Annotated in this window: 51 protein-coding genes (1 of these 51 running past the window's edge); 21 read left to right on the top strand and 30 right to left on the bottom strand. The window is 64.7% G+C overall.

Going from position 1 to position 55,628, the window contains the following annotated elements:
* Positions 1-243, top strand: the 3' portion of a protein-coding gene (fliE, locus tag ACFO3A_RS05730) for a flagellar hook-basal body complex protein FliE (RefSeq protein WP_377724760.1). It extends 87 nt beyond the left edge of the window; 243 of the gene's 330 nt are visible here — the last part of the coding sequence; its start codon lies beyond the left edge, outside the window; its stop codon occupies positions 241-243.
* A 256-nt stretch (positions 244-499) separates the two neighbouring features.
* Here fliE and htpG read toward each other — a convergent pair whose 3' ends face one another.
* Together htpG and ACFO3A_RS05720 are read right to left on the bottom strand one after the other, a co-directional pair.
* Entirely contained in the window at positions 500-2,461 is a 1,962-nt protein-coding gene (gene htpG / locus ACFO3A_RS05725; RefSeq protein ID WP_377724758.1) for a molecular chaperone HtpG, read from the bottom strand.
* Positions 2,458-2,694 carry a hypothetical protein gene (locus tag ACFO3A_RS05720; protein ID WP_377724757.1) on the bottom strand — a complete coding sequence of 79 codons (237 nt, stop codon included), beginning with the start codon at positions 2,692-2,694 and terminating at the stop codon, positions 2,458-2,460. Before ACFO3A_RS05720 ends, htpG begins: the two co-directional genes overlap by 4 nt.
* Before the next feature lie 24 nt (positions 2,695-2,718).
* Here ACFO3A_RS05720 and ACFO3A_RS05715 point away from each other — a divergent pair, with 24 nt between their 5' ends.
* The 3 genes from ACFO3A_RS05715 (at position 2,719) to ACFO3A_RS05705 (ending at position 6,919) form a co-directional block, all read left to right on the top strand.
* On the top strand, positions 2,719-5,001 hold the full coding sequence (locus ACFO3A_RS05715; RefSeq protein ID WP_377724756.1) for a TonB-dependent receptor: 2,283 nt from the start codon (positions 2,719-2,721) through the stop codon (positions 4,999-5,001).
* 107 nt (positions 5,002-5,108) lie between these two features.
* Entirely contained in the window at positions 5,109-5,789 is a 681-nt protein-coding gene (locus ACFO3A_RS05710) for a Fe2+-dependent dioxygenase (RefSeq protein ID WP_377724754.1), read from the top strand.
* The gene (locus ACFO3A_RS05705; RefSeq protein ID WP_377724753.1) at positions 5,786-6,919 is read left to right on the top strand and encodes an alpha-hydroxy acid oxidase; all 1,134 of its coding nucleotides are present in this window, start codon (positions 5,786-5,788) and stop codon (positions 6,917-6,919) included. The genes ACFO3A_RS05710 and ACFO3A_RS05705 overlap by 4 nt, the downstream gene beginning before the upstream one ends.
* 84 nt (positions 6,920-7,003) lie before the next feature.
* On the opposite strand, the gene ACFO3A_RS05700 is transcribed toward ACFO3A_RS05705, so the two are convergent.
* Entirely contained in the window at positions 7,004-8,152 is a 1,149-nt protein-coding gene (locus tag ACFO3A_RS05700; RefSeq protein ID WP_377724751.1) for a hypothetical protein, read from the bottom strand.
* Positions 8,153-8,221: 69 nt separating this feature from the next.
* Positions 8,222-8,980, bottom strand: coding sequence for a Crp/Fnr family transcriptional regulator (locus ACFO3A_RS05695; RefSeq protein WP_377724750.1), 759 nt, complete (start codon positions 8,978-8,980; stop codon positions 8,222-8,224).
* A gap of 290 nt (positions 8,981-9,270) precedes the next feature.
* On the opposite strand from ACFO3A_RS05695, the gene ACFO3A_RS05690 reads away from it, so the two are divergent.
* The 7 genes from ACFO3A_RS05690 to ACFO3A_RS05660 all read left to right on the top strand — a co-directional run bounded on the left by ACFO3A_RS05690 (position 9,271) and on the right by ACFO3A_RS05660 (position 17,839).
* Entirely contained in the window at positions 9,271-11,205 is a 1,935-nt protein-coding gene (locus ACFO3A_RS05690; RefSeq protein ID WP_377724748.1) for an AMP-dependent synthetase/ligase, read from the top strand.
* 109 nt (positions 11,206-11,314) lie between these two features.
* Entirely contained in the window at positions 11,315-12,100 is a 786-nt protein-coding gene (locus ACFO3A_RS05685; RefSeq protein ID WP_377724997.1) for an ABC transporter ATP-binding protein, read from the top strand.
* Positions 12,101-12,120: 20 nt separating this feature from the next.
* Positions 12,121-13,050 carry a branched-chain amino acid ABC transporter permease gene (locus ACFO3A_RS05680; RefSeq protein ID WP_377724747.1) on the top strand — a complete coding sequence of 310 codons (930 nt, stop codon included), beginning with the start codon at positions 12,121-12,123 and terminating at the stop codon, positions 13,048-13,050.
* An 18-nt stretch (positions 13,051-13,068) separates the two neighbouring features.
* The gene (locus ACFO3A_RS05675) at positions 13,069-14,133 is read left to right on the top strand and encodes a branched-chain amino acid ABC transporter permease (RefSeq protein ID WP_377724745.1); all 1,065 of its coding nucleotides are present in this window, start codon (positions 13,069-13,071) and stop codon (positions 14,131-14,133) included.
* A gap of 139 nt (positions 14,134-14,272) precedes the next feature.
* Positions 14,273-15,589 carry an ABC transporter substrate-binding protein gene (locus tag ACFO3A_RS05670; RefSeq protein WP_377724744.1) on the top strand — a complete coding sequence of 439 codons (1,317 nt, stop codon included), beginning with the start codon at positions 14,273-14,275 and terminating at the stop codon, positions 15,587-15,589.
* Between the two features lie 102 nt (positions 15,590-15,691).
* Positions 15,692-16,513 carry an ABC transporter ATP-binding protein gene (locus ACFO3A_RS05665; RefSeq protein WP_377724742.1) on the top strand — a complete coding sequence of 274 codons (822 nt, stop codon included), beginning with the start codon at positions 15,692-15,694 and terminating at the stop codon, positions 16,511-16,513.
* A gap of 75 nt (positions 16,514-16,588) precedes the next feature.
* The gene (locus tag ACFO3A_RS05660) at positions 16,589-17,839 is read left to right on the top strand and encodes a phenylacetate--CoA ligase family protein (protein WP_377724740.1); all 1,251 of its coding nucleotides are present in this window, start codon (positions 16,589-16,591) and stop codon (positions 17,837-17,839) included.
* Between the two features lie 237 nt (positions 17,840-18,076).
* Here the strand turns inward: ACFO3A_RS05660 and ACFO3A_RS05655 are convergent, their stop codons facing one another.
* From ACFO3A_RS05655 to ACFO3A_RS05640, 4 genes are all read right to left on the bottom strand, one after another.
* Entirely contained in the window at positions 18,077-18,427 is a 351-nt protein-coding gene (locus ACFO3A_RS05655; RefSeq protein WP_377724739.1) for a DUF1840 domain-containing protein, read from the bottom strand.
* Positions 18,428-18,481: 54 nt separating this feature from the next.
* Complete coding sequence (locus tag ACFO3A_RS05650; protein WP_377724737.1) at positions 18,482-19,099, bottom strand: hypothetical protein; 618 nt, start codon at positions 19,097-19,099, stop codon at positions 18,482-18,484.
* An 89-nt stretch (positions 19,100-19,188) separates the two neighbouring features.
* Complete coding sequence (locus tag ACFO3A_RS05645; protein WP_377724736.1) at positions 19,189-19,443, bottom strand: acyl-CoA-binding protein; 255 nt, start codon at positions 19,441-19,443, stop codon at positions 19,189-19,191.
* A 123-nt stretch (positions 19,444-19,566) separates the two neighbouring features.
* Complete coding sequence (locus ACFO3A_RS05640) at positions 19,567-20,220, bottom strand: RNA pyrophosphohydrolase (protein ID WP_377724734.1); 654 nt, start codon at positions 20,218-20,220, stop codon at positions 19,567-19,569.
* A 113-nt stretch (positions 20,221-20,333) separates the two neighbouring features.
* On the opposite strand from ACFO3A_RS05640, the gene ACFO3A_RS05635 reads away from it, so the two are divergent.
* From ACFO3A_RS05635 to ACFO3A_RS05625, 3 genes are all read left to right on the top strand, one after another.
* Positions 20,334-22,076: a proline--tRNA ligase gene (locus ACFO3A_RS05635; protein WP_377724732.1), complete on the top strand. Its 1,743-nt coding sequence runs from the start codon at positions 20,334-20,336 to the stop codon at positions 22,074-22,076.
* 5 nt (positions 22,077-22,081) lie between these two features.
* The gene (locus ACFO3A_RS05630) at positions 22,082-22,726 is read left to right on the top strand and encodes a lytic transglycosylase domain-containing protein (RefSeq protein ID WP_377724731.1); all 645 of its coding nucleotides are present in this window, start codon (positions 22,082-22,084) and stop codon (positions 22,724-22,726) included.
* Between the two features lie 68 nt (positions 22,727-22,794).
* On the top strand, positions 22,795-23,760 hold the full coding sequence (locus ACFO3A_RS05625; RefSeq protein ID WP_377724729.1) for a Dyp-type peroxidase: 966 nt from the start codon (positions 22,795-22,797) through the stop codon (positions 23,758-23,760).
* Between the two features lie 27 nt (positions 23,761-23,787).
* Here ACFO3A_RS05625 and ACFO3A_RS05620 read toward each other — a convergent pair whose 3' ends face one another.
* Positions 23,788-25,470 (bottom strand): flagellin N-terminal helical domain-containing protein, encoded by a 1,683-nt coding sequence (locus ACFO3A_RS05620; protein WP_377724727.1) that lies wholly within the window; start codon positions 25,468-25,470, stop codon positions 23,788-23,790.
* 226 nt (positions 25,471-25,696) lie between these two features.
* Here ACFO3A_RS05620 and ACFO3A_RS05615 point away from each other — a divergent pair, with 226 nt between their 5' ends.
* Positions 25,697-26,023: a helix-turn-helix domain-containing protein gene (locus ACFO3A_RS05615; RefSeq protein ID WP_377724725.1), complete on the top strand. Its 327-nt coding sequence runs from the start codon at positions 25,697-25,699 to the stop codon at positions 26,021-26,023.
* Between the two features lie 51 nt (positions 26,024-26,074).
* Here ACFO3A_RS05615 and fghA read toward each other — a convergent pair whose 3' ends face one another.
* The 11 genes from fghA to ACFO3A_RS05560 all read right to left on the bottom strand — a co-directional run bounded on the left by fghA (position 26,075) and on the right by ACFO3A_RS05560 (position 37,645).
* Entirely contained in the window at positions 26,075-26,905 is an 831-nt protein-coding gene (gene fghA, locus ACFO3A_RS05610) for an S-formylglutathione hydrolase (protein WP_377724723.1), read from the bottom strand.
* A 386-nt stretch (positions 26,906-27,291) separates the two neighbouring features.
* Positions 27,292-28,404: an S-(hydroxymethyl)glutathione dehydrogenase/class III alcohol dehydrogenase gene (locus ACFO3A_RS05605; RefSeq protein ID WP_377724721.1), complete on the bottom strand. Its 1,113-nt coding sequence runs from the start codon at positions 28,402-28,404 to the stop codon at positions 27,292-27,294.
* 24 nt (positions 28,405-28,428) lie between these two features.
* Positions 28,429-29,232 carry a pyridoxine 5'-phosphate synthase gene (locus tag ACFO3A_RS05600; protein ID WP_377724720.1) on the bottom strand — a complete coding sequence of 268 codons (804 nt, stop codon included), beginning with the start codon at positions 29,230-29,232 and terminating at the stop codon, positions 28,429-28,431.
* Complete coding sequence (recO, locus tag ACFO3A_RS05595) at positions 29,229-29,996, bottom strand: DNA repair protein RecO (RefSeq protein WP_377724719.1); 768 nt, start codon at positions 29,994-29,996, stop codon at positions 29,229-29,231. The genes ACFO3A_RS05600 and recO overlap by 4 nt, the downstream gene beginning before the upstream one ends.
* Positions 29,997-31,013 (bottom strand): GTPase Era, encoded by a 1,017-nt coding sequence (gene era / locus ACFO3A_RS05590; RefSeq protein ID WP_377724995.1) that lies wholly within the window; start codon positions 31,011-31,013, stop codon positions 29,997-29,999.
* 152 nt (positions 31,014-31,165) lie between these two features.
* Complete coding sequence (rnc, locus tag ACFO3A_RS05585; RefSeq protein ID WP_377724718.1) at positions 31,166-31,852, bottom strand: ribonuclease III; 687 nt, start codon at positions 31,850-31,852, stop codon at positions 31,166-31,168.
* 11 nt (positions 31,853-31,863) lie between these two features.
* Positions 31,864-32,217, bottom strand: a complete 354-nt coding sequence (locus tag ACFO3A_RS05580) for a DUF4845 domain-containing protein (RefSeq protein WP_377724717.1) — start codon at positions 32,215-32,217, stop codon at positions 31,864-31,866.
* A gap of 32 nt (positions 32,218-32,249) precedes the next feature.
* Positions 32,250-33,224: a signal peptidase I gene (lepB, locus tag ACFO3A_RS05575; RefSeq protein ID WP_377724716.1), complete on the bottom strand. Its 975-nt coding sequence runs from the start codon at positions 33,222-33,224 to the stop codon at positions 32,250-32,252.
* Between the two features lie 5 nt (positions 33,225-33,229).
* The gene (gene lepA / locus ACFO3A_RS05570) at positions 33,230-35,038 is read right to left on the bottom strand and encodes a translation elongation factor 4 (RefSeq protein ID WP_377724715.1); all 1,809 of its coding nucleotides are present in this window, start codon (positions 35,036-35,038) and stop codon (positions 33,230-33,232) included.
* A 179-nt stretch (positions 35,039-35,217) separates the two neighbouring features.
* Complete coding sequence (locus ACFO3A_RS05565; RefSeq protein ID WP_377724714.1) at positions 35,218-36,714, bottom strand: DegQ family serine endoprotease; 1,497 nt, start codon at positions 36,712-36,714, stop codon at positions 35,218-35,220.
* A gap of 88 nt (positions 36,715-36,802) precedes the next feature.
* The gene (locus tag ACFO3A_RS05560; RefSeq protein WP_377724713.1) at positions 36,803-37,645 is read right to left on the bottom strand and encodes a TatD family hydrolase; all 843 of its coding nucleotides are present in this window, start codon (positions 37,643-37,645) and stop codon (positions 36,803-36,805) included.
* 235 nt (positions 37,646-37,880) lie between these two features.
* On the opposite strand from ACFO3A_RS05560, the gene ACFO3A_RS05555 reads away from it, so the two are divergent.
* The gene (locus ACFO3A_RS05555) at positions 37,881-38,822 is read left to right on the top strand and encodes a DMT family transporter (RefSeq protein WP_377724712.1); all 942 of its coding nucleotides are present in this window, start codon (positions 37,881-37,883) and stop codon (positions 38,820-38,822) included.
* Between the two features lie 71 nt (positions 38,823-38,893).
* On the opposite strand, the gene ACFO3A_RS05550 is transcribed toward ACFO3A_RS05555, so the two are convergent.
* Genes ACFO3A_RS05550 through ACFO3A_RS05540 form a run of 3 tightly spaced genes read right to left on the bottom strand, consistent with a single transcriptional unit; the run spans position 38,894 to position 41,173 of the window.
* A complete protein-coding gene (locus ACFO3A_RS05550) occupies positions 38,894-39,256 on the bottom strand; it encodes a thioredoxin family protein (protein WP_377724710.1) in 363 nt (120 codons plus the stop codon).
* Complete coding sequence (gene lolD / locus ACFO3A_RS05545) at positions 39,253-39,927, bottom strand: lipoprotein-releasing ABC transporter ATP-binding protein LolD (protein ID WP_377724708.1); 675 nt, start codon at positions 39,925-39,927, stop codon at positions 39,253-39,255. Before lolD ends, ACFO3A_RS05550 begins: the two co-directional genes overlap by 4 nt.
* On the bottom strand, positions 39,920-41,173 hold the full coding sequence (locus ACFO3A_RS05540; RefSeq protein ID WP_377724707.1) for a lipoprotein-releasing ABC transporter permease subunit: 1,254 nt from the start codon (positions 41,171-41,173) through the stop codon (positions 39,920-39,922). Before ACFO3A_RS05540 ends, lolD begins: the two co-directional genes overlap by 8 nt.
* 108 nt (positions 41,174-41,281) lie before the next feature.
* Between ACFO3A_RS05540 and ACFO3A_RS05535 the strand changes: the two genes are divergently transcribed.
* Together ACFO3A_RS05535 and recJ are read left to right on the top strand one after the other, a co-directional pair.
* Positions 41,282-42,292 (top strand): phosphoglycerate mutase, encoded by a 1,011-nt coding sequence (locus ACFO3A_RS05535; RefSeq protein ID WP_377724705.1) that lies wholly within the window; start codon positions 41,282-41,284, stop codon positions 42,290-42,292.
* Between the two features lie 5 nt (positions 42,293-42,297).
* The gene (gene recJ / locus ACFO3A_RS05530; protein ID WP_377724704.1) at positions 42,298-44,010 is read left to right on the top strand and encodes a single-stranded-DNA-specific exonuclease RecJ; all 1,713 of its coding nucleotides are present in this window, start codon (positions 42,298-42,300) and stop codon (positions 44,008-44,010) included.
* A gap of 160 nt (positions 44,011-44,170) precedes the next feature.
* On the opposite strand, the gene ACFO3A_RS05525 is transcribed toward recJ, so the two are convergent.
* Positions 44,171-46,075: a methyl-accepting chemotaxis protein gene (locus ACFO3A_RS05525; RefSeq protein WP_377724703.1), complete on the bottom strand. Its 1,905-nt coding sequence runs from the start codon at positions 46,073-46,075 to the stop codon at positions 44,171-44,173.
* Positions 46,076-46,222: 147 nt separating this feature from the next.
* Here ACFO3A_RS05525 and pyrC point away from each other — a divergent pair, with 147 nt between their 5' ends.
* The gene (pyrC, locus tag ACFO3A_RS05520) at positions 46,223-47,281 is read left to right on the top strand and encodes a dihydroorotase (RefSeq protein ID WP_377724702.1); all 1,059 of its coding nucleotides are present in this window, start codon (positions 46,223-46,225) and stop codon (positions 47,279-47,281) included.
* A gap of 64 nt (positions 47,282-47,345) precedes the next feature.
* On the top strand, positions 47,346-48,053 hold the full coding sequence (locus ACFO3A_RS05515) for a riboflavin synthase subunit alpha (RefSeq protein ID WP_377724700.1): 708 nt from the start codon (positions 47,346-47,348) through the stop codon (positions 48,051-48,053).
* Positions 48,054-48,067: 14 nt separating this feature from the next.
* On the opposite strand, the gene ACFO3A_RS05510 is transcribed toward ACFO3A_RS05515, so the two are convergent.
* From ACFO3A_RS05510 to secA, 5 genes are all read right to left on the bottom strand, one after another.
* Positions 48,068-49,267, bottom strand: coding sequence for a sugar transporter (locus ACFO3A_RS05510; RefSeq protein ID WP_377724699.1), 1,200 nt, complete (start codon positions 49,265-49,267; stop codon positions 48,068-48,070).
* A 2-nt stretch (positions 49,268-49,269) separates the two neighbouring features.
* A complete protein-coding gene (mutT, locus tag ACFO3A_RS05505; RefSeq protein ID WP_377724698.1) occupies positions 49,270-49,764 on the bottom strand; it encodes an 8-oxo-dGTP diphosphatase MutT in 495 nt (164 codons plus the stop codon).
* Entirely contained in the window at positions 49,748-50,713 is a 966-nt protein-coding gene (locus tag ACFO3A_RS05500) for an ATP-binding protein (RefSeq protein ID WP_377724696.1), read from the bottom strand. The genes mutT and ACFO3A_RS05500 overlap by 17 nt, the downstream gene beginning before the upstream one ends.
* Positions 50,714-50,811: 98 nt before the next feature.
* Positions 50,812-52,041 carry a bifunctional glutamate N-acetyltransferase/amino-acid acetyltransferase ArgJ gene (gene argJ, locus ACFO3A_RS05495; RefSeq protein WP_377724695.1) on the bottom strand — a complete coding sequence of 410 codons (1,230 nt, stop codon included), beginning with the start codon at positions 52,039-52,041 and terminating at the stop codon, positions 50,812-50,814.
* A gap of 126 nt (positions 52,042-52,167) precedes the next feature.
* On the bottom strand, positions 52,168-54,900 hold the full coding sequence (gene secA / locus ACFO3A_RS05490) for a preprotein translocase subunit SecA (protein ID WP_377724693.1): 2,733 nt from the start codon (positions 54,898-54,900) through the stop codon (positions 52,168-52,170).
* Between the two features lie 172 nt (positions 54,901-55,072).
* Between secA and ACFO3A_RS05485 the strand changes: the two genes are divergently transcribed.
* Positions 55,073-55,375, top strand: coding sequence for a DciA family protein (locus ACFO3A_RS05485; RefSeq protein WP_377724691.1), 303 nt, complete (start codon positions 55,073-55,075; stop codon positions 55,373-55,375).
* Positions 55,376-55,392: 17 nt separating this feature from the next.
* Here the strand turns inward: ACFO3A_RS05485 and ACFO3A_RS05480 are convergent.
* On the bottom strand, positions 55,393-55,628 hold a 236-nt coding region (locus tag ACFO3A_RS05480; RefSeq protein WP_377724690.1), incomplete at its 5' end, for a transposase.

Here is a 55,628-nt window from a genome sequence, read left to right as displayed (position 1 = left end):
CAATCCGCCGAGGCCGAAGGGCACGGCTTCGGCTCCGCACTGGAAAACGCCCTGCGCTCGGTCAGCGCCGCACAAAATCACTCCAGCCACCTGCAACGCGAAGTGCAGCTGGAAAACCCCGCCGTCAGCCTCGAAGAAACCATGGTTGCCATGCAGAAGGCGCAAATCGGCTTCCAGGCCACGCTGCACGTGCGCAACCGTCTGGTGCAGGCTTACACCGACGTGATGAACATGCAGGTCTGACCTGCCGCTGCCTTTTTCCCCTTTCCCTTCTTGATGCCGCTGTGCCAGCTCCTGGGCAGCGGTTTTTTTTGACTTGTTATTCTTTAAGGAGCTTCTACCGCTGACAAATAAAGGATTTCAAATATGTTTTATATGGAAATCGTTTATTTATCATCGGAAGAAGCTTCTTATTAAATAGCACATGACCGTAAAAAAACCTGCCGTGGCACGCCAGGGCAGGTTTTTCGATTCCGGTTTCAGTTCCGGTTCAGGCCCATCAGACCAGCAGCGCATTCACCCGCTTGACGTAGGCCGCCGGGTCTTCCAGGTGCCCGCCTTCGGCCAGCAGCGCCTGGTCGAACAGGATGTGCGCCAGGTCGTGGAAATGCACGCTGCCGTCCAGCTTCTTCACCAGCGCGTGTTCCGGGTTCACCTCCAGCACCGGCTTGCTGCCGGGCACGTCCTGCCCGGCCTGCTTCAACATGCGGGCCAGCTGGCTGCTCATGTCGCCGTCCTGCACCACCAGGCAGGCGGGCGAATCGACCAGGCGGGCGGTCACGCGCACGTCCTCGGCCTTGTCCTTCAGCGCCTCTTTCAGCTTGGCCAGCAGGGGCTTGAAGGCTTCGGCGGCTTCCTCGGTGGCTTTCTTTTCGTCCTCGTCCTGGAGCTTGCCCAGGTCTACCGCACCCTTGGCCACGCTTTGCAGCGGCGTGCCGTCGAAGTCTTGCAGGTAGTTCAGCGCCCACTCGTCCACGCGGTCGGTCATCAGCAGTACCTCGATGCCCTTTTTCTTGAACACTTCCAGCTGCGGGCTGTTCTTGGCGGCCGCCAGGGTGTCGGCGGTGATGTAGTAGATGGCTTCCTGCCCCTCCTTCATCCGTGCCTTGTAATCGGCAAAGCCCACTGTCGGTGCATCGCTGGTGGTGGAGGCAAAGCGCAGCAGCTTGGCGATGCGCTCGCGGTTGGCGAAGTCCTCGCCCAGCCCCTCTTTCAGCACCGGGCCGAACTCGGCATAGAAGCGGGTGTACTTGCCTTCCTTGGCCTTGTCCTCCTCGCTGACCACGTCGGTTACGTTGTCGGCATTGCCGTCGGCATCGGCAGCCGCATCGTGTTTGTCGTGGCGGGCCAGGTCTTCCAGCATCGACAGCACGCGCTTGACCGAACCGTCGCGGATCAGGCGCACGTCGCGGCTTTCCTGGAGCAGCTCGCGGCTGACGTTCAGCGGCAGGTCGGCGGAGTCGATCACGCCTTTCACAAAGCGCAGGTACTGGGGCAGCAGCGCCTCGGCGTCGTCCATGATGAACACGCGCTTGACGTACAGCTTCACGCCCGCGTGCTTGTCGCGGGTATACAGGTCGAACGGCGCCTTGGCCGGGATGTAGAGCAGCTGCGTGTATTCCGAATTGCCCTCCACCCGGTTGTGCGCCCAGGCCAGCGGGTCTTCGTGATCGTGGCTGATGCTTTTGTAGAACTCCCGGTACTGCTCGGCGCTGATGTCCTTCTTGGCCCGCGTCCACAGGGCGCTGGCCTTGTTCACGGTTTCCCATTCGCCGGTTTTCACCATGCCGCCGGGTTCGCCCTCGTTCGCGCCTTCCTTCCATTCCTCTTTTTCCATCAGGATGGGCAGGCTGATGTGGTCGGAGTATTTGCTGACCAGTTGCTTGAGCTTCCAGGCGTTCAGAAACTCCTGCTGGTCTTCGCGCAGGTGCAGGGTGACGCTGGTGCCGCGCTGCGTGCGGGTGATGGTCTCGGTCACGAAGTCGCCCGTGCCGGTGCTTGTCCAGCGCACGCCCTGCGCCTCAGACAGCCCGGCGCGGCGCGATTCCACGGTGATCTTGTCGGCCACGATGAAGCCCGAGTAAAACCCCACGCCGAACTGGCCGATGAGCTGCGCATCCGACTTCTGGTCGCCCGAAAGCTGCTCCATGAACGCCTTGGTGCCGCTCTTGGCGATCGTGCCCAGGTGGTCGATGGCCTCCTGCTCGCTCATGCCGATGCCGGTGTCGGTAATCGTCAGCGTTTTGGCAGCGGCATCGAAGGACAGGCGCACTTCCAGATTGGGCTGGTCACCGTACAGGCTGGCATCGCCCAGCGCCGCAAAGCGCAGCTTGTCGCAGGCGTCCGAGGCGTTGGACACCAGCTCGCGCAGGAAGATTTCGGGGTTGGAATACAGCGAATGGGTGACCAGGTGCAGCAGTTGCGCCACTTCTGCCTGGAAGGAATGGGTATGTTGACTCATAAGGTGTAACTCAGCAAAAAAAGCGCCGACCCCGCGTCGGCAACGCCGCTGCAATTAGGGGCGGCATGCCGCATTTCAAGGGCCGCCCCGCCAGGGCCATCCGTTGCCAAGAAGCAACAATATTGATATAGATAAAGGCAATCATTCTTATTAATGAATAAAATTTGCAGCGGGACTGCGCCTTTTTCCAGGGCGCTTTTCAAGGTGCCTTTGGTGGAGCAGTCTCGTTTCATCCATCTCTCCAACCCATCCCACCCATGTCAGAAAACCGCAAACCCGGCCTGCACTGCGAACTCACGCAACTGGCCTTAGCTGCTGGTTTGACCCTGGTCAGCGCCAATGTCCTGGCGCAATCGGCCCCGGCCACCAACACCCTCTCCACCGTCACCGTCACAGGCGAAACCAGTGCGATGAAAACCGACACTGCACCGTCGGGCAAATTCACCGCGCCGCTGGTCGATACGCCCAAGACCGTGCAGGTCATTACCGAGGAAGTCCTGCAACAGACTGGCGCAACCAGCCTGCAAGACGCCTTGAAAGCCACCCCCGGCATCACCTTCGGCAATGGCGAAGGCGGCAACCCCACCGGCGACCAAGCCTTCATCCGTGGCATGGATGCGCAAGCCAGCACCTTCGTCGACGGCATGCGCGACATCGCCGCCGGCACGCGCGAAGTGTTCAACCTGGAAGCCATCGAAGTCATCAAAGGCGCTGATTCGGCCTACGCCGGGCGCGGCGGTGCGGGCGGCTCGATCAACCTGTCCACCAAAAAGGCCAAGAACGAGAACTTCCTCAAGGCCGACGTGGGTCTGGGCACCGACAGCTACAAGCGTGCCACGCTGGACTTGAACCGCAAGCTGTCCGACACCGTGGGCCTGCGCCTGAACGCCATGGCGCACGACGCCGACGTGCCGGGCCGCAACGGCCCCGAAAACAAACGCTGGGGCATTGCCCCCACCGTGACCTTCGGCATGGGCACGCCCACCGAAATCACCCTGGGCTGGCAGCACCTGCAAACCGATGATGTGCCTGATGGCGGCATCCCCTACCGCTGGAGCAACACCCAAGCAGCCAACCTGCCCGGCGGCAGCACGGTGCGCCCGGAATACGGCAACAGCCGCAAAAACTGGTACGGCCTGGACAACCGCGATTTCCAGAAAGAAAAAAGCGATTTATTCACGGCTTCGGTCGAACACAAATTCAGCGACACCAACAAGCTGCGCAACACCCTGCGCTATAGCAAGTCCACGCAGGACTATGTCTGGACGCAGCCGGACGACAGCAAGGGCAACGTCGATAAAGGCTTTGTCTGGCGCCGTGGCAACTTCCGCGATTCGGAAACCACCACCTTGCAAAACGTGACCGAATTCACCGGCCAGGCACAAACCGGCAGCGTGGGGCATAGCTTTGCGGTGGGCTTAGAACTGGCGAAAGAAAAGGCCGACATTCGCTCTGGGGCCATTCAAGACAATGCCACCAGCAATTGCACTGCCGTTACCCCCTGGTGCGCAGACTTGAACAACCCCAACAGCGGTGCCAATTGGCAATATGCCTGGGTAAAAGGCCGCACCACAACCAACAAAATTGACACGGTAGCCTTGTATGGCTTCGATACGCTGAAGCTCAACGAACAATGGCTGCTCAATGGCGGCCTGCGGGTGGATCACTACAAAGTCTCCACCGCCGCGCCCCAATATACCCACCCCATTACCGGCAACACGACAGCAGCTTTAGATCAATCACGCACGGATACCCTCTTCAACTACCAACTGGGTGTGGTCTATAAGCCTGCCCGCAATGGCAGTATTTATGTGAATTTGGCCAGTGCATCGCGCCCTGGCGGCTCCTCGCTGGGCAATGGCAACGAAGACCTGGGCATCACCACGGACGCCCTGGCCGATCTGCAACCCGAAAAAACCCGCTCCATCGAGCTGGGCACCAAGTGGGATGTGCTGAACAACCACCTGGGCCTGACCGCCGCCATCTTCCGCAATGAAGTGACCAATGTCCGCATCACGGAAAACGGCATCACCTACATGGGCGGCAACAAGGTGGTGAACGGCATCGAACTGGGCTTTACCGGCAGCGTGCTGCCGGGCCTGGACGTATTTGGCGGCTACACCTATATGGATAGCAAGCAAAAAGATGCAGGGCAGACCTGCTCGGGCACGCCATTAGTCTGTACGTCCTCAACCTCGAACGGCCAGCCCTTCCAGAACACGCCCAAGCACAGCTTCAGCCTGTGGACCAGCTACAAGCCCATGTCCAAACTGACCCTGGGTCTGGGTGTGTACGCACAAAGCAGCGTGAACGCCTCGTACATCCGTAGCACCGTCGATGGCGGCATCGTGACCAAGGGTGCCAGCGGTTACGCCCGCTACGACGCCATGGCCAGCTACCAGTTCACGCCGAACATGGCGCTGCAACTGAACCTGTACAACCTGACCGACAAGGTGTATTACACCGGCGTGCGTTCCCCGCACTACGCCAACATCGGCGCTGGCCGCTCCGCAGTGGCCACGCTGAAGATCGCCTACTGAAGCTGACCTGCGTCAGCCCCCACGCACAAACCCCGCAGCCCTGCCTGGGCGGCGGGGTTTTTTGCGCAAACAATAATCGTTTCCATCATTCATCCTTGACCACCGCCATGCTGCTGCGTATCCCTGCCCTGCTCACTCCCGAAGAAGTCGCCACCTGCCGCCAGACCCTGGAACAAGCCCAGTGGGAAGATGGCCGCGCCACCGCCGGCCATCTGGCCGCGCAGGTGAAACAGAATCTGCAACTGCCGCTGGCCAGCGCCGAAGCCAAAACCCTGGGCGAGTTCGTGCTGGACAAACTGGCCCGCAATCCCCTGTATCTGGCCGCCGCCCTGCCGGTAAAGGTGCTGCCCCCGCGCTTCAACCGCTACGAAGGCGGCGGCACCTATGGCAACCACATCGACAACGCGCTGTTCGTCATTCCCGGCACGGCGACCAAGCTGCGCACCGATGTCTCGACCACCGTGTTTTTCAGCAACCCCGACGAATACGAGGGCGGCGAACTGATCGTGGAAGACACTTTCGGCCAGCAAAGCGTGAAGCTGGCGGCGGGCGATGCCATCGTCTACCCCGGCACCAGCCTGCACCGGGTGAACCCCGTCACCCAAGGCACGCGCTACGCCTCGTTTTTCTGGGCGCAAAGCCTGATTGCCTCGGCGGAAAAGCGCCGCCTGCTGTTCGATCTGGACCAAAGCATCCAGTCCCTGAGCGCCGATTGCCCGGAGCATCCGAAAATCTCCGCCCTCTCCGGCACCTACCACAACCTGCTGCGCATGTGGTCGCAGACATGAGCGCGGCATTGAACATCCTGGGCCAGCCGGTGCAGCCTGCGGCCAACCAGATTCCGGCGCACATCGCCAGCCTGCCCGACTACGAGCAGCAGGCCCGCCACCACATCGAAGCCAGCGCCTGGCAGCACATCCAGGGCGGGGCCGACCAGCAGCTCACCCTGGCGCACAACCGCGCCGCCTTCGATGCGCTGCGCCTGGTGCCCCGGCCCTTGGCCGATCTGAGTGGCGCCCACACGCGCCAGATGCTGCTGGGCCAGCCGCTGGAGCATCCGATCCTGCTGGCTCCCGTGGCCTACCAGACCCTGGCACACCCGGAAGGCGAACTGGCCAGCGTGCGTGCCGCCACGGCCTTGCAGGCAGGAATGCTGGTCAGCACCTTGAGCAGCCACACACTGGAGGCCATCGCCCAGGAGGCGCAGCACGCCCGCCACGCCTTGCAGCGGCGCGGCCCGCTGTGGTTCCAGCTCTATTCCCAGGCCGAGCGTTCGCACACGCTAGAGCTGGTGCAGCGGGCCGAAAGCGCAGGCTACGAAGCCATCGTCTGGACGGTGGATGCCAGCATCAAGCGCTCCGGCTTTGCCCTGCCGCCGGGCGTGGCCGCTGCCAATCTGCGCCATGTGCCCAGCCGCCAACAGGCCGGCAGCATCGACGGCCCGCCGCTGTTCGGCACGCCCCTGGCGCAGCAAGCGCCCACGTGGGACGAGCTGCGCTGGCTGCGGGCGCACACGCGCCTGCCCTTCATCCTCAAAGGCGTGCTGCACCCGCAGCAGGCACGGCAAGCGGTGGATTGCGGGGTGGATGCGCTCATCGTCTCCAACCACGGCGGACGAGTGCTGGACGGCGTGGTCAGCCCCATCGAGGCGCTGCCCGCCATTGCCGCTGCCGTGCAAGTGCCGCTGCTGCTGGACAGCGGCGTGCGCTGGGGCACCGATGTGGTCAAAGCCCTGGCCCTGGGCGCCAGCGCCGTGCTGGTAGGCCGCCCGCAACTGCACGCCCTGGCCTGCGCCGGGTGGCTGGGTGTGGCGCACATGCTGCACCTGCTGCGCGGCGAACTGGAGCTGGCGATGGCGCAACTGGGCTGCGCCACGCTGGAGGAAATCGGGCCGGATGTGTTGTGGCGAAACACCTAAAACAAGAGCTGTTGCCGCGCTAAAAATAAGGGTTTCAGATATTTTTTTATCTGAAACCCTTTGTTTATCAGCGCAAGGCGCTATTTATTCAGAACGCGGCTTGCGTTTGCGAAAGCCTTGATCGGCGGACTCCGGGGGCTTGTCTTCCGGGCGGATCACCTTGATCGGCGCGGCCTTGCCTTTCAGGCTGGCCGGGGCGCGGTAGGTGCGGATGCTGCCCCGGCCGCGCTGTTCGCCTTCCGGCGCAGCGGCAGAACGCTGCGCAGCACGATCAAAGTCGCCGCGTGGCGGACGGTCGGAAAAATCACGCTGCGGACGGTCGCTGCGCGGGCCGCGTTCCTGGCGCTCGCCGTCACGGCGCGGGCCTCGGTCGTCCTTGCGGAAGCCGGGGCGGTCGTTGTCGAAACGGCGCTGCGGACGCTCGCCACCTTCAGAACGGCGTTCCTGCGGACGATCGCCATCCGCACGGCGGAAGCTGGGACGGCCATCGGCGTGACCGAAGCCGCCGCGTTCCTGGCGCTCGCCGTCACGGCGCGGGCCTCGGTCGTCCTTGCGGAAACTGGGACGGTCGTTGTCGAAACGGCGTGGTGGACGTTCACCGCCTTCAAAGCGGCGTTCCTGCGGACGCTCGCCATCCGCACGGCGGAAGCTGGGGCGGCCATCGGCTTGACCGAAACCGCCGCGCTCCTGGCGCTCGCCGTCACGGCGCGGGCCTCGGTCGTCCTTGCGGAAACTGGGACGGTCGTTCTCGAAATGGCGCTGCGGACGTTCACCGCCTTCAAAGCGGCGCTCCTGCGGACGTTCGCCATCGCGGCGCGGGCTACGGTCATCGTTGCGGTAGCTGGGACGATCGTTGTCGAAACGGCGCTGCGGGCGCTCACCACCTTCAAAGCGGCGTTCCTGCGGACGCTCGCCATCGGCGCGGCGGAAGCTGGGGCGGCCATCGGATGGGCCGAAACCGCCGCGCTGCGGACGGTCGCCGTCGCGGCGCGGGCCACGGTCGTCTTTGCGGAAACCGGGGCGGTCGTTGTCAAAACGGCGCTGCGGGCGCTCGCCCCCACGCTCGAAACGGTCACCGCTGCGCTGCGGACGGTCGCCACGCGGGCCGCGTTCCCCTTCCTGGCGCGGGCCACGCTCCCCCTCCCGCCGGGGGCCAGAAGCAGAAAAATCCCGGCGGGCGGGACGTGGGCCGGGACGGGGGCCGGAAGAGGATCGTGGTTTGGAAGGAGGCATGGCCATCTCTGGGCAAAGGAAGGCGGGTATTGTCGCTGCGCCGCCCTGTCCTTGTCCGCACTCGGGCACTCAGGCGCCGATGGCGGCCATCTGCGGCGGGGCGGTTTTGCGGCTCGGGAACACGCCGGTGCGCAGCGCTTCCAGGTCCAGAACGCGCACGCCGCCGTATTCGACCTGGATGGCGCCAGCGGCCTCCAGCGTGGTCAGCGCCTCGTTGACGCGCTGGCGCGACAGGCCGACCAGGTAGGCCAGTTCCTGCTGGGTGATGCGCAGCACGTGGGCATTGCCGCAATAGGGATAAAGCACCGGGTTGAACAGCGCTGCCAGATTGCGGGCCACACGCAGGTCGGGGCTGGAGAGGCGGTCGATCTCCCGCGCGGCGATGAACTGGCCCAGGCGTTCGTTGAGCTGGCTCATGATGTAGCGGTTGAAGCCCAGCGAGTTGTCCAGCAGCCAGTGGAAGGTGTCGATGTGCAGCCCGGCCACCACGCTTTTGCGCAACGCCTGCACGTTGTAGCGGTACGGCTCGCGCTTGATGCAGGTGCCTTCGCCAAACCAGCCGCCCGGCGGCAGTCCGGCAAAGGTCATGCTGACGCCCTGGGCGTTTTCCGAACTCATTTTCAGCAGCCCGTCGGTCAGGCCGAACCAGTACGTCACCTGCCGCCCCAGCACGCAGACGTGTTCGCCAGGCATGGCCTGCGAGATCTGCAAGGAACTGACGGCCCGGTCACGCTCATGGGGCTGGAGCAGGCGCAACCAGGGAATGCTGCCCAATTCCTGCATGGTGGGAGAGCGTCTGCGTTGGTACAAAGAAGGTATCGAACTCATAAACGGTAAGCATCGGGGCAGATGTCGGCCCTGTCCCCTAGGGTTTGCCACAGGGTGCGGCGTTTTTCCGCCATTCACCCCTGCAAATGATGAAAATAAACCACAGTAAAAAGCAGATGGCACAGATACACAGCAGGATAACCCGATAAGAAGTTTCCCTAGGAAAGTCGTCAAAAGGACACAATAACGTCAAACTCGCCACTACGATTGTTGGAAATCCGGTGCAAATCAGACTTTTTGACACGAAACTGACTGCACACCTTCCAGAACATCGTTTGCGAGGAACCGCCATGGCGACCACTTTTCCGCACCTGCTCCTAGAACATGCCGCCCAGCGCCCCCAGGCACCGGCGCTGCGTGAAAAGGAGTACGGCATTTGGCAGACCTGGAGCTGGGCCGACGTGACCAGGGATGTGCGCCACATGGCCTGTGGCCTGGCTGCGCTGGGCCTGGCACGGGGCCAGAACCTGGCTTTTGTGAGCGACAACCGCCCGCACGTCTACATGGGCTTTGCCGCCGTGCAGAGCCTGGGGGCCATCCCGATTCCGCTGTACCAGGACGCCGTGGCGCAGGAAATGGCCTTCGTGGTGCAGGATGCCGACATCCAGTTCGCCTTTGCCGAAGACCAGGAACAGGTGGACAAGCTGCTGGAAGTGCGCGAGTCCGTGCCCGGCATCACCCACATCATTTACGACGACCCGCGCGGCCTGCGCAAATACGAGGAGCCGGGCCTGATCAGCACCGCCGAGCTGAAAAAGCTGGGCGAGACCTGGGACCGCGACCACCCCGGCGTGTGGGAGAACATGCAGCAGCGCGTGCAGGCCGAGGATGTGGCGGTGATCCTCTACACCTCGGGCACCACGGGCAAGCCCAAGGGCGTGTGCCTGACGCACGCCAACTTCATCGGCTCGGCCAAAGGCGGGGTGGAGGTGGACAAGCTCGGCCCCAACGACAACGTCATCTCCTACCTGCCGCCGGCATGGGTGGGCGACCACCTGTTCTCCTACGCCCAGTGGCTGGTGGCAGGCTTCACCATCAACTGCCCGGAATCGGCGGCCACGGTCAGCATCGACATGCGCGAGGTCGGCCCGACGTACTACTTCGCCCCGCCCCGGGTGTTCGAGGGGATGCTGACCTCGGTATCGATCCGCATGGAAGATGCCGCCGCATTCAAGCAGTGGCTGTTCCAGAAGGCCATGAACGTGGCCAAGCGCGTGGGTTCGGACATTCTGGACGGCAAGAGCGTCGGCACCGTGGACCGGCTGAAATACTGGCTGGGCGACCTGATGATCTACGGGCCGCTGCGCAACGCCATGGGCCTGTCGCGCATCCGCGTGGCCTATACCGCCGGCGCGGCCATCGGGCCGGAGCTGTTCCAGTTCTTCCGCAGCATCGGCATCAACCTGAAGCAGCTGTATGGCCAGACCGAAACCTGCGCCTACGTGTGCCTGCAGCGCGACGGCCAGGTGGACATCAACAGCGTGGGGCAGGCAGCCCCGGGCATCGAATTGAAAATTGCCGACAACGGCGAGGTGCTGCTCAAAGGCGTTTCGGTACTCAAGGAGTATTACAAGCGCCCCGACGCCACGGCCGAGGTCATCGATGAAAACGGCTACTTCAAGACCGGAGACGCCGGGGTGATCGGTGCCAACGGCCAGTTGCGCATCATCGACCGCGCCAAGGACGTGGGCAAGATGTCCACTGGCGCCATGTTTGCGCCCAACTACATCGAGAACAAGCTCAAGTTCTTCTCGCACATCAAGGAAGCCGTGTGCTTCGGCAACGGCCAGGACAAGGTCTGCGCCTTCATCAACATCGACTACGAAGCCGTGGGCAACTGGGCCGAGCGCCAGGGCATCCCTTACGGCGGCTACGTCGATCTGGCGTCCAAGCCGCAAGTGCTGGAGCTGGTGGCCGACTGCGTGCGCCAGGTCAATGCCGGGCTGGCCGCCGAAGAGGGCATGGCCGACACCCAGGTGGCCCGCTTCCTGGTGCTGCACAAGGAACTCGACCCGGACGACGACGAGCTGACCCGCACCCGCAAGGTGCGCCGCAACTTCATCGCGGACAAGTACGGCGTGCTGATCGATGCGCTGTACAGCGGCAAGACCGAACAGTTCATCGAAACCCAGGTGAAGTTCGAGGACGGGCGTACCGGCAGCGTCAGCGCCACGCTGAAGATTCTGGAAGGGCAGGTGTATCCCGCCGCCCGTCAGGCCGCCTGAGCCTTGCCCCGGGAACCCCATGACCGACGCCGCTGTTTTGGAACATGACCGCGCCGCTGCCGGCGCTCCACAGCCCCCTTCCCCCATTGCCCAAGAAAAGGCCAATGCCATGACGGACAAGAAAATCGGCGATGTCATTCTGGACATCCAGAACATCAGCCTGCGCTTTGGCGGCGTGAAAGCGCTGACCGACATCTCATTCAACGTGCGGGAGCATGAAATCCGCTCCATCATCGGCCCCAACGGTGCCGGCAAGTCGTCGATGCTCAACTGCATCAACGGCGTCTATACGCCCAGCGAAGGCTCGATCACCTTCCGCGGCCAGACCTTTGCGCACATGAACAGCCGCCAGGTGGCGGAAATGGGCGTGGCCCGCACCTTCCAGAACCTGGCGCTGTTCAAGGGCATGAGCGTGATCGACAACATCATGACCGGGCGCAACCTGAAGATGAAAAGCAACATCCTCCTGCAGGCGCTGCATCTTGGCCCGGCGCGGCGCGAGGAGCTGGCGCACCGCGAGTTCGTCGAGAACATCATCGACTTCCTGGAAATCCAGGCCTACCGCAAGACGCCCGTGGGCCAGTTGCCCTACGGCCTGCAAAAGCGCGTGGACCTGGGCCGCGCCCTGGCCATGGAGCCGCAGGTGCTGCTGCTCGACGAGCCGATGGCCGGGATGAACGTGGAGGAGAAGCAGGACATGTGCCGCTTCATCCTGGACGTGAACGAAGAATTCGGCACCACCATCGTGCTGATCGAGCATGACATGGGCGTGGTGATGGACATCTCCGACCGCGTCGTGGTGCTGGACTACGGCAAGAAGATCGGCGACGGCATGCCCGACGAAGTGCGCAACAACGAAGACGTGATCCGTGCCTACCTGGGCACCTCCCACTGAAAGAACAAGGAGCGAACAACATGGCATTCTTTCTGGAAACCCTGTTCGGCGGCCTGATGGTGGGCACGCTGTACGCGCTGGTAGCGATTGGTTTTGTGTTGATTTTCAAGGCCTCGGGCGTCTTCAACTTCGCCCAGGGGGCGATGGTGCTGTTCTCCGCCCTGGTGATGGCCCGTTTTGCCGAGTGGATTCCGAGCTGGCTGGGCATGGAGCCGGGCCTGCTGGGCAACCTGCTGGCGATCGTGGTCACGCTGGCCAGCATGGTGGTGGTGGCCTGGCTGATCGAGCGCCTGGCGCTGCGCCACCTGGTCAACCAGGAGCCGATCATCCTGCTCATGGCCACGCTGGGCATTGCCTACCTGCTGGACGGCTTCGGGCCGATGGTGTTCGGCTCGGAGGTCTACAACATCGACGTGGGCATGCCCAAAGACCCGGTGTTCCTGATGGAGTCCACCTTCGAAGGCGGCGTGATGATCAGCCTGGAAGACCTGTTTGCCGCCGGCATTGCTGCCGTCATGGTGGCAGCCCTGAGCATCTTCTTCCAGAAAACCAAGACGGGCCGCGCCCTGCGGGCCGTAGCCGACGACCACCAGGCTGCGCAATCCATCGGCATTCCGCTGTCGCGCATCTGGGTCATCGTCTGGTCGGTGGCCGGGGCCGTGGCCCTGGTGGTCGGCATCATCTGGGGCAGCAAGCTGGGCGTGCAGTATTCGCTGTCGCTGGTGGCCCTCAAGGCGCTGCCGGTGGTGATTCTGGGGGGCCTGACCTCCCTGCCCGGCGCCATCATCGGCGGCCTGATCATCGGCGTGGGCGAGAAGCTCTCGGAGGTGTACCTCGGCCCCATGGTGGGCGGAGGCATCGAAACCTGGTTCGCCTATGGCCTGGCACTGTGCTTCCTGCTGGTGCGTCCCCAGGGTTTGTTTGGCGACAAGATCATTGACCGCGTGTAAGCCGGGAGGAAAAACAACATGTTCTATCGTGAAAACGGTCAATTCAAGACCAGCTACGCTGCCGACCAGCAGATCTTCACCGTCTCCCAGGACCGCTACGCCATCCTGGCCCTGCTGGCCGTGGCCTTCGTCGCCGTCCCGCTGCTGGCCAGCGACTACACCTTTCAGGCCATCCTGATTCCCTTCGTCATCATGAGCCTGGGAGCGCTGGGGCTGAACATCCTGGTCGGCTACTGCGGCCAGATCTCTCTGGGTACCGGTGCCTTCATGGCCGTGGGTGCCTACGCGGCATACAACTTCCAGGTGCGTTTCGAGGGGATGCCGCTGCTGCTCGCCCTGATCGGCGGCGGGCTGTGCGCCATGGTGGTGGGGGTGATTTTCGGCCTGCCCAGCCTGCGCATTCGCGGCCTGTACCTGGCCGTGGCCACCCTGGCGGCACAGTTCTTCGTCGACTGGCTGACCACCCGCGCCGCCTGGGTGACGAACAACTCCTCCTCCGGCTCCGTCAGCGCCCGCGCATTGGAGATTGCCGGCTGGCAGATCGACACGCCGATGGAGAAATACCTGCTGTGCCTGGCCATCCTGACCGTGCTGGCACTGGCGACGAAGAACCTGGTGCGCAGCTCGGTGGGCCGCGAATGGATGGCCATGCGCGACATGGACGTGGCCGCCAGCGTGATCGGCATCCGCCCGGTGTACGCCAAGCTGTCGGCCTTTGCGGTCAGCTCCTTCGTCGTGGGCATTGCCGGGGCGCTGTGGGGCTTCGTCCACCTGGGCGCCTGGGAGCCGGCGGCGTTCAGCCTCGACCGCTCGCTGCAACTGCTGTTCATGATCATCATCGGCGGCCTCGGCTCCATCGTGGGCAGCATCTTCGGCGCGGCCTTCTTCGTGCTGCTGCCGCTGCTGCTCAACCACGTGCCGCACTGGCTGGGCCTGCCGATTTCGACGGCCACGGCCACCTATCTGGAGCACATGATTTTTGGCGCCTTGATCGTGTTCTTCCTGATTGTCGAACCGCACGGTCTGGCCAAACTCTGGGCCACGGCCCGGCAGAAGCTGCGCGTCTGGCCCTTCCCGCACTAACCCCGAACAGCGCTGGCAGCCTGCAAAAATGCTGCCGACGCTTGCAGACATTACGTTTCAGGCACTTTTAACTGTTTTTAACCACGACACCCCAGAGTGCCGCTAACCGGGGCTACCGCCCCACCCTAAGGAGACTGTCATGAAATTCAAAACCATTGCCCTGGCGACTGCCACCGTTGCGGCCAGCATGGGTGCCCTGCTGGCCAGTCCGGCCGCCCACGCTGCCGAGGAGCAATTCATGCCGCTGCTGGTCTACCGCACCGGCCAGTTTGCGCCGCTGGGCATTCCATGGGCCGACGGCAAGCAGGACTACCTGAAGCTGGTGAACGCCAAGGGCGGCATCAACGGCGTCAAGATCACCTTCGAAGAATGCGAAACCGCCTACGACACCGGCAAGGGCGTGGAGTGCTACGAGCGCCTGAAGAGCCGCACCAACGGCTCGGGCAGCTTCGACACCCAGTCCACCGGCATCACCTTTGCCGTCAGCGACAAGGCGCCGGGCGACAAGACCACCATCGTGACCCCGGGCTACGGCCTGTCGCAATCGGCCGATGGCCGGGTGTTCGAGTGGAATTTCCCGCTGCTGGGCAACTACTGGACGGCCGCCGATTCCATGATTCAGGACATCCTGAAAAAGGAAAAAGGCAGCCTGAAGGGCAAGAAGATCGCCCTCGTCTACCACGACTCGCCCTACGGCAAGGAACCGATTCCACTGCTGGAAAAACGGGCTGCCAAGGAAGGCTTCGAGCTGCTGAAACTGCCCGTCACCCCCCCTGGCGTGGAACAGAAATCCACCTGGCTGCAAGTGCGCCAGCAAAAACCTGACTACGTGCTGCTGTGGTCGGCCGGCGTCATGACCCCGACCGCCGTGCGTGAAGCCCAGGCCACCGGCTACCCGCGCGACAAGATGTACGGCATCTGGTGGGCCGGCTCCGAGCATGACGTGCGCGACATCGGCGCAGGCGCCAAGGGCTACAACACCATCACCATCCACAACACCGCCGAACACGACAAGGTACATAGCGACCTGAAGACCATGGTGTACGACAAGGGCGATGGTGCCTCCAAGGACGGCAAGAGCGTCGGCTCGCTGGCCCACACCCGCGGCATGGTGATCGCCATGCTGCAGGTCGAAGCCGTGCGTACCGCACAGGAGAAGTTCGGCAAGGGCAAGACCATGACCTCCGAGCAAGTGCGCTGGGGCCTGGAAAACCTGAACCTGACGCAGGAACGCCTGAACGAGTTGGGCTTTGGCAAGGTGCTGCGCCCGGTCAAGACCAGCTGCGAGAACCACCTGGGCACCGACTGGGCCCGCATCGCACAATGGAACGGCAACAAGTTCGAAGTCGTCTCCGACTGGTACCAGGCCGACAAGAGCATCGTCGATCCTCTGGTCAAGGAATACGGCGAGAAATACGCCAAGGAGAAAAACATCCAGGTGCGTGACTGTAAATAAAAGAGCTACTTCCGCACTATCCAAGCCATTTGGATAGTTAAACATCTGCAAGCGCTTTAAACACAAGCGCTTGCAGCTATCAATAAATCTTTAGGTGATGGTATGAGTACAGCAACCCCTGCGGCCCAATCGCTGGTCGAAGTCAATGGCATTGAAGTCATCTACAACCACGTCATCCTGGTGCTCAAAGGCGTCTCGCTCAAGGTACCGGAACATGGCATCGTCGCCCTGCTGGGCGGCAACGGTGCCGGCAAGACCACCACCTTGCGGGCCATCTCCAACCTGCTCAAGGGCGAGCGCGGCGAAGTCACCAAGGGCAGCGTCACGCTGGAAGGCGAGGAAATCCAGAACCTCTCGCCCTCCGACCTGGTCAAGCGCGGCGTCGTGCAGGTCATGGAAGGCCGCCACTGCTTCGCCCACCTGACGATCGAGGAAAACCTGCTCACCGGCAGCTACACCCGCACCGACAAGGCCGAGATCGCCCGCAACCTGGAGAAGGTCTACAACTACTTCCCGCGCCTGAAAACGCGCCGCACCAGCCAGGCCGCCTACACCTCCGGCGGCGAACAGCAGATGTGCGCCATTGGCCGCGCCATCATGAGCAATCCGCGCATGGTGCTGCTGGACGAGCCGTCGATGGGGCTGGCGCCGCAGATCGTCGAAGAAGTGTTCAACATCGTGCAAGACCTCAACCAGAAGGAAAAAGTCACCTTCATGCTGGCCGAGCAGAACACCAACATGGCGCTCAAATACGCCGACTACGGCTACATCATGGAAAGCGGGCGCATCGTCATGGACGGCCCGGCGCAGGAACTGGCCAGCAACGAGGACGTCAAGGAGTTCTACCTGGGCGTCGGCGGCAGCGAGCGCAAGAGCTTCAAGGATGTGAAAAGTTATAAGCGCCGCAAACGCTGGTTGGCCTGACAATCTGCACCACCATCAGCTCCCGCAGCACCCCGATCGGCTTGCGCTCACTTTCCCTCCTTGCGAGAAACGCCCATGTCCTCACCGTTCTACGACACCCTTGAAACCCGCAGCCCTGCCGAGCGCGAAGCCGCCCTGCTGGCCGCCCTGCCAGGGCAGATTGCCCACGCCCAGGCGCACAGCAGCGCCTTTGCAGACATCCTGGCCGGCGTCGATGCCGCCAGCATCACCAGCCGCGCCGCCCTGGCCCAACTGCCCGTCACGCGCAAATACCAGTTGCTGGAGCGCCAGCAGGCCCAGCGTGCCAGCACGCCCTTCGGCGGCTTTGCCACGCACGGCTTCGGCCCGGCCATGCCGCGCGTGTTCGCCAGCCCCGGCCCGATCTACGAACCCGAGGGCCAGGGCCGCGACTACTGGCGCATGGCCCGCGCCATCTACGCCGCCGGCTTTCGCAGCGGCGAACTCATCCACAACTGCTTCAGCTACCACTTCGTCCCCGCCGGGGCGATGATGGAAAACGGCGCCCACGCCATCGGCTGCACCGTGTTTGCCGGCGGCACCGGCCAGACCGAGCAGCAGGTGCAGGCCATGGCCGAACTGCGGCCCGCCGGCTACATCGGCACGCCCAGCTTCCTGAAACTGATCCTGGAAAAAGCCCAGGCCATGGGCACCCCGCTGCCCAGCCTGCGCAAGGCCATGGTGTCGGCCGAAGCCTTCCCCCCCTCGCTGCAGCAATGGCTGCAGGAGCGCGGCGTCACCGGCTACCAGTGCTACGCCACCGCCGACCTGGGGCTGATCGCCTACGAAACCGAAGCCCGGCAAGGGCTGGTCGTCGATGAAGGCGTGATCGTGGAAATCGTGCGCCCCGGCACCGGCGACCCCGTGCCCGAAGGCGAAGTGGGCGAACTGGTCATCACCACCCTGAATGCCGACTACCCGCTGATCCGTTTCGGCACCGGCGACCTCTCGGCCATCCTGCCCGGCACCTGCCCCACAGGCCGCACCAATGTCCGCATCAAAGGCTGGCTGGGCCGCGCCGACCAGACCACCAAGGTGCGCGGCATGTTCGTCCAGCCCGGCCAGATCGTGGACGTGGCCAAGCGCTTCCCGCAAATCCAGCGCGTGCGCCTGGTCGTCACCGGCGCCATGGCCAACGACACCATGACCTTGCACGTCGAAACGCTGGAAACCGCCCCCGGCCTGGTGCAATCGCTGCAGGATGCCGTGCGGGAAGTGACGAAACTGCGCTGCGAGGTGCAGTTCCACCACCCGGGCCGCCTGCCCAACGATGGCAAGGTCATCGAGGACGCCCGCAGCTACGACTGAGAACCTGTTCACGATCTCCGCGCGGGTGTGCAGTCGCGGCCTCGGGCGGTCTGCGTCGTTGCAAATCCTCGCCATAGCACCGCTATGGCTGCGGTTTGCGTCTAGCAGCCCATCCCGATCCGCTTCCCGCCCCCCTTCGCGCCGAGATCGTAAACACGTTCTAAGCACGCCGCCCCGACAGCAATAAAAAAACCGCTGCAAAATTTGCAGCGGTTTTTTTACCTGGAAGGCTGCCGTTTATTTCTTGGGCTGCCAGGTCACGTCCTTGCTCTCGGCCAGGCTGGCCCGCAGCATCTCGGCCAGCGGCGCCACGCGCTGGCGCAGGCTGATGGCGCCCAGCTCGGCAGACTCCGCCCCGGCCTTGGCACTGACGGCGACATCCGGGGATTGGGCCGCAGCCTCCAGCGCCTTGCGGCGCACCTCATCGGCTTCGACTGCCTCGGCCAGCGTCTGCAACGCCGCCGGAATCTGGGCCACGGTGATGATGCCTGGCTCTCCCGGTGTTTTGTCCAGCAATTGCAGGATGTGCTTGGCCGTGGCCTCCAGCATGAGCAGATCAGCGGCTGCGCGGGATTGGAAGGTATACATAAGGGCCCCCTTTCTAAACGTTGTGAAAAATACTTTTCGTCGATTGTGCCCAGCTTAGGCCACGCTGCCAATCAACTTCAGGTAAGCCCGCCGGGTGCCGGGCTGCACCGATTCGAGCACCTGCTCATACTGTGTCTTGTGCCGCGTGAGCAGCCGAACCGAAGCAATCGTGCGGGTCTTGCCGAACCAGTGGCAAGTGTGCTGCATCAGCAGCAGTTCTGCCGTCATGGTAAAGGCCAGGTCACGCCGCGCATCGCCCTGCACCTCCGGCGGGGCACAGGCGGCACGAATTGCCTCGGCGTGCAGCGCCAGCGCCTTGCGCATGTCAAAGGTGTAGGCCGGAAACAAGCGGTCAAAAAACGGCAGGGACAGCGGCAGCGTGCTCACCCGCGTGTCCTCGGCGCTTTCCTTGGCAAAACCGTCGACAAACCGCTGGAACTGCTCGACCAGTTGCTGCTCCTGGCGCGTCAGCACCTCCCAGGCGTGCTGCTGGCGCTGCGGGTCTTTTTCTTCCAGGGCTTGCAAATACCCGTCGATCAGGGTGCCCAGGATTTTTTCCACCTGGGTGGGCGCCAGGTGCTTGGCCAGCAAGCCCACACGGCGGCGCTGTTCGCTGGTCTGGAGCCAGAACACGCCAATACCGATCATCAACATCAAACTCAAACCGCTCATAGCTGCTCCTTGGGGCGAGTGTAGTGTCAGCAGCGGCCTGGACGGCCATAAAAAACGGCCCCGCAGGGCCGCTTCCATGGTGCTTGCGCTTAACGCAGCGAAGTGATCAGGTCGATGTAGCCTTGCTTGGCTTCATCCAGGCTCTGGCCTTTGAGCTTTTCCCAGGCATCCCACTTGGCGCGGCCGACCATGTCGGTGAAGCTGGGTTTTTTGGCTTCGTTGTCGCCTTCCGTGGCCTGCTTGTACAGCGCGTAGATTTTCAGCAGGGTGGCGTTGTCGGGGCGCTCGCTCAAGGCAGTGGAATTTTTTACGGCATCGTCAAACGCGGCGTGCAGATCGGACATGGCAAGTCTCCAGAAAGAATAAGTAAGAAACGCCAGTGTAGCCAAAACCGGCAAATAAAAGAACGATCGTTCTAAAAATACCCGCCAACACCAACGGCCCCGCAGGGCCGTTGGCAAATACCGTCAGCTCGCGCTGGGCGGCTCCGGGTCAAAGCTGGCCCCCGGAGGCAGCTCCATCGTCGCCCCGCCCGGCGCCCAGGGTGTGCGCAAGGCGTTGCGGGCCGGTTCGGCAGCGGGCGCGGCATCACGCCCCGTTTCACGGCTGCGCATCCCGCCACGCAGGTAGCGGTTGCGCGGCTGCTCGCCACGCGGCAGAAAACGGGCCAACTCGGTCAGCGCCATTTCATAGACGCCGCGTTTGAACTCCACCACCACATCCAGCGGTACCCAGTAATCGTTCCAGCGCCAGGCGTCGAACTCGGGGTGGTCGGTGGCCCGCAGGTTCAGGTTCCAGTCGTGGCCCATCAGCTGCAGCAGAAACCAGATCTGCTTCTGGCCGCGGTAGTGGCCGCGGGCTTCGCGGCGTATGAATCGGTCTGGCACCTCGTAGCGCAACCAGTCGCGGGTGCGGGCGACGATGCGCACATGCTCGGGCTGCAGCCCGACTTCCTCGTGCAGTTCCCGGAACATGGCCTGTTCGGGCGATTCGCCCCGGTCAATGCCACCTTGCGGAAATTGCCAACTGTGTGTGCGTATGCGTTTACCCCAGAACACCTGGTTCTTCTGGTTGAGCAGGATGATGCCGACATTTGGGCGAAATCCGTCCCGGTCAAGCATAATCAAACCCCAATTTTCAAGTTGGGTTCATTATGCCTGCCCCCTTGCCTTCGGCAAGCGGGGCAGGCCCATTTCCTGCTCACCCATCCCTTGCGCCCTGGCCTGCTCTTGCTATGAAAGCTTCGCAATTTCTCATCTCCACCTTGAAGGAAGCCCCGGCTGACGCCGAGATCGTCAGCCACCAGCTCATGACCCGCGCGGGCATGATCAAAAAACTGGGCGCAGGTGTCTACACCTACATGCCCATGGGGCTGCGCGTGATCCGCAAGGTGGAAGCCATCGTGCGCGAGGAAATGAACCGCGCCGGGGCCATCGAAGTGACCATGCCGGTGGTGCAGCCCGCCGAGCTGTGGCAGGAAACCGGGCGCTTCGACAAGATGGGGCCGGAGCTGCTGCGCATCCAGGATCGCCACGGGCGCGACTTCATCATCCAGCCGACCAGCGAGGAAGTCGTCACCGACATCGCCCGCCAGGAGTTCAAGAGCTACAAGCAGTTGCCCAAGAACCTGTACCAGATTCAAACCAAGTTCCGCGACGAGCGCCGCCCGCGCTTTGGCCTGATGCGCGGGCGCGAGTTCATCATGAAGGACGCCTATTCCTTCGACAAGGACCGCGACAGCGCCCAGATCAGCTACCAGGCCATGCGGGCAGCCTACCAGCGCATCTTTGACCGATTCGGCCTGCAATACCGTGCCGTGCGGGCCGACAGCGGGGCCATCGGCGGCGACCTGAGCGAAGAATTCCAGGTGATCGCCGCCACCGGCGAGGACGCCATCGTCTACTGCCCCCACAGCGATTACGCCGCCAACATCGAAAAGGCCGAAAGCCTGCCGCCCGCCGGCCCGCGTCCTGCGGCCCGCGAGGCATTGGAAAAAATCGCCACCCCCGGCAACAGCACCTGCCAGGCCGTGGCCGACCAGCTGGGCCTGCCGCTCTCGCGCACCATCAAATCCCTGGTGCTGGCCACCGACACCTCCAACGAAGCGGGCGAAGTGGTCAAAACCCAGGTCTGGCTGCTGCTGCTGCGCGGCGACCACGACATGAACGAAGTGAAAGTCGGCAAGGTGGACGGCCTGGCCAACTTCCGCTTTGCCAGCGTGGCCGAAATCGAGGAGCACTTCGGCTGCCAGCCCGGCTACCTGGGGCCTTTGAACCTGCAAAAACCGGTCAAGCTGGTGGTCGATCGCGAAGTGGCCGTCATGGCCGACTGGATTTGCGGCGCGAATGAAAAAGACTTCCACATCCGGGGCGTGAACTTCGGCCGCGACCTGCCCGAACCCGAGCTGGTCGCCGATCTGCGCAACGTCGTCGCAGGCGACCCTTCACCCGATGGGCAAGGCGTGCTGGCCATCGAGCGCGGCATCGAGATTGGTCACGTGTTCTACCTGGGCACCAAGTATTCCGAAGCCATGAACGCCACCTTCCTGGCCGAGAACGGCAAGCCCACACTGTTTGAAATGGGCTGCTACGGCATCGGCGTGACACGCCTGCCCGCTGCGGCCATCGAGCAGAACCACGATGCCCGCGGCATCATCTGGCCCGATGCCATCGCGCCCTTCACCCTGGTGATCTGCCCCATCGGCATGGATCGCAGCGAGCTGGTCAGGCAGGAAACCGAAAAGCTCTACGCCGAACTGCTCGTGCTGGGCGTGGACGTCATCCTCGACGATCGGGGCGAGCGCCCCGGCGCCATGTTTGCCGACTGGGAGCTGATCGGCGTGCCGCACCGCGTGGTGCTGGGCGATCGGGGGCTGAAAGACGGCCTGGTCGAATACCAGCACCGCCGCGATGCCGCTGCCACGCCCCTGCCACTGGCCGAAGTGGTGCCGCAACTGCGGGCCAAGCTGGGCCTGTAAGCCGCATGGGGCCAGCAGCGGTTCTGAGCCGTCGGCGCTGCATGCTGGGCGCCGCCACCTGGGCCGCGCTGCACGCCCTGCCTGCCCGGGCCGGGGCGCAGCTGGAAGAGCCTCTGATCGACGCCGTGCGTTCGGCCCTGCGGGCGGCGGTGAGCGAACTGTCGCCGCCCGAACCCATCTTTGCTTCCACCGACGCACGGCTGCATTACCTGCGCTGGCTGACCGCCACCAGCGACAGGCTGCGCAAGCGCATGCCCGACTGGGAAGTGCGCCGCGACTTTCTGCAAACCCTGTGGTACGAAGCCACCCGCGCCGGGCTGGAAGTGTCCCTGGTGCTGGGGCTGATCCAGGTAGAAAGCGGCTTTCGCAAATTCGTCATCTCCCACGCCGGGGCACGCGGCTATATGCAGATCATGCCGTTCTGGACGCGGGTGATTGGCGACGGCGACCCCGGCAAACTGTTCCATATGCAGACCAATCTGCGCTTTGGCTGCGTCATCCTGCGCCACTACCTGGAGCGCGAAAAGGGCGACATGTACATGGCCCTGGGCCGCTACAACGGCAGCCGGGGCAAGCCCCAGTACCCCAACGCCGTGTTTGCCGCGCAACGCCAGTGGACGTTCAACCCCGAGGCCGACCGCCAGACCTGAGCGCCGCCCCCCAACCCAGGTGCCGCCCCGCCCCCGCGCAAGCCACCGCTGAAACCGAAAGATTGCTTATGACCGCCACCTGCCCCGCCCACACCCTGCCCGAACCCCAGGCCGTGACCGCATCGGCAGGCGAAGCCGCACACTTCATCGTCCTGAACATTGCCCCCGGCGCAGCGGCGGAAGCTAGCGTGCGCGACTTCCTGGGCAACGCCGCCGGGCTGACGCGCAGTGTCGGCCACCGCTGGGCACAGCACCGCCTGACGATGGTGGTCGGCATCGGTGCCCACGCCTGGCAGCGCCTGTTCCCTGACCGGGCCATGCCCGCTGGCCTGCACCCTTTTCAAGCAGTGCGCGGGGCCAGACACCACGCCCCCGCCACCCCGGGCGACCTGCTGCTGCACATCCGCGCCCAGGCCGCAGACATGACGTTTGAACTGGCCATGCAGGCCATGCGTGCCCTGGGCGCAGCCGTGCAGCCGGTGGACGAAGTGCATGGCTTTCGCTACTTCGACGCCCGCAGCATGGTCGGCTTTGTCGATGGTACGGAAAACCCCGCAGGCCGCGCCGCGCTGCAAGCCACGCTGATCGGCGAAGAAGACCCGGAATTTGCCTGGGGCAGCTACGCCATCGTGCAAAAGTACCTGCACGACATGGACGCCTGGAATGCCCTGACCACCGAGGAGCAGGAGCGCGTGATGGGCCGCACCAAGCACGACGACATCGAACTGCCCGACGACGTCAAGCCCAGCAACTCCCACGTCGCCCTGAACGTGATCGAGGACGAAGACGGCAACGAACTGGCCATCCTGCGGGCCAACCTGCCCTTTGCCACCCCTTCGCGCGGGGAATACGGCACCTACTTCATCGGCTACGCCCGCAGCCCTGCGGTGACGGAGCAGATGCTGACCAATATGTTCATCGGCCGCCCGGAAGGTAACTACGACCGCCTGCTGGACTTCAGCCGCGCCGTCACCGGCGGGCTGTTCTTTGTCCCGGCGCAGGATTTGCTGGAGGCGCTGGGCGAAGAGGATTGAGGGGCCGATACCCCGCCCCCGGCTTGCTTAACTTTGCAGCAGTTGCAGCACGTTCTGCGGAATCTGGTTGGCCTGCGCCACCATCGCCATGCCTGCTTGTTGCAGGATTTGCGTGCGGGCCAGGTTGGCGGTTTCCTGGGCAAAGTCGGCATCGACGATGCGCCCACGGGCGGCGGAGAGGTTTTCCGTCTGGATGTCGATGTTGTTCACCGCCGTTTCAAAGCGCGTCTGCACTGCGCCCAGCGTGGCGCGGGCGCTATTGACCTGATCGATGGCGCTGTCGATTTTCTTCAGCGCGACCCAGGCACCTTTTTGGGTGGATACGTCGATATTGGCAATCCCATGCTCCCCGGCAACGCCGGAGTTGCTGCCAATGCCCATACCGGTTTCTTCCTTGATGTTGGAGTCCAGCACCGCCAGGCGATAGGTATCGCTCAATTGCTGTACGGCGTGATTGGCTGCCGTCAGATTCAGTCGGTCGTAAGGGCCAGGGGCGGGGACGGTAGGGTCGTTGTAAACGGCGGCATTGACCGCAGCCACGTAATCCTGCAACGCCTGGGCCATCGGATCGATGCTGGTGTCCATGTTGGCGGTATGCGGCGGCGGGAATACATGGTGTTCCAAGCCCACCAACGGGTCGTTGGCAATGTCCAGGTACAACTGCAAGTCATTCGCGCTGTTGCCAGGAGCGCCGGTTGCGGCCTTGGCTGCGGTGAGGGCGGCATTCATCGCATCACGCGGCAAATAGTCCAAAGTAGCCGCATAGGAAGATGCGCCAATGCCAGTGGATGGCTGGTCGAATCCAAAAAACTCCACCGTTTCATAGCCCGTGATATTGCTGCCAGCAGCGGGCTTTGATAGGTCATGGAGCGTTCCGTCCAGCGTGGTATTGACCGTCTGCCAGCGTACCCCCATCTCATCGACCTTCCCGCTGGCGCTGGACATGAAGTCAATCCGGGCGGCCTCCGTCCCCTCGATCTTGGTCAGATACGCAGTAATGCCATGCTCATAGGTCTTTGCGTTGATGGCCTCGACCACCTGACCCATGCGCTCAATCCCGTTGTTGGCAGGTGGAATGCCATCCAGCTCAATCAAGCCATTCACGGTGGATATTTTCAAGGTTCCTTTGGGGATGGCAATGTCATGAAACACCACGGCACTGCTGTCCTGGGTACGTGACGTGGTTCCATAGGTCACGGTCGATACTTTCTCCGCCCGCGTGTCCACCAGCTTGCCCAACGTAATGTTGTCGCCCGAGTTGGCCCCCACCTGGAACACCGCACCGGCAAAGCTGCCGTCCAGCACCTTCTGGCCGTTGAAATTGGTCTGCTTGGCCACGCGATCAACCTCGTCAAACAACTGCTTGACCTCCAGTTGCAGCGCCGCCCGGTCGGATGCGCTGTTGGTGGCGTTGCCCGCCTGCACGGCCAGCTCGCGCATCCGTTGCAGCATGTCGCCGACCTTGCCCAGGGCGCCTTCCGCCGTCTGCGCCAGCGAGATGCCGTCGTTGGCATTGCGCGAGGCCACGGTCAGCCCTTTGACCTGGGTGAGCATCCGCTCGGAAATGGCCAGCCCCGCCGCATCGTCCTTGGCGCTATTGACGCGCAGGCCCGAGGACAGGCGCTGCATGGTGGTGTTCAGGGATTTGCCCGAAAACGCCAGATTGCGCTGGGCGTTGATAGAAGCGATGTTGGTGTTGATGGTGGCCATGGCAATGTCTCGTCAGGGAGGTGAAAACACATGAAAGCTACGTAATTCGTAGTTGTTATGAAGCGTAACGATCCATGCTTTTACGAATCCAGGAAAGACAACTGCAAAAACTACGCATTTCGTAGTTCTTAAAACGCTTTCAGGACTTGACAAGTGTTTAACTACGTAATACGTAGTATTGACTTTGCTGCAAAACTACGAGTCTCGTAGCCTTTTGAGGCAGGCAATGTCCGAGGCGGATAAACAATGGGGAGTACGGCTCAAGCAGGCCCGCTTGGCGGCAGGGCTATCGCAGAAGATGCTGGGAATCGAAGCGGGGATTGACGAATTTGTCGCCAGTACCCGCATCAATCGTTACGAGCTGGGTGTCCACAAACCCGATCTGCTCATCGCCAGAAAACTGGCCAGGGTGCTGAACGTGCCGGTGGCGTTTTTCTACACCGATACCGACGACGATCTGGCGCAATTGCTGCTGCACTACTGGCGGGCCGATGCCGCCACACGCCAGGAGGCACTGGCATGGCTGGCCGCCAGGCAGGCCAATGGCGCATGAACGCCCCAACGCTGCCGAAGCTGCGCAGAGCGCCCACCCCCTCCAGGTCGATCAGCGCAACGCCACCGCGTGGTGCGCCAGATGCTCGCCGATAAAGCTGGCGATGAAGTAGTAGCTATGGTCATACCCCGGCTGCAACCGCAAGGTCAGCGGATGCCCCGCCGCTGCACAGGCGGCCTGCAACCGCTGCGGCTGGAGCTGGCCGGCCAGAAACTCATCCGCATCCCCCTGGTCGATCAGCAGCGGCAGCCGCTGCGCTGCGGAAGCGATCAAGGCCACCGCATCGTGCGCCGCCCAGGCGGCCCGGTCATCGCCCAGGTACGCCGCAAACGCCTTCTGCCCCCAGGGCACCTGGCTGGGCGCGACGATGGGCGCGAACGCCGAGACGCTGGCATAGCGCCCCGGATGGCGCAGCGCCAGGGTCAGCGCCCCGTGCCCGCCCATGCTGTGGCCGCAGATGCCGCGTTTTTCGGTGGTGGGGAAATGCGCCTCGACCAGTGCGGGCAGCTCTTGCACCACGTAGTCTTCCATGCGGAAATGGGCGGCCCAGGGGGCTTGCGTGGCGTTGAGGTAAAAGCCTGCACCCTGGCCGAGATCGTAGGCAGGGTCATTGGCAACCCCTTCGCCGCGCGGGCTGGTGTCAGGGGCGACGAGGATCAGGCCCCACTGCGCGGCGTATTGCTGCGCCCCGGCCTTGGTGATGAAGTTCTGCTCGGTGCAGGTGAGACCCGAGAGCCAGTAGACGACCGGGCAGGGTTCGCCTTGCAGGGCCGCCGGGGGGAGGTAGACGCCCAGCTTCATGGTGCAGCCCAGGGTGCTGCTGGTGTGTTGCCAGACTTCCTGGCGGCCACCGAAGCTGGCGTGCTGTTCTATGCGCTCCATATCTATTCCTTATTTGATAGCTTGTTCCGCTTTTTAATTAACGGTTTCAAGCATATAACTATCTGAAATCATTTTGAGTATTGCGGTAGCAGCTATTTTTTTGTCTTTTGATGGGTTGAAGGCTGCTGGCCGGGTCTCGCCCCGGCAGGCGACTCCCTTTCTTGCACGCGCAAGAAAGGAAGCAAAGAAAGCGTGCTGCGCAGCTTGAATACCCGCCGTGAAACTCGCTTCGCGCCCTTTGGGCGCTGCGCTCGGACAACCACGGCGAGTATGGATGGGTGAGGGCTTGCCTGTACCACTGCTGCGCTGGTTTTCATTGCCCGAAAGGTGTGGCCGCCTCGCTTGCTGCGCAGCTTCGGGGGCACACGCAGGCCGTGGCCTTGGCTTTAGGCGTAGTGGACTACGCTGCGGATGGATTTGCCTTGGTGCATCAGATCGAAAGCCTGGTTGATGTCCGTCAGCGGCATGGTGTGGGTGACGAAGGGGGCGAGCTGGATGCGGCCTGCCATGGCGTCTTCGACCATGCCGGGCAGTTCGCTGCGGCCCTTGACGCCGCCGAAGGCGGTACCCAGCCACTTGCGGCCCGTGACCAGTTGGAACGGGCGGGTGCTGATCTCCTGCCCCGCGCCGGCCACGCCGATGACGATGCTCTGGCCCCAGCCCCGGTGGGCGCATTCCAGCGCGGCCCGCATGACGTTCACGTTGCCGATGCACTCGAAGCTGTGGTCCACGCCCCAGCCGGTCATTTCCACGATCACTTGCTGGATGGGCTGGTCGTGGTCTTTGGGATTGACGCAATCGGTCGCCCCAAACAGCCGCGCCAGGTCGAATTTATCGGGGTTGGTGTCGATGGCGATGATGCGCCCGGCCTTGGCCAGCTTGGCGCCCTGGATGGCGGCCAGGCCGATGCCGCCCAGGCCGAACACGGCCACGGTGTCGCCCTCCTGCACCTTGGCGGTGTTCTTGACCGCGCCCAGGCCGGTGGTAACGCCGCAGCCCAGCAGGCAGACCTGCTCGGGATTGGCATCGGGGTTCACCTTGGCCAGCGAGACTTCGGCCACCACGGTGTATTCGCTGAAGGTGGAGCAGCCCATGTAGTGGTAGATCGGCTGGCCGTTGTAGGAAAAGCGCGTGGTGCCGTCCGGCATCAGGCCCTTGCCCTGGGTGGCCCGCACGGCCACGCACAGGTTGGTCTTGCCGCTTTTGCAGAACAGGCATTCGCCGCATTCGGCGGTGTAGAGGGGGATGACGTGGTCGCCGGGCTGCACGCTGGTCACGCCCTCGCCCACTTCGACGACGATGCCCGCGCCCTCGTGGCCGAGGACGGCGGGGAAGACGCCTTCGGGGTCGTCGCCGCTCAGGGTGAAGGCATCGGTGTGGCAGACGCCGGTGTGGGTGATCTTCACCAGCACTTCGCCCTTTTGCGGCGGGGCAACGTCGATTTCGACGATCTGCAGGGGTTCTCCGGCCTTGAAGGCCACGGCGGCGCGGGATTTCATGGGGTCAGTCTCCTTGATGGGGTTTCAGGGATGCAGCAGCCTGCGCTCCTGCATTCCCTGGTCGATGCAGCGCTGGTAGGCCCGCACGGTGTCGGTATAGCCCAGCTCCAGCGCATCGGCGATGAAGGCGTGGCCGATGGACACTTCCAGCAGCCCCGGCACGGCGGCGACGAAGGCCGAGAGGTTGTCGCGGTTCAGGTCGTGCCCGGCATTGATGCCCAGGCCCGCCGCCAGCGCGGCCTGCGCCGCCTGGGTGTAGCGCTGCAATTGCGCGGCCTGTGCGGGGGTGCCCCAGGCGGCGGCGTAGGGTTCGGTATACAGCTCGATGCGGTCGGCGCCGACGGCTTTGGCCGCCGCCATCTGTTCGGACACGGGGTCCATGAACAGGCTCACGCGCACGCCCAGGCCGCGGCATTCGGCGATCAGGGGGCGCAGGCGGTCGGCGTCCTGCGGGAAGCTCCAGCCGTGGTCGCTGGTGAACTGGTCTTCGCTGTCGGGCACGAAGGTGGCCTGCTGCGGGCGCACCTGGCGGATGAAGTCCATCAGGTTCTGCGTGGGGTTGCCTTCGATGTTCAATTCCGCCTCGGGCCAGGATTGCAGCAGTTCGGCCAGTTCGTACACGTCCTGGCTGCGGATGTGGCGACCATCGGGGCGCGGGTGGATGGTGATGCCCTGGGCGCCGGCCTCCAGGCATTGCAGCGCAGCACGGGAGACGGAGGGGATGCCCAGGTGGCGCGTGTTGCGCACCAGGGCCACTTTGTTCACGTTCACCGACAGGGCGGTGCGGATGGCGGGCGTGGCAGTGGAAGAGGCGGCAGGTAGGGTCATAAGGCTTGTAAATCCATCATCAACTGGCGTGTGCGCAGCATAGGACTTCCGCAATGAAATTGCAGCACGGTGCGCAATTGCGCCTTGAGCGCGGCGGCCAGGGGGGCGCACACGTTCAGCACCGGGGCAAAGCTGCGCTGCTCCTGGCCCAGGGCGTGTTCCAGCGCCTGCCACTGCGCCCCGGTCAGGGCGATGCGGTCGTGGGCGGCAAAGGGGCGCAGCCCGGCTTCCGGGGCCAGCACGTAGGCGGCGTCGGGTTGCAGGGGATGCAGGTTCACGGTCTGCACGTCCAGGGCGGGCAGCAGGCCCAGCTCGCGCAGCAGGATCAGCTCGAAGGCGCGTAGCGCCGGCTCCTGCACCACGTCGTGCTGCGTGGCCAGCAGCCTGATGAGGGCGGCGTAGACGTCGAACAGATAGGCATACGGGTCGTCGCGGGCCAGCAGGCGCATGAGCAGCTCGTTCACGTACAGCCCGGCCAGCAGGCGCTCGCCCATGGGCATGATGTGACCACCGGCCCATTCCGCGCCCCGCAGGGTGTGGATGTCGGCCTGGCCGCTGCCCGCCAGGGTGTAGGTCAGGCGCAGCGGTTGCAGGCCCAGCAGCACGGGGCGGAAGTTGGAGGTGTGTTTTTTTGCGCCTTTGGCCACCAGCGCCACGCGGCCCCGGTGGCGGGTGAGGGTTTCCAGGATCAGGCTGGATTCGCTCCAGTCGTAGCGGTGCAGGATGAACGCGGGCTCATCGCTGACCCGCTGGGCGCTGGCCATTTACTCGTAGCCGAAGGATTTGACGCGGGCAGCGTCGTCGGCCCAGCCGGAGCGCACCTTCACCCACACTTCCAGAAAGACTTTGGCATTCAGCAGCTTTTCCAGCTCCTGCCGCGCCTCGGTGCTGATCATTTTCAGGCGCTCGCCACCCGCGCCGATGACCATCGCCTTGTGCCCGTCGCGCTCGACCACGATGGTGGCGGCAATGCGCATGAAACGGCCATGCTGGGCGCTGGGCTCTTCCTCGAACTTGTCGATGACGACGGTGGAGGTGTAGGGCAGCTCGTCGCCGGTGAAGCGGAACAGCTTTTCGCGCACCGTTTCGGAGGCCAGGAATTTCTCGCTGCGGTCGGTCAGCTCGTCCGCGCCGTAGAACCACGGCTGCTGCGGCAGGTAGGGGGCGCAGATGCCCAGCAGGCGCTGGATGTCGTCGCGCTTCTTGGCCGACATGGGGACAAATTCGGCAAACGGGTGGCGCTCCTGCATGTCGCGCAGCCAGGGGGCGATTTCGCCCCGGCGATGCACGCGGTCGAGCTTGTTGGCAATCAGCAGCGTGGGGATGCCGGGCTTGAACAGCGACAGCACCTTGGCGTCGGCCAGGGTGAAGCTGCCGGCCTCGACCACGAACAGGATCAGGTCGACGTCGCCGATGGCGCCCATCACGGTCTTGTTCAGCGACTTGTTCAGCGCGGTGCTGTGCTTGGTCTGAAAGCCCGGGGTGTCGACGAAGACGAACTGCGTCTCCTCCCGCGTGCGGATGCCGGTGATGCGGTGGCGCGTGGTTTGCGCCTTGCGGCTGGTGATGGAGATTTTCTGCCCCACCAGCGCATTCATCAGCGTGGACTTGCCCACGTTGGGTTTACCGACGATGGCGATCAGGCCGCAGCGCTGCTCCTCGGGCGCATAGCTGCGCGGCGGCGGGGCGTCGGCGGCGGCAGCATCGTTCGGCCCGTCGGCGTCGCTGGCCTCGCCGGGCAGCCGCGCCACGCTGGCGCCGGATTTGGCGGCAGCCAGCATGGCGTCCAGCTCGGCCATGCTTTGGCCTGCGGGGGTAACAGCAGGGAAATTCTTGGTAACAGGAGCTGCTTGCGCTTGCCCAGCCTTGTTTTTAGATTGTTTTTGTGCTGAAACCTTGGATTTATCAGCGGGAGAAGCTATTTTTTTATTCGTCATGAGGGGTGTTTGTCCTGCAAGAGTTGCAACATGGCCGCCGCCGCCGCCTGTTCGCCGGTGCGGCGGCTGTGGCCCTGGCCCTTGGCGCCCAGGCGCAGGGCGGGAATCATGCAGGCCACGGTAAAGGTTTGTTTGTGCGCAGCGCCGCTGATCTGTTCCACGCTGTATTGCGGCAGCGCCATGCGCCGGCCCTGCAGCCATTCCTGCAGGGCGGTTTTCGGGTCTTTGCCCACGGCCTGCATCTGCGGGGTGATGTCCACCTTGTCGAACAATTGGTGGACGACCTGCTCGGCAGCGGCAAAGCCCGCTTCCAGGTAGACCGCGCCCAGAATGGCCTCGACCGCATCGGCCAGGATGGACGGGCGGCGCTTGCCGCCCGATCGGGCCTCGCCCTCGCCCAGGCGCATCAGCTCGGGCAGGCCCAGTTGCAGGGCCAACTGGTACAGGCTGCCTTCCTTGACCAGATTGGAACGGGCGCGGGACAGGTCGCCCTCGGGCAGATCGGCCAGCTTGCGGTACAGCCAGCTGGAGATGGCCAGCCCCAGCACCGAATCGCCCAGAAACTCCAGGCGCTCGTTGTGGTCGCTGCTGAAGCTGCGGTGTGTCAGCGCCCGTTGCAGCAGGCGCACATCGTCAAAGCGGTAACGCAGCTGCTGCTGCAAGGCATCCAAGGCGTCGTGCATTGCGTGGGGGTTTATTGGGTGCTGCCTTTGAAGCGGTAGACCAGATAGGCCGGGCCGACCAGGGAGATTTCCCGCTCGTAGGCATAGCTGACGGTGAAGCGCTCGCCCTGCTTGCCGATTTCCAGGTCCATGCCGCTGAGGGACTGAATGTTGTCGATGCTGGCCGAGCGGTCGAACGCGGCCCGCAGCTCGGCCACGCTGGCGGCTTCGCTGGCCGCTTTTTGCACCGCTTTCTTCACCGCCATGTGTTCGGTGAAGATGGGCACCGACTGGCCGCCGATGGCAAACGCGGCCACCAGCGCCGCACCGATCAGTACGACGGAAACAAAGGACAGGCCGCGCTGGCGACGAAGGCTGCGTTGCATAGGAAAACTCCCTCGGTGGGTTGAAGCGGCGTTCACTGGAAACTGCCGATGCGCTTGAGATTACCGAAATTCATCCAGACGAAAAAGGCCCGGCCCACCAGATTCTCGTCCGGCACGAAGCCCCAGTAGCGAGAATCCAGCGAGTTGTCGCGGTTGTCGCCCATGACGAAATACTGGCCCTGCGGCACGGTGCAGCTCACCCCCTCAACGCTGTAGACGCACTGGTCGCGCCCGGCAAACTCGGCAGCGCCCTGGATGAAGCCGGGCACGCCCTGGGTGTTGAGCAGGCGGTGCGGCGTGGCGCCCAGGCTTTCCTGGAACTGCTGGAAGTAGCGCATGGCGTCGGTGTCGAAGAAGTCGGGCAGCGCCTCGGTGGGGATGTCCTGGCCGTTGATACGCAGGCGCTTGTTCAGGTACTCCACTTTGTCGCCGGGCAGGCCGACCACGCGCTTGATGTAGTCCAGACTGGGCTGGGGCGGGTAGCGGAACACGATCACGTCGCCGCGCTGCACGGGCTGGCCTTCGGTGACCTTTTTGTTGATGACCGGCAGGCGCACGCCGTAGGTGAACTTGTTCACCAGGATCAGGTCGCCCACCAGCAGCGTGGGAATCATCGAGCCGGAGGGAATCTTGAACGGTTCGAACAGAAACGAGCGCAGCACGAACACCACCAGCAGCACCGGGAACAGCCCCGCCGTCCAGTCCAGCCACCAGGGCTGGCGCAGGATGCGCAGTTGCCCCTCGCTCACGTCCACGTCGTGCTGGGCAATGCCCTGGCGCTGCAACTGCTCGCGCCGCGCCTGGGCCTGCTGCTGCAGTTCTTCGGCAGCCCGCTTGCGCCGGGGCAGGAACAGGAATTTTTCCGCCAGCCAGTACAGGCCGGTGACCAGGGTGGCCAGGAACATGAGCAGGGCAAAGTTGCCCTCGATCGCCCCGGTGTACCAGGCGCCGATATAGCCCACGAACGCGGCCAGCACCACGGCGGTGAGGGCGGGCATGGTTTTCATACGATTCATTCCTCCACTTGCAGGATGGCCAGGAAAGCCTCCTGCGGCACTTCGACCGAGCCGATCTGCTTCATGCGTTTCTTGCCCGCCTTCTGTTTTTCCAGCAGCTTGCGCTTGCGGGTGATGTCGCCGCCGTAGCATTTGGCCAGCACGTTCTTGCGCAGCGCCTTGACGGTTTCGCGGGCGATGATGTTGGCGCCGATGGCCGCCTGGATCGCCACGTCGAACATCTGGCGGCTGATGATTTCGCGCATCTTGGCCACCACCGCGCGGCCCCGGTAGGTGGCCTGGCTGCGGTGGACGATGATGGACAGGGCGTCCACCTTCTCGCCGTTGAGCAGGATGTCCACCTTCACCACGTCGGAGGTGCGGTACTCCAGGAACTCGTAATCCATCGAGGCATAGCCCCGGCTGACCGATTTGAGCTTGTCGAAGAAGTCCAGCACGATCTCGCCCAACGGCATTTCATAGGTCAGCATCACCTGCCGCCCGTGGTACTGCATGTTCGACTGGATGCCGCGCTTCTGGTTGCACAGCGTCATCACCGGGCCGACGTAGTCCTGCGGCATGAACAGGCTGACCTTGACGATCGGCTCCTGCACCTCCTGCAAGCGGCCCTGGTCGGGCATCTTCGAGGGGTTTTCCACGTCGATGACCTCGCCGTCGCCCTTGACCACCTTGTAGACCACGCTGGGCGCGGTGGTGATCAAGTCCTGGTCGAACTCGCGCTCCAGCCGCTCCTGCACGATCTCCATGTGCAGCAGGCCCAGGAAGCCGCAGCGAAAGCCGAAACCCAGCGCCTGCGAGACTTCCGGCTCGAAGTGCAGCGAGGCGTCGTTGAGCTGGAGCTTTTCCAGCGCATCGCGCAGCTGGTCGTATTCGCTGGCTTCGGTGGGGTACAGGCCGGCAAACACCTGGGGCTTGACCTCCTTGAAGCCGGGCAGCGGCCCGGTGGCCGGGCCGGCGTTGTTGGGCAGTTTCTTCTCCAGGGTGATGGTGTCGCCCACCTTGGCGGCCTTCAGCTCCTTGATGCCGCAGATCACATAACCCACCTCGCCGGCCTTGAGCGCCTCGCGCGGCTGGTTGGCGGGGGTGAAGACGCCCATCTGGTTGATCTCGTAGGCCGCATTGGAGGCCATCATCTTGATGCGCTCGCCCTTCTTGAGCTGACCATCGACCATGCGCACCAGCATCACCACGCCCACGTAGGCGTCGAACCAGCTGTCGATGATCATGGCGCGGGGCGGGCCGTCGGCATCGCCCACCGGCGGCGGCACCTTGGCGACCACGGCTTCCAGAATCTCGTCAATGCCCATGCCGGTCTTGGCCGAGCAGGGAATGGCGTCGCTGGCGTCAATGCCGATCACGTCCTCGATCTCGGCCTTGGCGTTGTCCGGGTCGGCCTGGGGCAAGTCCATCTTGTTCAGCACCGCCATCACTTCCACGCCCAGGTCGAGCGCCGTGTAGCAGTTGGCCACGGTCTGCGCCTCCACGCCCTGGCTGGCGTCCACTACCAGCAGGGCGCCTTCGCAGGCCGAGAGCGAGCGGCTCACCTCGTAGGAAAAGTCCACGTGACCCGGGGTGTCGATCAGGTTCAGGTTGTAGGTCTTGCCGTCGCGTGCGGTGTATTGCAGGGCGGCAGTCTGCGCCTTGATGGTGATGCCGCGCTCTTTCTCGATGTCCATCGAGTCCAGCACGCGGGCCTCCATCTCGCGTTCGGCCAAGCCTTTGCAGCGCTTGATCAGTTGGTCGGCCAGGGACGATTTGCCGTGGTCAATATGCGCAATGATGGAAAAGTTTCGGATGTGCTTCATCAACAGCTTCAAAGGTGCGCCCGGATAAAAAAAGGTGCGCCCGCGCAGCGCACCTTGTTCTCTGACCCAGGCTGGGAGGTGGAAGGCCCCCCGGGCCAGGCCAGGGGGCTTTGCGCAGGCCGGCGGGCGCCTGCAGAACCGCGCATTTTACCCAAGCCGGTGCGCGGGCCTGCCTTGCCCTATTTTTGCGGCCGGATGAGCAAATACTGCGCCCACTCGTCGCGGCGCACCAGCACGTTCACGGGCTTGCGCTGGTCGGCCTTGGCCAGGGCGGCCTCGAAGTCCTTGACGCTGGCCACTTCGGTATTGGCGATGGCCAGGATCACGTCGCCCTCGCGCATCCCGGCGCGGGCTGCCGGGCCGGTGGCCTCGGCCACGCGCACGCCGCCGCTGATCCCCAGGGATTTTTTCTGCGCAGCAGTCAGTTCCGTCACGCGCAGGCCCAGGGTTTGGGCATTGGCGGCGGCACCGCTGTCGGCCTGGGCCTGGGCAATCTGGGTTTCATCGGCAGGCACGTCGGCCACGGTGATGCTCAGTTGCTGCTCCTTGCCCCGGCGGAACACGGTGATCGCCGCCTTGCTGCCCGGCTTGGTGTTGCCCACCAGGCGCGGCAGGTCGGAGACCTTGTCGATCTTCGTGCCGTTGAACTGGGTGATCACGTCACCGGGCTGAATCCCCGCCTTGGCGGCAGGCGAATCCGGCTCCACCGCCGACACCACGGCCCCGGCAGCCTTGCTGCCCAGGCCCAGGGATTCGGCAATCTCCTTGTTCACCGGCCCGATCTGCACGCCGATGCGCCCGCGCGAGACTTTGCCCGTGGCCCGCAGCTGGTCGCTGACGCGGATGGCCTCGTCCATCGGAATGGCGAAGCTGATACCCATGAAGCCGCCCGAACGCGAATAGATCTGGCTGTTGATGCCCACCACCTCGCCGCGCATGTTGATCAGCGGCCCGCCGGAGTTGCCGGGGTTGATCGCCACGTCGGTCTGGATGAAGGGCAGGTAGTCACCCGTATCGCGCTGCTTGGCGCTGACGATGCCGGCCGTGACGGTGTTCTCCAGCCCGAAGGGCGAGCCGATGGCCATCACCCATTCGCCCACTTTCAGGCGATTCACGTCGCCGATCTTCACGGCGGGCAACCCCTTGGCGTCGATCTTGACCACGGCCACGTCGGTGCGCTTGTCCGCGCCGATGATCTTGGCCTTGAATTCGCGCTTGTCCGGCAGGGTGACGATGACTTCGCTGGCGCCATCGACCACGTGGGCGTTGGTCATGATGAAACCGTCGCTGCTCAGGATGAAGCCCGAGCCGACGCCGCTGGGCTGGTCTTCTTCCTCATCGCCCTGCGGGCCGGGGCGCTGCTGGCGCGGCATGTTGGGCACCGGCAGGCCGAAGCGGCGGAAGAACTCCAGCATGTCCGGATCCATGCCGGGAAAACCCGGAAAATCGGCACCGGTGCCACTGCTGCTGACCTTTTCCATGGTGCGGATGTTCACCACCGACGGCCCCACCGCATCCACCAGCGGGCTGAAATCCGGCAGCCCCTGCACCAGCACCGGGTTGCTCTGTGCCTGAGCGCTGCCTAGCGGCACATGCCCCCCGACCGTCACCGCCCCGCCGAGCAGGGCAGCCGACAGAACCGCGGCGTGCAAAGGTTTGAAATGCCAAGAGCGCATGGTGTGCATCCTTTCGTATCGAATCGCAAGAGGGTAATCAGAAAGCGGCGTGCGCTGTTTTGTTCCCACGCCGATTGCAAAAATCTTTTCATCGGCCCCACGCCGGCAAGCCTTGCAGCACCTGCCGCGCATTGGCGCCGGTGGCCTCGGCCAGGGTTTGCGCACGAATGCCGCGCAAGTCGGCCAGCGCCTGGGCGATGCGCGGCAGCTCCAGGCTGCTGTTGCGCCCCTGGGGCTGGCCTGCGGCGCGTTCTGCCGCCGTGCGGTACAGCCACTGCGGCAGCATGTCCGGCGCATCGGTTTCCAGCACGAGGCTGTCCAGCGGCAAGCGCCGGGCCAGATCGCGCAGTCTCAAAGCCCGTTCATAGGTCATGGCACCGCCAAAACCCAGCTTGAAGCCCAGGCCGATGAACGCCTGCGCCTGCTGCCAACTGCCGTTGAAGGCATGGGCAATGCCGCCCGCTACCGGCGTGGCCCGCAGCACTTTCAGCAAGGCATCGCTGCTCTGGCGCACATGCACGATCACGGGCAGCCCCAGCTCCCGCGCCAGTTGCACCTGCTGCGCATAAAACCACTGTTGCCGCGCCCGGGCCGACGGCGTGGTCAGCGCCGGGACGAAAAAATCCAGCCCGATCTCCCCCACCGCCACCAGGTGCGGGTCATCGCGCCACTGCACCAGCATGGCCCGCAGCGCGGCGATGTCGCCCTCCTGCGCCTGCGGGGTAAACAGCGGGTGAATGCCCAGCGCGTAGCTGTCCCCCGTGGCGTGCGCCAGATCGCGCACCACCCGCCAGTTGCTGCGCTGCACCGCCACCAGCACGCAATGCCCCACTCCCGCCGCCCGCGCCGTCTCGCGCACGGCCAGGCCGTCAGCAGCGAACTCCGGCGCGTCCAGGTGGCAGTGGGTGTCGATCCAGCAGGGGGTGGGCATGAAACTATCAATAAAAGAGCTGTTACCGCACGAAAATAAACACTTTCACATGTTTTTTTATCTTGAAATCAATGTATTTACAGCGGTAGCAGCTCGCTTTTTCAAAAATCCGGCCTTTGCCCTATGGCAGCGTGCCAGTATGCGCCGGGATTCTGCCCACGTTGTTGCACAGGCTCCACAATCCCCACCCGCCCCGACCGGCACAGCAACCCATCACCCCAGACCCCACTCCGTCATGCAAACCCATTTCACCCAAGGCGTCCTCTTCGCCCTGTGCGCCGCTGCGCTGAATGCCACCATCGGCGTTTTGAGCAAGGTGTTGATGAACCACGGCTTTACTGCCAGCAGCGTGGCCCTGGTCAAGACGGTGCTGGGCTGCCTGCTGCTGTCGGCGCTGCTGTTGTTTCTGAAGCGCCAGCCGGCGTCCAGGGCACGCTGGTGGCAGGCAGCAATCTGCGCGTTTCTGGGGATTTTTGTGCTGTTCCACTTTGAAACGGCGGCCTACCGGCAGTACGCCGCTGCGGGCGTGGTGGTGGTGCTGATGGCCAGCGCGGCGGTTTCGGCGATTGTGCTGGGGCGGGTGTTTTTGCAGGAGGCCATTACCGCCAACGCCACCGTGGGCGCGGCGCTGGCGATTGTCGGCATCGTGGTGATTTTCGGGGCCGATCTGCGCCAGGGTTTTACGCTGCAAGGCGCGGCACTGGCGGCGATTGCGGGCGGCGGCTATGGCGCGTTTTCCGTCGCGATGAAGCGCATGGGCGTCTCGGGCGGGCTGCACCTGACGCGCCAGTTGCTGTTTTTCGGCAGCCTGTACCTGCTGATGCCGGCTGCTGCCGATGGCTTTGCGCTGGGCACCTTGTCATGGCTGACGGTGGCGGCCTTGCTGGCCCTGGCGGCGCTGCCGACCATTCTGGGTTTTTTCTGCACGACCAAGGCCATCGAGTACCTGAAGCCTTCCCAGGTGCAGGCGCTGGAGCTGACCGAGCCGCTGTTTGCCGCGCTGCTGGCCTTCGTGGCCCTGCACGAGGTGCCGCGCAACAGCCTGTACGCGGGGGCGGTGTTCATCGTCGCGGGGCTGTGTTTTTCCAATGAACTCATCCGGCTGGGCAGGAAGGCACCTGCGCAGCAAGCAGCCACGGAAACTATCGATTCAAGAGCTGTTTGCGCTGATAAATAAAAGATTTCAGATGGTTTTTATATTGAAACCCAATGAATACCTGCGGTAGCAGCTTACTTTATTGACACCCGCTATGCCGCCAGCCGCGCCAGCAGGGCGGCCACCTCTTGCCGCACCTGGGCCACGCCAAAGGCGCGGGCGTATTCCAGGGCGATGCGACCATCGACGTACAGGCGCAGCACCGGCAGGGTGAACACGCCGTATTGGGCGCAGGCGGCGGGGCTGCGCTGGCAGTCCACGTAGAGCAGGGGCAGGTGGGCAAAGTGCTGCGCCGCCATTTCGGCCAGACGGGGCTTGAGGGCGTGGCAGACGCCGCAGTGCGCCCCGCCCCACAGCACCAGGGCGGCCTGCGCCTGCTGCAGGCGCTCATGCAGGTCGGCGCAGTGGTCGATGGGCCGCCAAACCTTGGCGTCGGTGTTTTCGCCGGTGGTCACACCAGTTGCCCGCGCACCAGGCGCAGTTGCCGGTCGCACCGCGCGGCCAGGGTTTCATCGTGGGTGACGAGGACGAAGGCCGTGCCCCGGGCGCGGGCCAGTTCCAGCATCAGGGCGAACACGCTGTCGGCGGTGCTGCGGTCGAGGTTGCCGGTCGGCTCGTCGGCCAGCACGCAGGCCGGCTGCGTGACCAGGGCGCGGGCGATGGCGACGCGCTGGCGCTCGCCGCCGGAGAGCTGGGCCGGTTTGTGCGCCGTGCGCTCGGCCAGCCCGACGGCGGCCAGGATGGCATCGGCCTGGGCCAGCGCCTGGGGCCGCGCCATGCGGCGGATCAGCAGCGGCATGGCGACGTTTTCCTGCGCGGTAAATTCCGGCAGCAGGTGGTGGAACTGGTAGATGAAGCCCAGGTGCTGGTTGCGCCACTGGCCCTGTTCGCGCGGGGACAGGCGCTGCACATCCTGCCCCAGCAGTTCCACCCGGCCCGTGCTGGGTGCGTCCAGACCGCCCAGCAGGTGCAGCAGCGTGCTTTTGCCCGAACCGCTGGCGCCGACGATGGCCAGGGTTTCACCCGCGTGAACCTGCATGTCCACGCCTTGCAGCACCTGCACGCTCAGTTGCCCGTCGTCGAAGCGCTTGCCCAGGCCGCTGGCCTGTAAAACGACTTTATTCATAGCGCAATGCCTCCGCAGGATTGACGCGGCTGGCCCGCCAGCTGGGGTAGAGGGTGGCGACGAAGGCCAGAATCAGGGCAATCACGGCAATCGGCACGATGTCGCTGGCCAGCGGTTCGCTGGGCATGCGGCTGATGATGTAGATGTCCTTGGGCAGAAAGCTGGCCCCCAGGGCCTGCTCGATGGCGGGGACGATGACATCGATGTTGCACGCCACCAGCAGCCCCAGCGCCAGCCCGGCCAGCGTGCCCAGCACGCCGACCATGGCCCCCTGCACGACGAACACGCCCATGATGGACGCGGGCGAGGCGCCCAGGGTGCGCAGGATGGCGATGTCCGAGCGCTTGTCCTGCACCGTCATCACCAGGGTGGACACCAGATTGAACGCCGCCACCGCCACGATCAGGGTGAGGATGATGAACATCATGCGTTTTTCCACCTGCACGGCGGCGAACCACGTCTTGTTCTGCTGCGTCCAGTCGCGCAGGTACAAAAACTCCTGCAACTGCCCGGCCAGCTCCTGGGCCACGCGCGGGGCTTGGTGCAAGTCCCTGAGTTTCAGGCGCACGCCGGTGGGGCCTTCCAGGCGGAAGATTTTCTGCGCGTCCTGGTAGTGCAGCATGACCATGTTGGCGTCGTACTCGTAATGGCCGGAATCGAACAGCCCGGCCACCTGCATCTGCTTCATGCGCGGCACCACGCCCGCCGGGGTGACCTGGCCGCTGGGGGCGATCAGCGTGACGGTATCGCCCTCGGCCACGCCCAGGCTGCGGGCCAGCTCCACCCCCAGCACGATGGCAAAGCTGCCCGGTTGCAGGTGCTGCAACACCGCGCCGTTGGTGGCGGCCAGATCGGTCACCTCGCCCTCGTGCGCGGGGTCGATGCCGCGCACCAGCACGCCCTTCATGTCGTCGCCACGGGCCAGCAGCGCCTGGGCAGCGACGAAGGGCGCAGCGCCGACCACCTCCGGGTGCTGCCTGGCCTGCGCCATGGCCCCGGCCACGTCCTGCATGGCCTGCCCGTTGGGCGCAAAAATCTCGATGTGCGAGACGACGCTCAACATCCGGTCGCGCACCTCTTTCTGGAAGCCGTTCATCACGCTCAGGACGATGATCAGCGCCGCCACCCCCAGCGCAATGCCCAGCATGGACGCGCCCGAGATGAACGAGATAAAGCCATTGCGCCGCATGGCCCGCCCCGCCCGCGTATAGCGCCAGCCCAGGGCAATTTCAAAAGGTATTTGCATAGCGGGCGCATTGTGGCACCAGTCAGCAGCCCTGGTGGCACCGACGGCCCTGCTGGCTTGGCGCGTGCTGCCGACGCGGCGCCCGCAGTTTGGCGACAATCACGCCCCATGCCTGCTGCCGACCTGCCTTTGCCTTTTGCGCTGCCTCCTGCGCTGCCCCTGCTCCCGCCCGATCGCGGCCCGGATGCTGCCGTGCCCCACCTGATCCTGCCGTATGCGGCGGCAGAGAACGCCCCGGCGGTGGCCACGCCGCAGCTTGACGCGCTGCTGGCATGGCTGGCCGAAGTCCGCCACGACGGGGCGGAGTACGACTTTCCCATCCCCCCGCACGAGCGGGCCGTGGCCGAGGTGTTCGGGCTGGATGCCCGCGTCCCGGCCTGGGCGGCTGTGGACGCCCCCGTGGACGCAGCACCCCATGTGCCCCATGCGTGGCTGACACCCTGCCATCTGCACGCCGGGGCCGATCAGGTGCGGCTGGACGACCCGGCGCAGTTGCAGCTGACGCTGGCCGATGCGCAGGCGCTGTGCGCCATCCTGGCCCCCTGGTGGGCCGAGGACGGCTTGACGCTGCAAGTGCTGACCCCCCTGCTGTGGCGCGTCAGCGGCGCACCGCTGGCGGGGTTGCGCACGGCATCGCTGGACCGCGTGCTGCTGCGCGATGCCAGCCTGTGGCTGCCGCAGACCCAGCCCTTCCAGCGCCTGCACAGCGAGGCGCAGATGCTGCTCTACAACCACCCCTTCAACGATGCGCGGGAAGCGCGGGGGCTGCCGCCCGTCAATGGCTTCTGGCTGCACGGGGCCGGGGTGCTGACGCAGGCACCCACCCCGGCATCAACCCCGGCACAGTGCGCCGCGCCGCGCCACATCACCTTCGTCGATAGCCTGCGCCAAACCGCCTTGCGCCAGGACTGGGCCGCATGGCAGCAGGCGTGGCAGCAGGCCGACGCCGGGCCAGTTGCCGCGCTGCTGGCCCACGTGCGGGCAGGCGGCCAGGCCACGCTGACACTGTGCGGCGAAGCCCAGGCACTGCACTTTAAGAGAGCGCGTTCCGCGCTCCTTCAACGATTTCAAGGTCTTTTCAACCGAAAAACCTTTAATCACGTGCGCAATCAGCTATAAAAATCATGAAGATCATTGAACGGGAGATTTCCCAAACCCAGGTCGATGTGCTGGTGCAAAACGGCGTGGCGCCGCTGCTGGCGCGTCTGTTCGCGGCGCGGGGCGTGCAGTCGCCGCAGGAGCTGGACACCGGCCTGCAACACCTGCTGCCGCCCGGCGGCCTGAAGGGCATCGACGCTGCCGCCCAATTGCTGGCCGAAGCCATTGCCGCGCAAAAACCCATCTGCATCGTGGCCGATTACGACTGCGACGGCGCCACCGCCTGCGCCGTGGCCGTGCGCGGCCTGCGCATGTTGGGGGCGCGGCACGTCAGCTACGAAGTGCCCGACCGGGTGCAGGACGGCTACGGCCTCTCGCCCGCCATCGCCCGGCGCGTGGCCGCGCAAGGCTACGGCCTGCTGGTGACGGTGGACAACGGCATCGGCAGCGTGGCCGGGGTCGCCGAAGCGCAGCGCCTGGGCCTGCAGGTGCTGGTGACCGACCACCACCTGCCAGGCAGCGAGCTACCCGCACCCGAGGCCATGGTCAACCCCAACCAGCCCGGCTGCGGCTTTGCCAGCAAAAGCCTGGCCGGCGTGGGCGTGATGTTCTACGTGCTGCTGCAACTGCGGGCATTGCTGCGCGAGCGCGGGGCCTACGCGGCAGCGCCCCAGCCCAGGCTGGACACCCTGTTGCCGCTGGTCGCCCTGGGCACGGTGGCCGACGTAGTGCGGCTGGACGCGAACAACCGCCGTCTGGTCGACCAGGGGCTGCTGCGCATCCGCAAGGGCCACATGCCCGCCGGAATGCTGGCGCTGTACCAGGCCGCCGGCAAAACCTGGCAGCAGGCCGGCACGCAGGATTTCGGCTTTGCCCTGGGGCCGCGCATCAACGCGGCGGGCCGTCTGGCGGACATGACCATCGGCATCGAATGCCTGCTGACCGACGACTCCACCAAGGCGCTGGAACTGGCCGAGGCGCTGGACCGCATCAACCGCCAGCGCCAGAGCATGGAAGGCGACATGCGCCAGCAGGCCTTCGTCCTGGCCGAAGCGTTGTGCCAGGACAGCGGCGCGGCCCCGGCCGCCATCAGCGTGTTCGACCCCGAGTTTCACGAAGGCGTGGTCGGCATCGTCGCCTCGCGCATCAAGGACCGGCTGCACCGCCCCACCTTCGTCTTTGCCGCCAGCCAGGCCGAGGGCAAGACGCACGAGCTGAAAGGCTCGGGCCGCTCCATCCCCGGCTTTCACCTGCGCGATGCGCTGGATTTGGTGGCCAAGCGCCACCCGGACGTGCTGCTGCGCTTCGGCGGCCACGCCATGGCCGCAGGCTGCACGATTGCGGCGGACAACTTCGAGCGTTTCAGCACCGCGTTTGCCGAAGTGGCGCAAGAGCTGCTCAGTCCGCAGACCCTCACGCGCTGCCTGCACACCGACGGGCCGCTGCCGCCGCAGTTCCGCCAGTCGGCCATCGTCGAACAGCTCAACCTGCAAGTCTGGGGCCAGGGCTTCGAGCCGCCCACGTTCAGCGAGGACATGGAAATCGTCTCGCAACGGCTGGTCGGCGAAAAGCACCTGAAACTGCAACTGCGCCACCAGGGCGACGTGGTCGACGGCATCTGGTTCGGCCGCACCGAGCCGCTCGATGGCTGGGCACACCTGGCCTTCCGCCTGGACATCAACGAATGGAAGGGCGAGCGCAAGGTGCAGTTTCTGGTCGAGGGGGCCGAGGGGGCTTAGAACCTGTTCACGATCTCCGCGCGAAGGGGTGCGGGAAGCGGATCGGGATGGTCTGCCAGGCGCAAACCGCAGCCATAGCGGTGCTATGGTGAGGATTTGCAACGCCGCAGAGCGCCCGATTGCGCGACTGCACACCCGCGTGGAGATCGTGAACAGGTTCTTAAAACGTCTCCCAGTCGTCGGTGCTGTCCGCTGCGGGGGCTTTACGCCCCGCCTCCACCGCAGGCGGCGGGGCAGATGCGGGCGGCTGTGCAGGTTTGGGCGCGGGCTTCTTCAAGGCGCCGGGCGCCCTGGCCGTACCGGCCACGGCACGCGGCGCGGCGGCTGTCGGCACGCTGGCAGAAGGATTGGCAGGCGCATGGTGCGGGACGGGCGCATGGGCAGCGGCGCTGCTGCCGGGGTGCAGCTTGAACACCGCCACGGCCTGCACCAGTTCTTCGGACTGCTTTTTCAGGCTGCTGGCCGCAGCCGCCATTTCCTCGACCAGGGCGGCATTCTGCTGGGTGGTCTGGTCGATCTGCGTGACCGCTTCGCCCACCTGGTGCATACCGGCGTTCTGCTCCTGGCTGGCGGCGCTGATCTCGCCCATGATGTCGGTCACGCGGCGGATGCTGCCCACCACTTCCTGCATGGTGGCTCCGGCGCGATCGACCAGGGCCGTACCGTTTTCCACGCGGCTGACGCTTTGGGAGATGAGCTGCTTGATCTCCTTGGCCGCCTCGGCGCTGCGCCCGGCCAGGCTGCGCACCTCGCTGGCGACGACGGCAAAACCCCGGCCCTGCTCGCCCGCGCGGGCCGCTTCCACGGCGGCGTTCAGCGCCAGGATATTGGTCTGGAAAGCGATGCCGTCGATCACCGCGATGATGTCGGTGATTTTTTTCGAGCTGTCGCTGATCTCCTGCATGGTGTCCACCACCTGGGCCACCACGGCGCCGCCCTGCTCGGCCACGGTGCTGGCGGCCCGCGCCAGTTGATTGGCCTGCTGGGCGTTGCTGGCGTTTTGCTGCACGGTGGAGGACAGCTCCTCCATCGAGGCCGCCGTCTCTTCCAGGGCGCTGGCCTGGCTTTCGGTGCGGGCGCTCAGGTCGTGGTTGCCCTGGGCAATTTCAGTGCTGGCAACGGCGACCGAATCGCTGCTCTGGCGCACCGTCGTCACCACCCGGATCAGGCTTTGCTGCATCTGCGCCAGAGCGTGCAGGAACTGACCGACTTCATCCTCGCCCCGGGCATGGATTTCCTGCGTCAGATCGCCACTGGCCGTGGCCTGCACGTTACGCACGGCGCTGCGCAGGGCGGCGATGATGTTGTTCAGAATGCTGTAGAGCAGGACAAAGAACAGCGCCAGCACCGCGCCACAGCTGACGATCTGCACCCAATGCCACCACGTCGCGTTTTTCTCGGCAGCCGCCACGGCGCCCCCGGTACGCACTTCCAGCAGCTCGAAAAACGCCTGCACGGGCTGCATGATCCTGGCCTTTTCCTGGTGGTAGTGGGCGCTGTGCAGCAAGGCACGCGCCTTCTCCATGTCCGGCTCCCCCTGGACGAAGCCGCCCTTGCCGTCGCTGACCAGCCCTTTGACGAGGTTCATCGCCTCGACCTCGGTATCGACCAGCGCGGTGGAGTTTTTCTGGGCCTCATCGAGCTTGTCCAGCTCGGCCTGGGAAAAACCGGCCCGCTTCATCATGTCCAGCAGGGCAATGCGCTCGCCGCTGCCACTGGGCACCGGCGCATCGGCCGCCCGGAAGTCCCAGTAAATGCCCTCGTACCCTGCCGGGCGGGCCTGCTGCCCGGTGCGGATGGCCACCACTTCGTTGTACTGCTGCTCCCAGCGCGGCTCGCCCGTGACGACGTAGGTGCGTGCCAGACGGGTCAGGTCGTCGGAGCTATGGCGCAGTTCGTTGGCCAGCATGTAGGAGTCATAGCGGTTATGGCGGGCCTGGGAGATGGCGTGATTCGCTTCGGTAACACCCCACTGCGTGACGGCGGAAATCCCGGTCAGAAACACCAGCATCCCCATCAATAAAAACAGCTTCTGGCGCAGATGCAGACGGTGCAGAAAGAACATGGTGCCCTCCTTGGCATAGGAATCGAACGGATCCCATTCAGTGCAGAGACTACATCAATTGTCACATTCGTGACACTTTCGATCGCTTCCAAATAACCCTTGCCGACACCTCGGGAAAATCGGCACCGCCCCGCCATAATCCCGGCCATGACTACGCCCACCCTGACCCTTACCCGCCCCGACGACTGGCACCTGCACGTGCGCGATGGCGCCGCCATGCACGCCGTCGTGCCCCACACCGCCGCACAGTTCGCCCGCGCCATCATCATGCCCAACCTGAAACCGCCGGTGACAACCACCGCGCAGGCGCTGGCCTACAAGGAACGCATCCTGGCCGCCGTGCCTGCGGGCGTGCCCTTCGAGCCGCTGATGACGCTGTACCTGACCGACAACCTGGCCCCCGAGGAAATCGCCCGCGCCAAGGCCGCCGGCATCGTCGCCTGCAAGCTCTACCCCGCAGGTGCAACGACGAACAGCGACTTCGGCGTGACCGACCTGCGCAAGATCTATCCGGTACTCGAAGCCATGCAGCGCGAAGGCCTGCTGCTGCTGGTACACGGCGAAGTCACCAGCAGCGCCATCGACCTGTTCGACCGCGAAGCCGCCTTCATCGAGCAGCAGCTCATCCCCCTGCGCCGCGACTTTCCCGAGCTGAAAATCGTCTTCGAACACATCACCACCAGGGAGGCCGCCCAGTACGTGACCGGGGCCGACCGTTTCGTCGCCGCCACCATCACGCCGCAGCATCTGCTGTTCAACCGCAACGCCATCTTCACCGGCGGCATCCGCCCGCACTACTACTGCCTGCCCGTCCTCAAACGCGAGAAACACCGCCAGGCGCTGGTGCAGGCCGCCACCAGCGGCAACCCCAAATTCTTCCTGGGCACCGACAGCGCCCCCCATGCCGCCCATCTGAAGGAACACGCCACCGGCTGCGCCGGCTGCTACAGCGCCCACGCCGCACTGGAGCTGTACGCCGCCGCCTTCGATGCCGCCAATGCGCTGGACAAGCTGGAAGGCTTCGCCAGCTTCCACGGCCCGGACTTCTACAACCTGCCGCGCAACACCGGCACCGTCACCCTGGTGCAACAAAGCTGGACGCCGCCCGACAGCTTCGCCTTTGGCGAAGGCGCCGAGCTGAAACCCCTGGCCGCCGGGGAAGCGCTGGCGTGGCAGTTGCTGGCCCCGCAACAATCGGCCACTTAAGACACTGGCAACCCCTGGTCTATCGACGAGAAACCCTCCACCTGAAGAAAGCACAGCCCCATCCATGTTTACCGGCATCGTCCAGGCCGTCGCCACCATTGCGGATTTGCAGGAGCAACCTGGCCTGCGCACCTTTACCCTGGAGTTTCCCGAAGGCTTTTGCCAGGGTCTGGCGATTGGCGCCAGCGTTGCCACCGACGGCGTGTGCCTGACGGTGACGGAAATCCTCTCGCCCACCCGCGCCCGCTTCGACGTGATGCAGCACAGTCTGGCCATCACCACCCTGGGCAGCTACCGCGTCGGCCAGCGGGTGAACGTGGAGCGTGCTGCCAAGGAGGGGGCGGAAGTGGGCGGGCACATCCTCTCGGGCCACGTCGACGGCACGGCGCAATTGCTGGAGATCGTGCCCACCGAGACGAACTACAAAATCCGCTTCGGCCTGCCCGCTGCGCTGGCCCCCTATGTGTTCGCCAAAGGCTATATCGCCATCAACGGCGCGAGCCTGACGGTGTCCGAGGCCGACCGGCAGGCGGGCTGGTTCGAGGTGTGGCTCATCCCCGAAACCCGCCGCGCCACGGTGTTCGAGGACAAGCGCGTGGGCGACGCGGTGAACATCGAGATCGAGCGCAGCACCCAGGTGATGGTCGATACCGTGCGCGACACCGTGGCTGCCAGCCTGGGGCGGCTGCGCCCGGTGCTGGAGGCGCTGCTGGCCGAGAAGGGCTTGCGGCTGGACGACTTCATCGACGCGCCCAGCCTGCCGAAGCAATAAATAGCCACACGGCGCTACTGCGCCATCATCTGCCAGCGTCGCTGCGCCCACAGCGTCCAGGCCAGCCCCAGGGCCGCCAGCACGGCGGCGCTGCTGCTCAGATAGCCCAGCCCCGCGTGCTGACCGATCTGGCTGCCCAGCAAGGCGCCCGCGCCAATGGCGAGGTTGAATACGCCGGAGAAAATCGCCATGCCCACGTCCGTGGCATCGCGGCTCAGGTGCAGCACCTGCGCCTGCATGGGCAGCACCACGGCCATCACCGCCGCGCCCCAGACCACCGTCAGTGCGTACAGGCTCCAGACTGCCTGCCCGGCCACGGGCAGCAGGCCCAGGCACAGCGCCAGGGTGGCCAGGGCGATCACCAGAAAGCGCAGCGGCACCTTCAACCCCCAGCGGCTGAACAGCAGGCTGCCCAACATGCCGCAGGCGCCGAACAGCAGCAGCACCGCCGTGGTCACCTGCGAGCTGTGCCCGGCCTGTGCCTGCACCCAGGGTTCGATGTAGCTGTACATGATGAACTGCGCCGTCACCACCAGCACCTGCAGGCCGAACACCGCCATCAGCGCCGGGCGGCGCAGCAGCACGGGCACGCTGGCCAGGCTGCCGGAGTTTTCACTGGGCAGGCGCGGCAGGCTGCGGGCCAGCACCAGGGCCACCAGCACGGCCACCACGCCGATCAGCCAGAAGCTGTTGCGCCAGCCCAGCGCATCGCCCACGATCCGGCCCAGGGGCACGCCCAGCACCATCGCCAGCGTGGTGCCGGTGGCCAGCAGGCCCAGCGCCTGGGCTTTCTTGCCCTCGGGCGCCACCCGCACCACCAAAGACGCGGTGATCGACCAGAACACCGCGTGCGCCAGCGCCACACCCAGGCGGGCCAGCACCAGCACCGTGAAGCTGCCCGCCAGCCCGGTCAGCGCCTGGCACGCCACGAACAGGGCGAACACCCATAGCAGCAGGCTGCGGCGCTCCCAGGCGCGGGTGGCCAGCATCAGCGGCAAAGAGGCCAGCGCGACCAGCCAGGCGTACAGCGTCAGCATCAGCCCCACCTGCTCGGGCCGCATGGCAAAGCTGTGGCCGATGCTGCCCAGCAGGCCCACGGGCACGAACTCGCTGGTGTTGAAGATGAACGCCCCCAGGGTCAGGGCCAGCACGCCCAGCCATGCGGCGTGCCGGTCGCTGCCTTGTGGCGCGGCTTGCGGCGTCGGCATGGGCATGATCAGGCGCCGGGGGCGGCATCCACGGCAGTGACGGCTGTGGCGGCATACGCGCCGGCATCAAAGACCAGCCCGCGCTCGTCCGAGAGCCACTGCAAGGCAGGCAGCGCCCCTTCCAGCACCGGGCGCACGGTCAGCGGCAGTTGCTGCCAGGCCATTTCCTGGCCTTCGCGCATGACCAGTTCGCCCTGCCAGCGCGTGACCTTGCACCAGTGCAGGCGCACCTGGGCGTGGGGGTAGTCATGCTCCGTGACCTGCCAGGGCAGGCAGTGGTCGATGGTGATGCCGATTTCTTCCTGCAACTCGCGGCGCAGGGCCTGTTCGACGGTTTCCCCCGCTTCCAGCTTGCCGCCGGGAAACTCCCACCAGCCCGCCCGCGCCTTGCCTGCCGGGCGGCTGGTGAGCAGCAATGCGCCGTCGCTTTCGCGGATCAGCACGCCCACGGCCACTTCCACACGCACGGCCCCGCGCACGGCGTTTTCAGATTTCTGCGCCATCGCTCAGTCCTTGCACGTCGTCAATCCGGGGGCGGGCAACTGCGGCCCGGTCGGCATCCTGGCTGCGGCCTGCGTAGTCGCGGGCGAACTGCTGGGCCACGCGGCCACTGCGCGAGCCGCGCTCCAGCGCCCAGACCAGGGCTTCGGGCTGCGCCGCCGCGATGGCCGCCGCATCCAGCCCCAGGCTGGAGAGCCACTGCGCCACCACGCGCAGGTATTCGTCCTGGCTGAAGGGGTAGAAGCTGACCCACAGGCCAAAGCGCTCGGAGAGGGATATTTTTTCCTCCACCACCTCGCCGGGGTGGATTTCTCCGTTCTCGCCCTTGGAGGTCTGCAGGTTGTCCGTCATGTATTCGGGCAGCAGGTGGCGGCGGTTGCTGGTGGCGTAGACCAGCACGTTGGGCGTGGCGGCGCTGACCGAGCCGTCCAGGATGGACTTCATGGCCTTGTAGCCCGGTTCGCCCTCCTCGAAGCTCAGGTCGTCGCAGTAGATGATGAATTTCTCGGGCCGCGCGGCGACCACCTCCACGATGTCGGGCAGATCGGTCAGGTCGGCCTTGTCCACTTCGATCAGGCGCAGCCCCTGGCCCGCGTAGGCGTGCAGGCAGGCGCGAATCAGCGACGACTTGCCCGTGCCCCGCGCCCCGGTCAGCAGCACGTTGTTGGCGGTGCGGCCCTGCACGAACTGCTCGGTGTTGCGGGCGATCTTGTCCTTCTGCACGTCGATGTTCTGCAAATCGGAGAGCTGCATCGCGCCGACGTGGCGCACCGGCTCCAGCACGCCGCAGCCGTTGGCCCGCTTGCGGTAGCGCCAGGCAATCGCCGCGCCCCAGTCGGCTGGCGCCTGCAACGGCTGGGGCAGCACGGCCTCGATGCGCTGCATGAGCTGCTCGGCACGGGCCACCAGACGTTCCAGCGGGGAAAAAGTGGAGAGATCGGTATCTTGCATAAAAAAAGAGCTGTTACCGATGGTGAATAAACGATTTCAGCATTAAAAGTATTTGAAATCGTTTGTTCATCAGCGGAAAAAGCTATTCAATTTAATCGTTAAGAACGGTAATCGGCGTTGATGGTCACGTAGTCGTGGCTGAAATCGCACGTCCACACCGTCTGGCTGGCGCTGCCCCGGCCCAGATGCACGCGTACGGTGATTTCGCTTTGCTTCATCACGCGCTGGCCGTCTTCCTCGCGGTAGGCCGGATTGCGCCCGCCCCGGGTGACGACATGCACGTCGTCCAGGTGCAGCTCGATGCCGTTCTGGTCCAGGTCGGCAATCCCCGCGTAGCCCACGGCGGCCAGGATGCGCCCCAGGTTCGGGTCGCTGGCGTAGAAGGCGGTTTTCACCAGCGGCGAATGGGCAATGGCATAGGCCGCCAGGCGGCATTCTTCCTCGGTCTTGCCGCCTTCGACCTGCACGGTGATGAACTTGGTTGCGCCCTCGCCGTCGCGCACGATGGCCTGGGCCAGCAGGCGGGCCACGTCCAGCAGGGCGGCTTTGAGTGCCTGTGCGTCGGCACCGGCCCAGTCGGCGATCTGCGCGTTCCCGGCCCGATGCGTGGCAATGACGACGAAGGAATCGTTGGTGGACGTATCGCCGTCGATGGTCACGCGGTTGAACGACCCCTCGGCCAGCTCCCTGGCCAACCCTTGCAGCAGCGCCGGGGCAATGGCCGCATCGGTGGCCAGAAAGCCCAGCATGGTCGCCATGTTCGGGCGGATCATGCCCGCGCCCTTGCTGATGCCGGTCACGGTGACGGTCTTGCCGCCCACCTGCACCTGGCGGCTGTACGCCTTGGGCTGGGTGTCGGTGGTCATGATGCCTTCGGCGGCGGCCAGCCAGTTGTCTGCCCGGGCGCCGGCAATGGCAGCGGGCAGCCCGGCCACGATGCGCTGCACCGGCAGCGGCTCCATGATCACACCGGTGGAAAACGGCAGGATGGCGCCGGGCGCCACGCCCAGGGCGTCCGCCAGCGCCGCGCAGGTGGCCCGCGCATCGGCCAGCCCCGGGGCACCCGTGCCCGCATTGGCATTGCCCGTATTCACCACCAGGGCGCGGATGCCCTGGCCCGCCGCCAGATGTTCCCGGCACACCTGCACCGGTGCGGCGCAGTAACGGTTCTGCGTGAACACCCCGGCCACACTGGCGCCTTCGTCCAGCAGAAAAACCGTCAAGTCCTTGCGGTTCGCTTTGCGCACACCGGCTTCGGTGACGCCGATACGCACACCGACGACCGGGTGCAGGTCAGGGGCTTGGGGAAGGGGCAGGTTTACAGGCATGGCAATCCTTGAGAGGGAAAACAGCAGAACAAACGGCAAAGGGTGAATTATGGAGCGTGGCCGCAGCGATAAAAAAACGGGCCGCAGCCCGTTTTGGAAAGCTTGGAAAGCCTGCCAGGCGCTATCTCACGACAGCTTGCCGTGGCACTGCTTGAACTTCTTGCCGCTGCCGCAGGGGCAGGGGTCGTTGCGGCCCACGCGCACGCCTTCGGGGAGCTGGAAGTCGTCGCCCGGCAGGTCGCTCTTGTCGTTGTCCGCGCTGGCGTATTGCATTCCGGGCACATGCTCGGCACGCTGTTCGATGCTGTCGGCGGCCTGCTGCAAGGCTTCGGGCTCGCGGATGCGCACGGTCAGCAGCACGCGGGTGACTTCGTTCTTCACCACGTCGATCAGCTGGCTGAACAGCTCGAAGGCTTCGCGTTTGTATTCCTGCTTGGGCTGCTTCTGCGCAAAGCCGCGCAGGTGGATGCCCTGGCGCAGGTAGTCCAGCGCCGAGAGGTGATCGCGCCAGTTGGTGTCGAAGCTTTGCAGCAGCACGGCACGCTGGAAGTGCATGAACTGCTCGCTGCCGGCCAGCTCCAGCTTGCTCTCGTACAGGGCCTTGGCGGCCTCCTGCACCAGCGCCAAGATGTCCTCGTCGGTGATGCTGTCGTTTTGCGCCGCCTGGGCTTGCAGGCCCAGTTGCAAATGCCATTCGCCCAGGGCTTTTTCCAGGCCGGGCAGATCCCACTGCTCTTCCATGGAGTCGGCCGGCACGTACTGGCGCACCAGGTCCTGCACGCAGCCTTCGATCATCTTCTGGATCATGGCCGTCAGGTCGGGCGTGTCCAGAATGGCGTTGCGCTGCTCGTAAATCACCTTGCGCTGCTCGTTGGCCACGTCGTCGTATTCCAGCAACTGCTTGCGGATGTCGAAGTTGCGCCCTTCGACCTTGCGCTGGGCGCTTTCGATGCTGCGCGTGACCATGCCGGCCTCGATGGCTTCGCCTTCGGGCATCTTCAGGCGATCCATGATGGCGCGGACGCGATCGCCGGCAAAGATGCGCATCAGCTGATCGTCCAGGCTCAGGTAGAAGCGCGACGATCCGGGGTCGCCCTGGCGGCCCGAGCGACCGCGCAGCTGGTTGTCGATGCGGCGGCTTTCGTGGCGTTCGGTGGCGATGATGCGCAGGCCGCCCAGGGCCTTGACTTCCTCGTGGTCCTGCTGCCACTGGCTGCGCAGGGCGTCGACCTGCTGCTGCTTGTCGCTGTCGCTCAGTTCGGCATTGGCCTCGATGGCCGCAATGTCCTTGCCGATGTTGCCGCCCAGCACGATGTCGGTGCCCCGGCCCGCCATGTTGGTGGCGATGGTGATCATGCCCTTGCGCCCGGCCTGGGCGATGATGTCCGCCTCCTTGGCGTGCTGCTTGGCGTTCAGCACCTGGTGTTCCAGCCCGGCCTTGGTCAGGAGCTGGTCGATGATTTCCGAGTTCTCGATCGAGGTGGTGCCCACCAGCACCGGCTGGCCGCGCTCGTGGCAGGCGCGGATGTCGTCGATGGCGGCCTTGTATTTCTCCGGCGTGGTCTTGTAGACGCGGTCGAGCTGGTCTTCGCGCCGGCTGGGCTTGTTCGGCGGAATGACGATGGTTTCCAGCCCGTAAATTTGCTGGAACTCGTACGCCTCGGTATCCGCCGTGCCGGTCATGCCGGACAGCTTGGCATACAGGCGGAAATAGTTCTGGAAGGTGATCGAGGCCATGGTCTGGTTCTCGGCCTGGATGTTCACCCCCTCCTTGGCTTCGACGGCCTGGTGCAGGCCATCGCTCCAGCGGCGGCCCGACATCAGGCGGCCCGTGAACTCGTCCACGATGACCACTTCGCCGTTCTGCACCACGTAGTGCTGGTCGCGGTGGTAGATGTGGTGCGCCCGCAGCGCAGCGTACAAATGGTGTACCAGCACGATGTGCGCCGGGTCGTACAGCGACGCGCCCTCGGGCAGCAGCCCGGCTTTGGAAAGGATGGCTTCGGCGTTTTCGTGGCCCTGCTCGGTCAGGAACACCTGATGGGATTTTTCATCCACGGTGAAGTCGCCCGGCTTGGTCACGCCCTCGCCGGTGCGCGGATCGGCCTCGCCTTCCTGGCGCGTGAGCTGCGGGGCGATCTGGTTGATCGCCAGATACAGCGCCGTGTTGTCGTCGGCCTGCCCGCTGATGATCAGCGGCGTGCGGGCTTCGTCGATCAGGATGGAGTCCACCTCGTCCACGATGGCAAAGTTCAGCTCGCGCTGCACGCGGTCGCCCGCGTCGTAGACCATGTTGTCGCGCAGGTAGTCGAAGCCGTACTCGTTGTTGGTGCCGTAGGTCACGTCGGCCAGATAGGCCAGCTGCTTGTCCTCGCGCGGCGCCTGGGGCAGGTTCACGCCCACCGACATGCCCAGGAAGTGGTACAGCGGACGCATGGTTTCGGCATCGCGGGCCGCCAGGTAATCGTTCACCGTGACGATGTGGACGCCCTTGCCGGTCAGCGCATTCAGGTACACGGGCAAGGTGGAGGTCAGCGTCTTGCCCTCCCCTGTGCGCATTTCCGAAATCTTGCCCTGGTGCAGCCCCATACCGCCCATGAGCTGCACGTCGAAGTGGCGCATCTTCAGCACCCGCTTGGACACCTCGCGCACCACGGCAAAGGCCTCGGGCAGCAGATCGTCCAGCGTCTGCCCCTGCGCCAGCCGGTCTTTGAACTCCTGGGTCTTGCCACGCAGGGCATCGTCGGAGAGCTGCTCGAACTGCGGCTCCAGCGCATTGATGCGGGCAACGGTTTTACGGTATTGCTTGAGCAGCCGGTCATTGCGGCTACCAAAAATGGAGGTCAGGAAATTGGCCATGCACGTCAAGCCTGCCAAGCACTGCCCAAGGCAGCCGCCCAGCGGCCCAATCCTTCAAGAGTTATGTATCACGGTTGTAACGGTCGACAGATAAGGGCTTATCCAGCCATCACAAGATAAGTATCTGGCAAAAAGCCAATCGGTAATTCTACCTGCCGCAGATAATCGCCCGATGCACCATCGACGCCACCATGCCATCAGCGTGCAGCAAGCCAGCCAGGAAGCGCCCGAACTGGCCCACCTGCTGCGCCAGAACCAGGAAGCGCAGCAGCGCCTGCGCAGCATTGCCGCCCTCATCCCCCCCGGGCTGCGCACCAGCGTGCAGGCCGGGCCGATCGACGGCACCACCTGGTGCCTGCACGTCCCCTCCCCCAGCGCTGCGGCCAAATTGCGCCAGTTGCTGCCGGCCTTTGCTGCCCACCTGCGCAGCAAGGGCTGGGAGGTGGAGCGCATCCGCCTGCACGTACTGTCGTAAACACGTTCTAGAGCGTGTTATGAACTTCCCGCACCAGCCAGTACCCGTACGGCGGCAGGCAACATGAGTACCGCAAAGACTAGGAAATGCAGCCCGCCGAGCACTTCGGGCAGTCGCTCATAGTCCCGCGAGAGCCTGCGGAACCTCGCCAGCCAGCCGAAGCTGCGCTCCACCACCCAGCGCCGGGGCAGCAGCACAAAGCCTTTTTTCGCTTCGGGCAGCTTCACAATCTGCAGGTCAATCCCGTTATCCT

It is taken from the genome of Comamonas nitrativorans (genome assembly GCF_042654765.1).
Classification (GTDB): domain Bacteria; phylum Pseudomonadota; class Gammaproteobacteria; order Burkholderiales; family Burkholderiaceae_C; genus Comamonas; species Comamonas nitrativorans.
This window is presented reverse-complemented; position numbering and strand designations above follow the sequence as displayed.

Excerpts from the sequence above, each read along its gene's own strand:
- htpG (WP_377724758.1), bottom strand. The coding sequence starts at position 2,461 with ATGAGTCAACATACCCATTCCTTCCAGGCAGAAGTGGCGCAACTGCTG.
- ACFO3A_RS05720 (WP_377724757.1), bottom strand. The coding sequence starts at position 2,694 with ATGAAACGAGACTGCTCCACCAAAGGCACCTTGAAAAGCGCCCTGGAA.
- ACFO3A_RS05715 (WP_377724756.1), top strand. The coding sequence starts at position 2,719 with ATGTCAGAAAACCGCAAACCCGGCCTGCACTGCGAACTCACGCAACTG.
- ACFO3A_RS05710 (WP_377724754.1), top strand. The coding sequence starts at position 5,109 with ATGCTGCTGCGTATCCCTGCCCTGCTCACTCCCGAAGAAGTCGCCACC.
- ACFO3A_RS05705 (WP_377724753.1), top strand. The coding sequence starts at position 5,786 with ATGAGCGCGGCATTGAACATCCTGGGCCAGCCGGTGCAGCCTGCGGCC.
- ACFO3A_RS05700 (WP_377724751.1), bottom strand. The coding sequence starts at position 8,152 with ATGCCTCCTTCCAAACCACGATCCTCTTCCGGCCCCCGTCCCGGCCCA.
- ACFO3A_RS05695 (WP_377724750.1), bottom strand. The coding sequence starts at position 8,980 with ATGAGTTCGATACCTTCTTTGTACCAACGCAGACGCTCTCCCACCATG.
- ACFO3A_RS05690 (WP_377724748.1), top strand. The coding sequence starts at position 9,271 with ATGGCGACCACTTTTCCGCACCTGCTCCTAGAACATGCCGCCCAGCGC.
- ACFO3A_RS05685 (WP_377724997.1), top strand. The coding sequence starts at position 11,315 with ATGACGGACAAGAAAATCGGCGATGTCATTCTGGACATCCAGAACATC.
- ACFO3A_RS05680 (WP_377724747.1), top strand. The coding sequence starts at position 12,121 with ATGGCATTCTTTCTGGAAACCCTGTTCGGCGGCCTGATGGTGGGCACG.
- ACFO3A_RS05675 (WP_377724745.1), top strand. The coding sequence starts at position 13,069 with ATGTTCTATCGTGAAAACGGTCAATTCAAGACCAGCTACGCTGCCGAC.
- ACFO3A_RS05670 (WP_377724744.1), top strand. The coding sequence starts at position 14,273 with ATGAAATTCAAAACCATTGCCCTGGCGACTGCCACCGTTGCGGCCAGC.
- ACFO3A_RS05665 (WP_377724742.1), top strand. The coding sequence starts at position 15,692 with ATGAGTACAGCAACCCCTGCGGCCCAATCGCTGGTCGAAGTCAATGGC.
- ACFO3A_RS05660 (WP_377724740.1), top strand. The coding sequence starts at position 16,589 with ATGTCCTCACCGTTCTACGACACCCTTGAAACCCGCAGCCCTGCCGAG.
- ACFO3A_RS05655 (WP_377724739.1), bottom strand. The coding sequence starts at position 18,427 with ATGTATACCTTCCAATCCCGCGCAGCCGCTGATCTGCTCATGCTGGAG.
- ACFO3A_RS05650 (WP_377724737.1), bottom strand. The coding sequence starts at position 19,099 with ATGAGCGGTTTGAGTTTGATGTTGATGATCGGTATTGGCGTGTTCTGG.
- ACFO3A_RS05645 (WP_377724736.1), bottom strand. The coding sequence starts at position 19,443 with ATGTCCGATCTGCACGCCGCGTTTGACGATGCCGTAAAAAATTCCACT.
- ACFO3A_RS05640 (WP_377724734.1), bottom strand. The coding sequence starts at position 20,220 with ATGCTTGACCGGGACGGATTTCGCCCAAATGTCGGCATCATCCTGCTC.
- ACFO3A_RS05635 (WP_377724732.1), top strand. The coding sequence starts at position 20,334 with ATGAAAGCTTCGCAATTTCTCATCTCCACCTTGAAGGAAGCCCCGGCT.
- ACFO3A_RS05630 (WP_377724731.1), top strand. The coding sequence starts at position 22,082 with ATGGGGCCAGCAGCGGTTCTGAGCCGTCGGCGCTGCATGCTGGGCGCC.
- ACFO3A_RS05625 (WP_377724729.1), top strand. The coding sequence starts at position 22,795 with ATGACCGCCACCTGCCCCGCCCACACCCTGCCCGAACCCCAGGCCGTG.
- ACFO3A_RS05620 (WP_377724727.1), bottom strand. The coding sequence starts at position 25,470 with ATGGCCACCATCAACACCAACATCGCTTCTATCAACGCCCAGCGCAAT.
- ACFO3A_RS05615 (WP_377724725.1), top strand. The coding sequence starts at position 25,697 with ATGTCCGAGGCGGATAAACAATGGGGAGTACGGCTCAAGCAGGCCCGC.
- fghA (WP_377724723.1), bottom strand. The coding sequence starts at position 26,905 with ATGGAGCGCATAGAACAGCACGCCAGCTTCGGTGGCCGCCAGGAAGTC.
- ACFO3A_RS05605 (WP_377724721.1), bottom strand. The coding sequence starts at position 28,404 with ATGAAATCCCGCGCCGCCGTGGCCTTCAAGGCCGGAGAACCCCTGCAG.
- ACFO3A_RS05600 (WP_377724720.1), bottom strand. The coding sequence starts at position 29,232 with ATGACCCTACCTGCCGCCTCTTCCACTGCCACGCCCGCCATCCGCACC.
- recO (WP_377724719.1), bottom strand. The coding sequence starts at position 29,996 with ATGGCCAGCGCCCAGCGGGTCAGCGATGAGCCCGCGTTCATCCTGCAC.
- era (WP_377724995.1), bottom strand. The coding sequence starts at position 31,013 with ATGCTGGCTGCCGCCAAATCCGGCGCCAGCGTGGCGCGGCTGCCCGGC.
- rnc (WP_377724718.1), bottom strand. The coding sequence starts at position 31,852 with ATGCACGACGCCTTGGATGCCTTGCAGCAGCAGCTGCGTTACCGCTTT.
- ACFO3A_RS05580 (WP_377724717.1), bottom strand. The coding sequence starts at position 32,217 with ATGCAACGCAGCCTTCGTCGCCAGCGCGGCCTGTCCTTTGTTTCCGTC.
- lepB (WP_377724716.1), bottom strand. The coding sequence starts at position 33,224 with ATGAAAACCATGCCCGCCCTCACCGCCGTGGTGCTGGCCGCGTTCGTG.
- lepA (WP_377724715.1), bottom strand. The coding sequence starts at position 35,038 with ATGAAGCACATCCGAAACTTTTCCATCATTGCGCATATTGACCACGGC.
- ACFO3A_RS05565 (WP_377724714.1), bottom strand. The coding sequence starts at position 36,714 with ATGCGCTCTTGGCATTTCAAACCTTTGCACGCCGCGGTTCTGTCGGCT.
- ACFO3A_RS05560 (WP_377724713.1), bottom strand. The coding sequence starts at position 37,645 with ATGCCCACCCCCTGCTGGATCGACACCCACTGCCACCTGGACGCGCCG.
- ACFO3A_RS05555 (WP_377724712.1), top strand. The coding sequence starts at position 37,881 with ATGCAAACCCATTTCACCCAAGGCGTCCTCTTCGCCCTGTGCGCCGCT.
- lolD (WP_377724708.1), bottom strand. The coding sequence starts at position 39,927 with ATGAATAAAGTCGTTTTACAGGCCAGCGGCCTGGGCAAGCGCTTCGAC.
- ACFO3A_RS05540 (WP_377724707.1), bottom strand. The coding sequence starts at position 41,173 with ATGCAAATACCTTTTGAAATTGCCCTGGGCTGGCGCTATACGCGGGCG.
- ACFO3A_RS05535 (WP_377724705.1), top strand. The coding sequence starts at position 41,282 with ATGCCTGCTGCCGACCTGCCTTTGCCTTTTGCGCTGCCTCCTGCGCTG.
- recJ (WP_377724704.1), top strand. The coding sequence starts at position 42,298 with ATGAAGATCATTGAACGGGAGATTTCCCAAACCCAGGTCGATGTGCTG.
- ACFO3A_RS05525 (WP_377724703.1), bottom strand. The coding sequence starts at position 46,075 with ATGTTCTTTCTGCACCGTCTGCATCTGCGCCAGAAGCTGTTTTTATTG.
- pyrC (WP_377724702.1), top strand. The coding sequence starts at position 46,223 with ATGACTACGCCCACCCTGACCCTTACCCGCCCCGACGACTGGCACCTG.
- ACFO3A_RS05515 (WP_377724700.1), top strand. The coding sequence starts at position 47,346 with ATGTTTACCGGCATCGTCCAGGCCGTCGCCACCATTGCGGATTTGCAG.
- ACFO3A_RS05510 (WP_377724699.1), bottom strand. The coding sequence starts at position 49,267 with ATGCCCATGCCGACGCCGCAAGCCGCGCCACAAGGCAGCGACCGGCAC.
- mutT (WP_377724698.1), bottom strand. The coding sequence starts at position 49,764 with ATGGCGCAGAAATCTGAAAACGCCGTGCGCGGGGCCGTGCGTGTGGAA.
- ACFO3A_RS05500 (WP_377724696.1), bottom strand. The coding sequence starts at position 50,713 with ATGCAAGATACCGATCTCTCCACTTTTTCCCCGCTGGAACGTCTGGTG.
- argJ (WP_377724695.1), bottom strand. The coding sequence starts at position 52,041 with ATGCCTGTAAACCTGCCCCTTCCCCAAGCCCCTGACCTGCACCCGGTC.
- secA (WP_377724693.1), bottom strand. The coding sequence starts at position 54,900 with ATGGCCAATTTCCTGACCTCCATTTTTGGTAGCCGCAATGACCGGCTG.
- ACFO3A_RS05485 (WP_377724691.1), top strand. The coding sequence starts at position 55,073 with ATGCACCATCGACGCCACCATGCCATCAGCGTGCAGCAAGCCAGCCAG.